Origin of the sequence: Streptomyces sp. NPDC100445 (assembly GCF_044759735.1) — a bacterium.
Classification (GTDB): Bacteria; Actinomycetota; Actinomycetes; order Streptomycetales; family Streptomycetaceae; genus Streptomyces.
This window is the reverse complement of sequence record NZ_JBIVZV010000002.1, coordinates 1-57,671: the sequence shown is the minus strand read 5'-3', so window position 1 is coordinate 57,671 and position 57,671 is coordinate 1. Positions and strand designations below refer to the sequence as shown.

The window sequence follows — 57,671 nt, the reverse complement described above, 5'->3', positions numbered from 1 at the left end:
CGACACCGGCGCGCGCGAGGGTGACCGGCCCAGCAGGGCGCGAGCGCGGGCTCCGACGCCGGCGGTGGGCGCGAGCGTGAGCTCCGGTGCGGTCGACGGCGGCCGGGGCGTCGGGGGGGGGGGCGGGGGTCTCGGCGTGGTGCCCGTCCTGTCCCGGTGGGTCGGCGGCGGGCGGATTGTGTACGCCGGGGTCGGTCGGTCGGCCGGGGCGGCGTACTTCGGGGTGGGCTCGGCGGCGGCGGTACGGCGCGGGCGGGGCGGGACCGGTCGGCTCGGTGTGGTGGCCGGCCCCGCCCGGCGGTCGTTCGCGGTGGGCGGCGTCGGCCGCGTTCCGCCCGCCGGAGGCTCAGTCGGCCGGGTTGGCCGGGGAGTGTTCCGGGGCCGGCCTGGCTCGCCGCGCGCAGCTACCTGGGCCTGCTGACCCGGGCCCCGGAGCGCATCCGCGCCTGCTCCGGCACCGGCTGCGTCCTGCACTTCCTCGACACCTCGCGCAACGGCACCCGGCGCTGGTGCTCGATGGCCGCCTGCGGCAACCGGGCCAAGGCGTCCCGCCATTACGCCCGTTCGAAGGGGAACTGAGCAGAACCCGGGCGGAACAGGACGGATCACCGCGCATCCCATCGCGGGTTTTCCCCATACGTTCATATCGATTAGGTCAACGGACCCCTAAGCGGGGCCCCTTGGGTGAAGCTGAGCGCTCTCGTCCGCTCGTTCCTTTACCTGAGGGATGCCGATGACCCACACGCCCGAGCGTGATCCGATACCCGGCCCGAGACGCCTGACCCGCATGGCCATGGCCGTCGGTGTCGTGGCCGCCCTCTCCGCGGCCGGACCGGTACCGCTGGCCCTCGCCGCGGACCCCGCGCCCGCCCCGGCCACCGCCGCTTCCGGCGTCGGGTCCGCCGACGACAAGCTCGGCAAGGACGACGCCGGCCTGCTCGCCGATGCCAAGGCCGACGGCGACAAGACCGTCACGATGATGATCGCCACCTCGCCCGGGAGGACCGAGCAGGTCGCCGGGGAGCTGGACGCGGTCGAGGGCGGCCTGGTCGGCCGGACCGACGACAAGCTCGGCTACGTCCGCGCCACCGTCCCGACCGGCCGGGCGGACGCGGCCATCGCCGCCGCCGTGAAGCTGTCGTCGGTGCGCGCGATCGACCTCAAGCAGGAGATCCCGCTCGACGACCCGGCGGTCGAGGGCACCAAGTCCCCCGCGGTCAAGGCCGCCTACCCGGGCCCGGACCGCCGGACCCCGGCGGAGAACCCGTACAACCCGTCCTTCGAGACCGGTGCCGTCGACTTCGTCGCCGACCACCCGAAGGCCGACGGCCGCGGCGTCACCATCGGCATCCTCGACTCCGGCATCGACCTCGGCCACCCGGCGCTCCAGCGGACCACCACCGGCGAGCGGAAGATCGTCGACTGGGTCACCGCGACCGACCCGGTCGGCGACGGCGACGGCACCTGGCGGCGGATGACCACCGCCGTCTCCGGGCCGTCCTTCTCCGTCACCACGCCCACCCAGGGCACCGAGAAGTTCACCGCGCCCGAGGGCTCGTACAAGTTCAACTACATGTACGAGTCCGCCACCACCGGCGGCGACGAGAAGGGCGACCTGAACCGCGACGGCGACACCACCGACGCCTGGGGCGTGCTCTACGACCCGGCCACCGGCACGGTCCGCGTCGACACGAACGACAACCTGGACTTCACCGACGACACGCCGATGAAGCCGTACAAGGACGAGCACCAGGTCGGCCACTTCGGCACCGACGACCCCTCGACGGACGTCGCCGAACAGGTCCCGTTCGTGGTCGAGACCCGCAAGGACGTCGTCTACAACGCCTCCGGCGCGAAGGCCGACTACGTCAACATCGGCGTCATCGAGTCCGAGCACGGCACCCACGTCGCCGGCATCACCGCCGCGAACGGCCTGTTCGGCGGGAAGATGAACGGCGCGGCCCCCGGCGCCAAGCTGGTCTCCTCGCGGGCCTGCACCTGGACCGGCGGCTGCACCAACGTCGCCCTCACCGAGGGCATGATCGACCTGGTCACCCGGCGGGGGGTCGACATCGTCAACATGTCGATCGGCGGCCTGCCCGCGCTGAACGACGGCAACAACGCGCGGGCCGAGCTGTACACCCGGCTCATCGACACCTACGGCGTCCAGCTGGTGATCTCCGCCGGCAACTCCGGTCCCGGCGCCAACACCATCGGCGACCCCGGCCTCGCGGACAAGGTCATCTCGGTCGGCGCGGCCATCTCCAGGGCGACCTGGGCGGCGAACTACGGCTCGGCCGTGGAGACCAAGTACGCGATGATGCCCTTCTCCTCGCGCGGTCCGCGGGAGGACGGCGGCTTCGCCCCGACCCTGACCGCGCCCGGCGCCGCCATCAACACCACCCAGACCTGGCTGCCCGGCTCCCCGGTCGCCGAGGCGGGTTACACCCTGCCGGCCGGGTACTCCATGCTCCAGGGCACCTCGATGGCCTCCCCGCAGGCCACCGGCGCCTCCGCGCTGCTGCTCTCCGCCGCGAAGCAGAAGGGCATCGACCTCACGCCCGCCGGGCTGCGCACCGCGCTGACCTCGACCGCCGACCACATCAAGGGCGCGCAGGCCTACGAGGAGGGTGCGGGCCTCATCGACGTCCCCGACGCGTGGAAGTCGATCCAGCACGGCGCCTCGGCCCACGACTACACCGTCAGCGCCCCGGTGGACACCGCGCTCGACGGCGCCCTGAAGACCCCGGGCCGCGGCACCGGCCTGTACGACCGCGAGGGCGGCCTGAACGCCGGGCAGAAGAAGACGTACGACGTCACGATCACCCGCACCTCCGGCCCGGACCAGGCGGTCCGGCACGAGCTGCACTTCGAGAACGACACCGGCCGCACCTTCCGGATCGTCGGTGACGACGTGGTGCGGCTGCCGCTGAACCAGCCGGTCACCGTCCGGGTCCAGGCGGCCCCGGCGTCGGCGGGCGTCAAGAGCGCGATCCTGGAGGTCGACGACCCGCGCACCGAGGGCATCGACAAGCAGGTACTCACCACGGTCGTCGTCGCCGCCCCCGTCCACCACACCTTCTCCGCGTCGGACTCGGTGCAGCGCAACAGCACCCGGTCGTACTTCCTGACCGTGCCCGAGGGCGCGAAGTCGCTGGAGGTCGCGATCGGCGGGCTGAAGGACAAGAGCCAGACCCGGTTCGTCACCGTCCACCCGTACGGCGTCCCGTCGGACAACACCGGCACCCCGTACTGCTACAACAACTACCTGGACGGCAACGGCTGCAAGCCGGACGTGCGCGCGTACGCCGACCCGCAGCCCGGCGTCTGGGAGGTCGAGGTCGAGGCCCGGCGCACCTCGCCGCTGCTCGACAACCCCTACCGGCTGGACGTCTCCGTCCTCGGTGCCGCGTTCGACCCCGAGACCGTGACCGTCCCCGAGGCGAAGGCGGGCACACCGACCGCCGCCTCCTGGAAGGTCACCAACAGGTACGCGCCGCTGGCCGGCAAGCTGGTCGGCGGCCCCCTCGGCTCCGCCAGGACGGCCCGCCCCGCCATCAAGGAGGGCGAGACGCAGACCAGCACGGTCGACGTCCCGGCCGGCGCCACCTCGCTCGACGTCGCCATCGGCGGCGTCTCGGACGCGGCCGCCGACCTCGACCTGACGGTGTACGACTCCACCGGCAAGGAGGTCGGCAAGTCCGCCGACGGCGATTCGGAGGAGGCGGTCTCCGTGCCGTCCCCGGCCGCCGGCACCTACACCGTGCAGGTCGCGGGCTACTCCGTGCCGTCCGGTTCCACCGACTACGACTACCGGGACGTGTTCTTCTCCACCGCACTCGGCTCCGTCACGGTCGACGGCTCGGCACCGGTCGAGCTCGGCACGGGCGACTCCGCGACGGTCACCGGGCAGGTCACGGCCGCCGTCGAGGCGCCGGCCGGCCGGGAGTTCTTCGGTCGGGTGCAACTGGTGAACGCGCGCGGCACGGTCGCGGGCACCGGCAGCGTGCGGATCGGCAAGGTCACGCCGTAACGGGGTGACACGAGCGGGGGCGGGCGTCCTGGTGGGCGCCCGCCCTTACGTTTTCACCGTCCGGGCGCCCCGGCCCGGAGCCTCGCCGGCACGGGCGCCGTGACCCCCGGTCCGTGGCCGCCGGCGGTCGGCCGGGGACACCGGCGGCGCGGTGCCCGGCGACCGGTACCGGCAGTCCGGCACCCGGCCTCCGGGGACCCCGGGATCCACGTCCGCGTGCCCCGCCCGCTACAGGACCGGTTCCGCGCCGGTGGCGCCGCCCAGCAGCAGCACCGCGGCGGCGACGGCCCCGTACCGCCACCGCCTGTCCCGTCGAGGTGTCACGGCGTCCTCCTCCGGGCCGGTCGCCGGGTCAGGGGCAGGGCGTGTGCCGGGACCCGGGCAGGGCGTCGGTGATCCAGGCGCGGGCGGCGGCCACCCGGTCGTCGCCGACGGCCCACAGGCTCGCCTCGTCCCCGCCCCGGCCGACCGCCACGAGGACGTGCTGCCCGGTGCGCGGCGCCGGCCGCGTGCCGCCGTCCAGCAGGACACCGACCTCGGCCGGGCCGTGCGCGGGCTTGTACGAGCGGAGCACGCTGAGGGTGACCCGGGCGGCCGGTGAACCCGACGGCCGCCGCACCTCGGTCACGGCGCCCTCCACCACCAGCCGGGAGCAGGCCAGCTCGCGTTCGGGGTCCGCCGGACGCCCGGCGTGGCCGGCCGCCTCGCCCGCGGAGTCGGCGGCGCTCTTCGCCCCCGAGCTCGCACCGTCCTCGGACACCCCGCCGCCCCGCGCCGCCAGCCAGCCCAGACCGAGGACCAGGCAGAAGGCCCCGGCGCCGGCGAGCGAACCGAGCGCGACCCGCAGGACCCGCCGCCGTCCGGGCGGTCCGGTGCGCCCCGGGCCACGGCGAGCGGCGCGCCCTCCCACCGCTTCGGAGCGGCCCCGGACCCCGGCCCCCCGGGCCCCGTGGCCCCCGGTCGCCGCACCCCCGGCCCCCGCGTCCTCGCCCGCCCGTTCCCCCGTGAGGGTCTCGGCGAGCAGGTGGAGTCGGTCGCGCAGGAGTGCCACGTCGGCCTCGGCCGCGTGGAGACCGGCGTGGAACGCGGGGTCCCGGTGGGCCTCCTCAGGGAGGGGGTCGCCGGTGATCGCGGCCATGAGGGCGTCCATGCCGCCGTACTCCCCGGCGCCGTCCGCGTCCCGCCTGCCGTCCGTGCCCTCGTGATCGGCGGTCACGTCACACCACCTCCGTCCTCGTGCAGCCGGTCGCGCAGCGCGCGCACCGCCGTGTGCAGCCTGCTCTTGACCGTGCCCTCGGGTATGCCCAGCTCCCCGGCGATGTCCCGTACGGGCAGGTCGGCGAAGAAGCGCAGCACGACCACCTGCCGCTGGGCGGCGGGCAGTTCGTCGAGACCGCGGGCGACGACGAGGGAGAGCAGGCTGGTCTCCTCGCCGGAGGGGTGCACGGACTCGCGCAGGACGGCGAGCCGCTCCCCCAGCCGTTCCCGGCGCCGCTCGGCCCGGTGCCAGTCCATGGCCAGGTTGGAGGCGACGACCGCCGCCCAGGCCGACACGTTCCGCGGTGCCTCGCGGCCGCTCGCGGCCCGCTCCAGCAGCCGCAGCCGGACCTGCTGCACCCCGTCCGGCAGGTCCGACCGCGGCACCCCACCGAGCGCGAGCACCGCCCGCACCCGGCGTTCCTGTGCCGCGTCCAGCGGATCACCGGCGCCGCGGTCCGTACCGCCGGCGTACGCCCCCTGGTCGCGACGCGCTCTTCCGCGCAGCACACCCCACCCCCTCACGCGTCTGCCCCTACGACGCGGCGGCGGGCCGGAACGTTCGGCCGGCGCCGCGCCGCTGCGGAGGCGTACGTCACACCCTCGTATGGCCGTGGCCCCGACGGGCAGGGGCGGGACAGCACAGCTTGCGGCGCAGGCCTTCCGGAGAGGGAACATCTCCAGCTCAGCGGGGTGCCGGGCGGACGTACGGAACTGCGCGGCGGTGAATCGTGTCCCACTCCTCGGGCACGCGCGGCAAAGAACTGGACAGGTGGGCCGGGGTTCGCCGCATGATGGAAAGGCCCCGGTCGGGCACGGAACACGTAGAGGGAGTCGCTGTGAGGGTCGGAATCGTCGGAGCCACCGGTCAGGTCGGCACGGTCATGCGCGGGATCCTCACGGAGCGCGACTTCCCGGTGACGGAGCTGCGGCTGTTCGCCTCGGCCCGGTCGGCCGGCACCGTGCTGGACGGTGTGACGGTGGAGGACGCGTCGAGCGCCGACTACACCGGCCTGGACATCGTGCTGTTCTCCGCGGGTGGCACGACCTCCAAGGCACTGGCCGAGAAGGTGGCCTCCCAGGGCGCAGTCGTGATCGACAACTCCTCCGCCTGGCGCCGGGACCCCGAGGTGCCCCTGGTGGTCTCCGAGGTCAACCCGCACGCCGTCGCCGACCGCCCCAAGGGCATCATCGCCAACCCGAACTGCACCACGATGGCCGCGATGCCGGTGCTGAAGGTGCTGCACGAGGAGGCCGGCCTGGAGGCGCTCGTCGTCGCCACCTACCAGGCGGTGTCCGGCTCGGGGCTGGCGGGCGTCGCGGAGCTGCACGGCCAGGTGCAGAAGGTGGCCGCCGAGGCCGACCGGCTCACCCACGACGGCGCGGCCGTCGACTTCCCCGAACCGCGGGTCTACCAGCGCCCCATCGCCTTCAACGTGGTCCCCCTCGCGGGCAGCATCGTCGACGACGGTCTGCACGAGACCGACGAGGAGCAGAAGCTGCGCAACGAGTCCCGCAAGATCCTGGAGATCCCCGGGCTGAAGGTCTCCGGCACCTGCGTGCGCGTCCCGGTCTTCTCCGGCCACTCCCTCCAGGTCAACGCCCGTTTCGCTCGCCCGGTCAGCCCCGAGCGCGCCACCGAGCTGCTCGCGAAGGCCCCCGGTGTCGCCCTCTCCGACATCCCGACCCCGCTCCAGGCGGCCGGCCAGGACCCGTCGTACGTCGGCCGCATCCGGCGTGACGAGACGGTGGACAACGGGCTCGCCCTGTTCATCTCCAACGACAACCTGCGCAAGGGCGCCGCGCTGAACGCGGTGCAGATCGCGGAGCTGGTGGCGGCGGAGCTGTCGGCCCGGTAGTACACGTCCGCACCGCGCGGACCGCGGGGAAGGGGCGGCCGGGAACGGCCGCCCCTTCCGCGTGTTCCGGCCCCGCCCGGGTCCCGCCGCCGGGATGCCGAGTCCCCGGCGGGCGGCTAGCGTGAAGGAGAAGGGCCGCGACGGGGCCGCTCCATCCTCGGCGGCCGCCCCGTCCACCAGGGGCGGACACTGCTTCCCGTCCCCGCGGCACCACCCACTACCGCGGCGTGCGCGCATCCGCCACGGCCGCGGCGATCGCCCCCGTGCCGGCGAACCCCGCGAGGGCGTGGAAGGAAGGGAAGCCCATGAATCCACTACGCGCGAGGCGACTGTTCGCGGGATCCGCGGTCGCCGTCCTCCTGGCCGGCGGTGCCGCGATCGGCGCGGCGGGCACGGCCTCGGCGGCCACCCCCACCCACGTGCCCACCAACCGCGGCTGCTTCGACCGCGGCTACGGCTGGTACGACAACTGCGGCAACTACGGCGGTGACCGCGGCTTCTTCCCGAGTGGTGTCGTCGGCGGCGGCGGTGTCGTGGTGATCGTGCTGGGCTGAACGCGAGGACGCGAGCCGGGCGGGTCCCGTACCCGTCCGGCTCCGGCGTGCCCCGGCCGGCGGTGCGGGCGCCGGGGTGCGGGGCGGGGTCATCGCGTCGCGTGCCGGTCGCATGGAAGGATGGCGCGACCTACCCATAACGAGGAGATGACCGCGTGCCTGGCACAAACCTGACTCGCGAAGAGGCGCGGCAGCGGGCGGAGCTGCTCACCGTTGACTCGTACGAGATCGATCTCGACCTCTCCGGCGCGCAGGAGGGCGGTACCTACCGGTCCGTGACCACGGTGCGCTTCGACGTGGCCCGCGGCGGCGTCGGGTCCTTCATCGACCTGGTCGCCCCGGCCGTCCACGAGGTGGTCCTCAACGGCGACCATCTGGACCCCGCCGAGGTCTTCGCCGACTCGCGGATCACCCTGCCCGAGCTGCTGGAGGGGCGCAACGTCCTGCGGGTCGTCGCGGACTGCGCCTACACCAACACCGGTGAGGGACTGCACCGCTTCGTCGACCCCGTGGACGACCAGGCCTACCTCTACACCCAGTTCGAGGTGCCCGACGCCCGCCGGGTGTTCGCCTCGTTCGAGCAGCCGGACCTGAAGGCCACCTTCCAGTTCACCGTGAAGGCGCCCGACGGCTGGACCGTCATCTCCAACTCGCCGACGCCGGAACCGGCGGACAACGTCTGGGTCTTCGAGCCGACGCCGCGGATCTCGACGTACATCACCGCCCTGATCGTCGGCCCGTACCACTCCGTGCACAGCGTGTACGAGAAGGACGGGCGCAGCGTGCCGCTCGGCATCTACTGCCGGCCCTCGCTCGCCGAGTTCCTCGACTCGGACGCGATCTTCGAGGTCACCCGGCAGGGCTTCGACTGGTTCCAGGAGAAGTTCGACTACGCGTACCCGTTCGCCAAGTACGACCAGCTGTTCGTGCCCGAGTTCAACGCGGGCGCCATGGAGAACGCCGGCGCGGTCACCATCCGCGACCAGTACGTCTTCCGCTCCAAGGTGACCGACGCGGCCTACGAGGTGCGCGCGGAGACCATCCTGCACGAGCTGGCCCACATGTGGTTCGGCGACCTGGTCACCATGGAGTGGTGGAACGACCTGTGGCTGAACGAGTCGTTCGCCACCTACACCTCCATCGCCTGCCAGGCCGCCGCGCCCGGCTCCCGCTGGCCGCACTCGTGGACCACGTTCGCCAACTCGATGAAGACGTGGGCGTACCGGCAGGACCAGCTCCCGTCCACGCACCCGATCATGGCGGACATCCGCGACCTGGACGACGTCCTCGTCAACTTCGACGGCATCACGTACGCCAAGGGCGCGAGCGTGCTCAAGCAGCTCGTCGCGTACGTCGGTGAGGACGAGTTCTTCACGGGCGTGCAGGCCTACTTCAAGCGGCACGCCTTCGGCAACACCCGCCTGTCCGACCTGCTGGGCGCCCTGGAGGAGACCTCCGGCCGCGACCTGAGGACGTGGTCGAAGAAGTGGCTGGAGACGGCCGGCATCAACGTGCTGCGGCCGGAGATCACCACCGGCGACGACGGCTCCATCACCTCCTTCGCCGTCCGCCAGGAGGCCCCGGCGCTGCCGGCCGGCGCCCAGGGCGAGCCGACGCTGCGCCCGCACCGCATCGCGGTCGGCCTGTACGACCTCGACGGCTCCGGCAAGCTGGTGCGCACCGACCGGATCGAGCTGGACGTCGACGGTGAGCTGACCGACGTACCGCAGCTGGCCGGCCGTGCCCGTCCCGCGGTGGTCCTGCTCAACGACGACGACCTGTCCTACGCCAAGGTCCGCCTGGACGAGGAGTCGCTGCGCACGGTCACCGAGCACCTCGGCGACTTCGCGGAGTCCCTGCCGCGCGCCCTGTGCTGGGCGTCGGCCTGGGACATGACGCGGGACGCCGAACTGGCCGCCCGCGACTACCTCGCCCTCGTGCTGTCCGGCATCGGCAAGGAGTCCGACATCGGCGTGGTGCAGTCGCTGCACCGCCAGGTGAAGCTGGCCATCGACCTGTACGCGGCCCCGGCCGCCCGCGAGGCCCTGCTGACCCGTTGGACCGACGCCACGCTGGCCCACCTGCGCGCGGCCGAGCCGGGCAGCGACCACCAGCTGGCCTGGGCGCGGGCGTTCGCGGCGACCGCGCGCACCCCGGAGCAGCTTGACCTGCTGGAGGCGCTGCTGGACGGGTCGCAGACGGTGGAGGGCCTGGCCGTGGACACCGAGCTGCGCTGGGCGTTCGTGCAGCGGCTCGCGGCCGTCGGCCGGTACGACGAGGCGGAGATCGCGGCCGAGTACGAGCGGGACCGGACGGCGGCCGGTGAGCGCCACGCCGCGACCGCCCGCGCGGCCCGGCCCACCGCCGAGGCCAAGGCGGAGGCGTGGGCGTCGGTCATCGACTCCGACAAGCTGCCGAACGCCGTGCAGGAGGCCGTGATCGGCGGCTTCGTCCAGACCGACCAGCGCGAGCTGCTCGCGCCGTACGCGGACACGTACTTCGAGGTCGTCAAGGACGTCTGGGACTCGCGTTCGCACGAGATCGCCCAGCAGATCGCGATCGGCCTGTACCCGGCGGTCCAGGTCTCCGAGGAGACCCTGGCCCGCACGGACACCTGGCTGGCCGAGGCCGAGCCGAACGCGGCCCTGCGCCGCCTCGTCTCGGAGTCCCGCTCGGGCGTCGAACGCGCCCTGCGGGCCCAGGCGGCCGACGCGACGGCGGCGGAGTAACCCCCGAGGGCGCCCGTCACCACACCGGGCGCCCTCCCCCGCCACCTCCGGTCCCCCGGCCCGGGTCCCGGGCCGGGGGACCGGCTGGTCGTCGCTCAACCCCGCGGTGCCGGGGTCGGTGCGGAGGCCGGGGTGGGGTGGACGGTGGTGGGACGGTCACGGCGGGGGGCCGGGAGCTGGCCGGCCAGGGTCGCGCCGCAGGCGAGTGCCATGCCCGCGATCTGCACCGGGGTGAGGGCCTGGCCGAGGGCCGCCCAGCCGACGACCGCCGCGGTCAGCGGGGAGAGCGGGCCGAGGAATCCGGCCTGGGTGGCGGTGAGCCGGCCGATGCCGCGGAACCAGAGCCAGTAGGCGACGGCCGTGTTGGCCAGCGCGAGGTAGAGGTAGCCGCCGACGGCGGGGGCGTCCAGGGCGGGCGGGGCGCCCTCGGCCAGGAACGCGACGGGCGCGATGAGCAGGCCGCCGGCGGTGAGCTGCCAGCCGGTGAGCGCCAGCGGGCCGACGCCGTCCGGGCGGCCCCAGCGCTTGGTCAGGACCGTCCCGGCGGCCATGGAGCCCGTGGAGGCGACGGCCGCGAACACGCCGGTGAGGTCGAGCGCCCCAGCTCCCCGCAGGACCACGAGGCTGACACCGAACGCCGCCGCCAGCCCGGCGAGCAGGGTGCGCGGGGTCGGCCGCTGCCCGAGCAGCAGCGCCGAGAGCCCGACGACGAACAGGGGTCCGGTGGAGCCCACGACCGCCGCCGTCCCGCCGGGCAGCCGGTACGCGGCCACGAACAGCAGCGGGAAGAAGGCGCCGATGTTCAGCGCGCCGAGCACGGCCGCCTTGGCCCACCAGGTGCCGCGCGGCAGCACCCGGGTGACGGCGAGCAGCAGCAGTCCGGCGGGCAGGGCCCGGGCCAGCGCCGTGAACAGGGGGCGGTCCGGCGGCAGGAAGCCGGTGGTGACCGCGTAGGTCGTGCCCCAGGAGACGGGGGCGAGCGCGGTGACGGCGACGACGGCGCTGCTGCCCGGGCGGCGGATGGCCATGAGGGCCCCTTCCGGAGAGGCGGTGACGGATCCGGTCGGATCAGTGGTCATTAGCTTAGTAGTAAGCTAGTTAGTGTCAAGAGGCTTGCTCGGCGGCCAGTTTCTTGCGGGAGAGCGGACCGGCGTCGATACTTCGGCCCATGCAGCAGCAACAGCCGGTCGACCCCGTCGATGTGATCACCGAGCAGTGGGCGCGGGTACGGCCCGACCTCGACACCCGGGCGATGGAGGTGTTCGGCCGCGTCTTCCGGCTGGCCCGCGCGATGGGCGACCGCATGGAGCGGGCCTACAAGCCGTATGGCATCTCGCGCGGCGAGTTCGACGTCCTCGCCACCCTGCGCCGCTCCGGCGAGCCGTACGCCCTCTCGCCCCGCGAGCTCTCCGCCACCCTCATGCTGACCACCGGCGGGATGACCGGCCGCCTCGACAAGCTGGAGCGGGCCGGCCTGCTGCGCCGCTCCCCCGACCCGCACGACCGGCGCGGCCTCCAGGTGACCCTCACCGAGGAGGGGCTGCGGCTCATCGACGAGGCGGTCGGCGCGGGCCTGGCGGAGGAGAACGCCGCCCTGGCCGCCCTGAGCACCGAAGAGGCCGGCCACCTGGCCGGCCTGCTGCGGACCTTGCTCGACGCGACGGCCGAGTAGCCGCCGCCCGGCGTCAGCCGGTGGGCCCGAGGTGCCGGTCGAGGGCCGCCGCGGTCCGCGCCGGGGTGGCCGCGTCGGCGGCCCAGGCCACGTAGCCGTCCGGGCGCACCAGCACGGTCGTACATCGGCCGCTCGCCCAGCGCGCGACGGCCAGCCGGTCCGCGCGGCCGGGTCCCGCCTCGTACGGCTCGGGTGCGATCAGGACGAACCGGCCGCCGCGCAGCGACTCGTGGAGCCGGCCGCCGCCGGCGAGGGCGACGTCCGGGACGCGGGCCCCGGTCAGCGGGTGGGCGCCGCGCGGCGCCGGGTAGCGGTAGCCGATCCCGGTGACCTGGCCGACCAGCCTGCGCCGCACCGGGGCGGCCGCGCCGACGAACGCGGTGAGCGCCGCGCGGGCCGCCAGCGCCCAGGGGCGCCTGGCCATCGCGAGGCGCACGATCCCGCCGCTGCTGCGCAGCACCGCCCTGCCGACGGGGTGCCGCTCGGCCTGGTAGCTGTCGAGCAGCCCGGCGTCCGCGTGGCCGCCGGCGACCGCCGCCAGCTTCCAGCCGAGGTTGGCCGCGTCCTGGAGCCCGGTGTTCATGCCCTGTCCGCCGGCCGGCGTGTGCACGTGCGCGGCGTCCCCGGCGAGGAAGACCCGCCCCGCCCGGTACGCCGGCGCCTGCCGCTCGTCGCTGTGGAACCGGGACATCCAGCGGGCGTCGTGCATGCCGAAGTCCCGGCCCAGGGCGAGGCGGACGGTCTCCCTGATCTCGTCGAGGTCCAGCGGTTCGCTGTCCGGGACGTCCCGCGCGCGGTTCCAGCCGATCACCCGGTGGTAGCCGTCGCCGAAGGGCGCCAGGAAGGCGAAGGCGTCGCCCACCGCGGCGGCGGTCAGCACCGTGGGGGGCGGCTCGGCGAGCCGGACGTCCGCGAGGACGACGGAACGGATCACCGACCTGCCCGGGAAGGGCAGCCCGACCGCCTGGCGCACGGCACTGCGCATGCCGTCCGTGCCGACGACGTACGCGGCCCGGAAGGTCTCCGTGTCCCCCCGCGGCCCCCGGGCCCGCACCGTCACACCGGTCGCGTCCTGGGTGAGGCCGGTCACTTCCGTCTCGTGGCGGAAGTCGGCGCCCGCCTCGGCCGCGCGGCGCTCCAGGACCTTCTCCACCTCGTACTGCGGCAGGACGAGGAGGTGGTTGAAGCGGGAGGGCAGGCCGGTGAGGTCGATGGTGAGCCCGCCGAAGAGACCGAGCCGGTCGAGGGGCTGCCCGAGGGCCTCCAGCTCGTCGGCGAGGCCCCGGGCGTCGAGCTGTTCGAGGGTGCGGGCGTGCAGGACGAAGGCGCGGGAGAGGTTGCTGAGCCGGTGGGGGCGTTTCTCCAGGACGGTGACCGGGACGCCGGCGGTGGCCAGGTCACCGGCGAGGAGGAGCCCGGTGGGGCCGGCGCCGACGACGAGGACGCGGGGGGTGGCGGTGCCGTCGGGGGCGGCATCGTCCGGGGCTGTTCTCAACGCTGTCTCCGGGCCTGTTTCCGGGCCTGTTTCGGGGGCGGTCGGTCCGGTGGTGCCGGTCATCATGGCCTCCTTGGAGGTGCCCACACACGTTGGTCAACGCTTGTTGGCAAGCGTAGGGCGGGCGAAGAGACGGGTCAACACTTGTTGGCCCACAGGTGTTGACCTACGCTCGTCCCCATGACGGCCAGCACCCAGCCGGACCGGTCGGCGCCCCGGCCCCGCCGCTCCGACGCCACCCGTACCGCCATCCTCGCCGCCGCCCGCGAGCGCTTCGCGGCCGACGGCTACGAGCGGGCCACCATCCGGGCCGTCGCCGCCGACGCGCGGATCGATCCGTCCATGGTGATGCGCTACTTCGGCAGCAAGGAGGGCCTGTTCGCCGCGGCCGTCACCCTGGACCTGCGCCTGCCCGACCTGACCCGGGTGCCGCGCGAGGGGGTGGGCCGCGCGCTGGTGGGCCACTTCCTCGGCCTGTGGGAGGGGAACGAGGAGTTGCGGGCCGTCCTGCGCGTCGGTGTCACCAACGAGGCCGGGGCCGAGCGGATGCAGGGCATCTTCCGGGAGCAGCTGCTGCCCGTCGCCCGGCAGGTGTGTCCCGACCCCGAGCAGGCACCGGCGCGGGCCGCGCTGTGCGCCGCGCAGCTGCTGGGGCTGGCCCTGACCCGCTATGTGCTGCGGCTGCCGCCGGCCCGGACGCTCACCCGCGAGGAGCTGGTGGCGTGGCTGGGCCCGACGGTGCAGCGGTACCTGACCGCGCCGCACCCGTGACCGCGCCGTAGTCGTGCCCGGCCGGGGCGGGGGAAACACCGGGGGCGCCGGCCCTCCCCGGGTACGGCGTGCGCGCGTACCGGCGGGGAGGGCGGGCGCCCCCGGGGAAGAACCGTGGACCCGGCCGGGCTTCGGCCGGGACCGGGGCTCAGGCCTTGACCTGGGCCTGGGCGTCGGGCTTGATGTCGATGTTGGACGAGGTGGTGTCCTTCCTGGCCCGCGACTTGTCCAGCAGCATCACCAGACCGGCGATCACCGCGAACAGCACCAGCGGGGCGAAGACGTACAGGCCCAGCGTCTCGATGACGCTCAGGCCCGGGCCGGGGTCGTCACCGTCGTCGCGGGTCAGCGCGAGCGCGGGGGACGACATGAGCAGCATCATCAGCGTCGTACCGGCGGCCAGGGCGCCGGCGCGCAGGGCGTTGTTCTTGTCCACGGTGCCAAGTTAGCGAACGGCCGCGCAGTGTGCGCGCCCGGGGTGCCGGTAGCGGCCCGGCGACGGGCCCGGGCGGGACCCGGGGACCGGTCCGGGCGGGGTCCGGGGACCGGTCCGGGCGGGGTCCGGGAACGGGCCCGGCGGGACCCGGGAACGGGCCCGGCGGGACCCGGGAACGGGCCCGGCGGGACCCGGGAACGGGCCCGGCGGGGTCCGGGTGTCCGCGTGGCGGGGTCCGGGTGTCCGCGTGGCGGATTCCCGGGGGCGGATGTCCCCGGGGCTTCCGCCACGCGGTCCGGGTGGGCGGCCGCGCCCTCAGCGCTCGGACGGGCCGGGCGGGCGCAGTACGTCGAGCAGCGCGCGCAGCCGCGGGGAGGCCACCAGTTCCTCCAGCGGCACCGGACGGCCCTCGGCGTCCGCGATCGGCAGGCGCCAGTTCGGATACTCGTCCCAGGTGCCGGGCAGGTTCTGCGGGCGGCGGTCCCCGGTGCCGTCCGGGAGCCAGACGCCGATCAGCCGGGCGGGGGTGCGCAGCAGGAAGCGGTGGACGGCGCGGATCTCCTCCTCCTCGTCGGAGCCGGGTGGTCCGGCCGCCGGGCTGTCCAGCAGCCCCAGGCTGCCGAGCAGGGCGAGCCACTCGGCGGTGTCGGCGGTGACCTCCGCGCGTTCCTCGGCCGCCGAACGGGTCAGCAGGCCGAGCCGGTCGCGCAGCTCGACGTGGTCGCCGGTGAGCCGGGCGGCGGTGGGCGGCAGGTCGTGGGTGGTGGCGGTGGCCAGGCAGTCGGCGCGCCAGCGTTCGGGGGGCAGGGGGTGGCCGTCGCCCTCCCAGTCCCGTTCGAACCACAGCACGGAGGTGCCGAGGACGCCGCGCCGCTCCAGCGTCTCGCGCACGCCGGGCTCCACCGTGCCCAGGTCCTCGCCGATGACGACCGCCCCGGCACGGGTGGCCTCCAGGGCCAGGATCGCGAGCATGGCGTCGGAGTCGTAGTGGATGTAGGTGCCGTCGGTGGGCGGGCTGCCCTGGGGGATCCACCACAGCCGGAACAGGCCCATGACGTGGTCGATGCGCAGGGCGCCGGCGTAGCGGAAGAGGGCGCGCAGCAGGTCCCGGTAGGGGGCGTGGCCGCAGGCGGCGAGGCGGTCGGGACGCCATGGCGGCAGGCCCCAGTCCTGGCCGCGGGCGTTGAAGGCGTCCGGGGGCGCGCCCACGGACATGCCGGCGGCGAAGACGTCCTGCTGGGCCCAGGCGTCGGCGCCGGAGGGGTGCACGCCGACGGCGAGGTCGTGGACGATCCCGACGGGCATGCCGGCCTCGCGGGCGGCGCGCTGGGCGGCGCGCAGCTGACCGTCGGTGAGCCAGGCGAGGCGGGTGTGGAACTCGACGCGGTCGGCGAGGGCGGCGCGGGCACGGGCGGTAGCGGGCGAGCGGGGGTCGTCCAGTCCGTCCGGCCAGTGGTGCCAGTCGGGGCCGTGGACCTCGGTGAGGGCGTACCAGGTGGCGTGGTCGTCCAGGGCCCGGCCGTGGGCGGCGCGGAAGGCGTCGTAGGCGGCCTGCCGCCCGGGGGCGAGGGGGACTTGGAGGACGAGTTCCAGTGCCTCCCGCTTCAGCTCCCACACGGCGTCCCGGTCGATGAGGGCGCCCTTGTCGAGGACGTCGGCGCGCAGCCGGTCGGCCCGCCCCAGCAGGGTGGTCAGACGGTCCCGGTCCGGTACGTAGGCGAACTCGGGCACGTCCTCGACGCGCAGGTGGACGGGGTCGGGGAAGCGCCGGGACGACGGCCGGTACGGGGAGGGGTCGGTGGGGGCGCCGGGCACGGCCGCGTGCAGCGGGTTGACCTGGACGAAACCGGCGCCGGCGGTGCGTCCGGCCCAGCCGGCCAGCTCGGCGAGGTCGGTGAGGTCGCCCATGCCCCAGGAACGGCGCGAGAGCAGCGAGTACAGCTGGACCAGGAGGCCGTGGGAGCGGCCGGGCGGGGCGGGCAACCGGTCGGGGGCGGTGACCAGGTGGGCCGTCGCCGTCCGCCCGTCAGGTGCGGTGGCGGTGAGCCGGTGCACGCCGAGCGGCAGGTCCGCGATGCCCTCGCGGTCCTCCCCGTCCTCCGTCCGCACGCTCAGCCGGGTGCCGGCGGGCAGGGCGGTGAGGGCGGCGGGCGGTTCGGCGCCCGCCCACTGGACGACGGTCGGTGGCAGCAGGCGTTCGCGCAGTTCGTGTTCGCGCGCGGCGAGGGCGGCGCGGACGGCGTCCGGGCCGCTCGCGTCGACACCGAGGGCGGCCAGCGCGGCCGTCACGGCGGAGGCGGGGACCTGGACGGTGCGGTCGGGGGCGGGGCGGTAGGAGGTGGCGACCCCGTGCAGCTCGGCGAGCCGGGCGAGGTCGGGCGCGGGGTGCTCGTCGGGCGCCGCGGCCATCTACTGTCCCGGGGCGAAGGAGTCCGGGACCGGTTCCGACTCGCTGGTCAGCGTGGCGGTCTCGGCGAGCGGGGGTTCGCTGGTCAGGGGTTCGGCGTCGGGCAGCGGCGGCTCGCTGGTCAGCGGCGTCTGCGCGGACGCGGTCTCGGAGCTGGCGGCGGACAGCCATGCCGCCTCGGACCCGGGGGCTGGCTCCGCCACGGGTTTGTACGGGGCCGGGATCGTGAGAACCGGTGCGGCCACGGGGATCTCCTTGTCGGTGTGCCGGATTCCACGGCTTCGGACGGGTTACGGCAGGCCTACCCCGTGACGCCGCCGCCACGCGCGGCAGGAACGCCGCCGGGCGTGATCCGGCACCGGCCGGACGAGCGATAGAGGGGGTGTGAGACTGTTCCGCCCCGTGGGGGGCCAGCGCGAGGACGACGACGCGAGCGGCGGGGACGCGGCCCTGCTGCGGGCGGTCGCGCGGGGAGACGCGGCGGCGATGGGCGCCCTGTACGACCGGCACGCCGGGTGGCTGCACGCGCGGCTGACCCGGCGGTGCGCCGATCCCGAGATGGTGCGGGAGGTGCTCCAGGACACCTTCGTCACGGTGTGGCGGTCGGCGGCCGGGCACCGCGGGCAGGAGGCCGGCGGCTTCGCCCGGGTCGGGGAGCTGCCGGTGTGGTGGCAGCCGTGGGCGACGGCGGTGTGGACGGGCGGCCTGGCCTCGGCCGCCGTGCTGGGGTACGCGGCCCGGCGCCGGGTGACGGCCCTGCTGCCGCTGGCCGCCGCGCTGGCCGCCGGCACGCTGCTCGCACAGGCCGGGGACGGTCTGTGACATCCCGATCCGCTGACCCGGCGCCAGGTGTGCGACACCTCCCGCGCTCCGGCGGTGTGCGTGAACGCCCGGTACGCCGGGATGCTCCCGCAGATCGGTGACGCGCTGTCGGGGGTCCGGGCCAAGCTGGCGGGCGTGCGGAACCTGCCGGTGCGCTGGGCGGACCACGGGGACGCCCCGCGCGCCGGTGAGGCGGCGCTGCCGGCCGTCACACCGCTCGGCTGGGCGATGGTCCGGGGGCGGCTGACCGATCCGGAGCGGTACGCGTGGGAGGCGGTCGGCGCGCTCGCGCTGCGCGGCGACTGTCCGCAGGACCGGCTGTCCCACCGGCTGTCCGACCGGCTGCTGACGGCGGACGACGCGGTGGCGCACTACCTGGCGCCGGACCCGGTACGGGACCGCCTCGACGGGGCCGCCGCCGGGCCGCGCCGAGCCCGGGCCGAACTGGCCGCGATGGACGGCGGCGAGCGCCGAGCGTGGCTGTCGGCGTACTTCGCGGCCCGCGCGGCCTGCCGTCCGCAGGAGGTGCCCGCACTGTGACGACGCTCCACGGCCCCCTGCTGTACGTCCGCTCCCGGGCGCTGCCCCTGACGCTGGCCGCGCTCACCGCGACGGCCGCGTTCGCGGTGTGGGCGGCCACCCGGCTGGACGCCTACGTCGACCCCGACCGGCGGGTGCCGGTCGTCGCGCTGGCGCCGCTGCTGGCGTCGGCGGTGATCGGGACGAGCCTGTACAGCGCCTCGGACGAACTGGACCGCACCGCCGTACGGCCGTGGTGGCCGCGCCGGCTGACGCAGCTGGCGGTCCTGACCGCGCTGGCCGCGCTGCTGGTGACTCCGGCCGTGCTCGGCCGCGCGGAGGTCTTCGGGCCGCCGGCGGTGCTGCGCAACACGCTGGGCTGCACGGGGGTGACCGCGGCGGCGGCCGTTGTGCTGGGCGCCCGTGCGAGTTGGCTGCCCGCGTTCGGCTACGTGACCGCGGTGTACCTGGGCTTCCACGGCGCGCACGGCCGCGCGGCCACGGTGTGGGCGTGGCCGGTGCAGCCGGGCTCGCAGCCGGGGGCGTGGGCGGCGGCGCTGACGGCGTTCGCGCTGGGCGCGGCCGGGTACGCCGTGCGGGGCGCCCGCCCCGAGGGGCCCCGCGGCTGATCCCGCGGCCGGCGGCGGACCGCTGCCGGCCTCCGCGAAGACGCCGCCGATCCGGCTACGCGGAGATGCCGTCGATCCGGGCCAGCGCGTCGTCCGCGCCGTACGGCCGCAGGTAGGGGAGCCAGCGCGGGTCGCGGTGCCCGGTGCCGATGATGCGCCAGGCCAGGCCCGAGGGCGGGGCGGGCTTGTGGCGCAGCCGCCACCCCAGCTCGACCAGGTGGCGGTCGGCCTTGACGTGGTTGCAGCGGCGGCAGGAGGCCACCACGTTGTCCCAGACGTGCTTGCCCCCGCGGCTGCGCGGGATGACGTGGTCGACGCTGGTCGCGATGCCACCGCAGTACATGCACCGGCCCCCGTCGCGGGCGAAGAGCGCCCGCCGGGTCAGGGGGACGGGGCCCCGGTAGGGGACCCGGACGAAACGCTTGAGCCGGACCACGCTGGGAGCGGGGAGGGTGACGGTCGCGCTGTGCAGATAGGCGCCGGATTCCTCGAGGGAGACGGCCTTGTTCTCCAGGACGAGGACGAGCGCGCGGCGGAGCGGTACGACGCCGAGCGGCTCGTACGACGCGTTGAGGACCAGGACATGCGGCACGGGTGCCTCCTTGGGCGTCGGCGGCGCGTGGCTCGCGCCGGGACGATCTGAGGTCAGTCTCCCTTGAGGCCTGGTGGAAGCGCCACCATGTGCCGGTAACGGGCCGGGAGTGTTTTCGACCACACGTGACGCGCCCTCCGCACCGCCGCCCGAGTGGGCCCGCGTGAGCCGTGTCTCTCCTGCGGGCGTCCCGCGCGGAACGGCCGGAGGCACACACGATGCCCCGTTAGTGTGGTGGTCCCGTCCGTCCGGTGACCTTTTCGTGACCTTGACCGCCCGCCGGTGCGGACCGCGCAGCACCTTGGAGGTACCTGCCGTGTCGTCCCTGCCCATCGCCCTGATGGCCGCCGGCGCGTCCCCGTCACCGTCCCCGGCCCCCTCGCAGTCGACGGCGCCGGCCGTGCCGTCCCTCCAGGACGCCCAGGAGAGCGCGACGAACGCGGCGAGCTGGGTGGAGCAGAACTGGTCGACGTGGCTCGCGATGGGTCTCCAGATCCTGCTGATCGTGGTCGTGGCGGTCTCGCTCAGAGCGGTGGTGCGGCGGTCGATCACCAAGCTGATCGACCGGATGAACCGCACCGTGCAGGCCGTGGACGGCAGCGCGCTGGGCGGCCTGCTGGTCAACGCCGAACGGCGGCGGCAGCGGGCGGCGGCGATCGGCTCGGTGCTGCGGTCGGTGGCCAGTTTCCTGATCCTCGGCACGGCCGCGCTGATGGTGCTGGGCACCTTCAAGATCAACCTGGCGCCGCTGCTGGCGTCCGCCGGTGTCGCGGGTGTGGCGATCGGTTTCGGCGCCCGGAACCTGGTCACGGACTTCCTGTCCGGCGTGTTCATGATCCTGGAGGACCAGTACGGCGTCGGTGACGTGATCGACGCGGGCGTGGCCACCGGCGAGGTGATCGAGGTCGGGCTGCGGGTGACCAAGCTGCGCGGCGACGGCGGCGAGATCTGGTACGTCCGCAACGGCGAGGTCAAGCGGATCGGCAACCTCTCCCAGGGCTGGGCGACGGCCGGCGTGGACGTCACCGTGCGGGCCGGCGAGGAACTGGACCGGGTCCGGGCCACGCTGGACGAGGTCGCCGAGAAGATGAGCAAGGAAGAGCCCTGGAACGAGCTGCTGTGGGGCCCGATCGAGGTGCTCGGCCTGGAGTCGGTGCTGATCGACTCCATGGTGGTACGCGTCTCGGCGAAGACGATGCCGGGCAAGTCGGTGACGGTGGAACGCGAACTGCGCTGGCGCATCAAGCGGGCGTTCGACGCGGCGAGCATCCGCATCGTGGGCGGTGCGACGGCCCTGGAGGACGCGGAGAACACCCCCGACCCCACAGCGGCGGTCGCGGCCCCGTCGGCGTACGCCAGCACGGACTCCCCGCAGGTGGCGGCGGCGGCGCCGATCGCCTCGCAGCGTCCGGCACCGTCGCCGAAGCCGGAAAGCGGTTCAGCACGCTCGTTCGAGTGAGCGGATGGGGCATTCCGGTGCGATGAGCACCGCGAACGCCCCATCGTGCTGCCGGGGCCCCAGCGCGGGCTCGGCCTGGCACCAGGGCGACGAGGAGAACCAGCGATGACGAAGGCCGGCCTCGGCGCCCCCCTCCCGCTCCCGGCGCCGTACCCGATCCTGGACACCGCCCCCTTCGTCACCGGCTGAGCGGACCGCGGGCCGGCCGGACGCCGGTGAGCCGAGCGGTGACCCCAGCCCGCCCCACCAGCAGCGCGGCCGACGCCCTGTGCCGCACCTTCACTCGGCCGCCGCCGGCCTCGTCACCTGACACAGCGCCACGAACGCACCCCCGTTCCGCTGTCCCGGAATGCCGCGCGGCGCCCCGTCCACCCGGAGCCGGAGCAGAACCCCGCCCGACGCTGCGGAACCGGTGATGGTGTGCCGGCCGCGGAACGGCCGCCACCGGAACTCCAGCACCTCCCCGTCCACCACGTCGTACGCCCGCCCGGACCCGGCGAGTCCCGCCCGCAGGCGCTCGGCCGCCCCGGCGGGGAGGAGGCGCTCCCGGGTGTCCGCGAGGGCGTCCGGGGTGACCGCGACACCGGTGCCGCGGGCCTGGCGGAACCGGGCGCCGTGGACGCAGCCGGCGAGCAACAGGCCGAGCAGGGCCCAGACGGCCGGGGCGAGGACGAGGTCCCCCACGGACTGCCGGGACAGCCCGTCGTCCACCACGGTGACCAGCCACATCACCACGCGCAGGGGCAGGGAGGCCGACATGGCGGCCATCCACAGCCTCCGCAGCAGTCTTCCGTCGGGCATCTCCCACCATCCGCTCGTCACCGGCCGGTCCGCGCGCGCCAGTGCGTCACCGGGCGGCGGGCGGCGTATGCGGGCACGGCGACCGGCGGGCCCCATGCCGATGACGCCCTCATGACGAGATCCCCCACCGGCCGCGCGCGGCCGGGCGGGGGCCGTGCCGGGGCCCGTGCCGCGCCGCCTCCGAGGTAACGACTGCGTTGCCTCGGGGACGTTGTCTATTGACGCCCCCTTCGTCCTGGGCTTACGTTCCTCCCACCCGAATAGGAAACTTTCCTAACAGTGGTCTCCCGGCGACCGGTGATCAAGACTGGACGCCGTCCCCGAGTCACTGAAAAGCTGGGCGGCTGGAAAGGCAGGTGTCGACCCCCATGGCAGGAACCGCCGGTACGCCGGGCACCCCGCGCGTCCTGCGCGCCATGAACGACCGCGCCGCCCTGGACCTGCTGCTGGAGCACGGGCCGCTGTCGCGCACCCGGATCGGCAAGCTCACCGGCCTGTCCAAGCCCACCGCCTCCCAGCTGCTGGCCCGCCTGGAGGCCGCCGGCCTGGTCCGCCTCACCGGCACCAGCGAGGGCCGGCCGGGCCCCAACGCCCAGCTCTACGCGATCGACCCGACCGCCGCACACGCCGCCGGACTCGACGTCACCCCGCGGCGCATCCGGGCCGCCGTCGCCGACATCACCGGCCGCACGGTCGGCGAGTACCGGCTGCCGACCCCCGGCCGGCGGCCCGCCCGGCCCGTCGTCCAGCAGGTCACCGACGCGCTCGACGGTGCCGTCAAGGCCGCCGGACTCGCCCGGTCCGACGTGCACCGGCTGGTCATCGGCACCCCCGGCGCCTTCGACCCGGGCACCGGCCGCCTGCGCTACGCCTCCCACCTGCCCGGCTGGCACTCCCCCACCCTCCTCGACGAACTCGCGGCGGCACTGCCGATGCCGGTCGAGTACGAGAACGACGTCAACCTCGCCGCCGTGGCCGAACAACGCCTCGGCGCGGCACGCGGCCACGAGGACTTCGTGCTGCTGTGGAACCAGGAGGGCCTCGGCGCCGCCCTGGTCCTCGGCGGCCGGCTGCACCGCGGCTGGACCGGCGGCGCCGGCGAGGTCGGCTTCCTGCCGGTGCCGGGCACGCCCCTGGTGCGGCAGGTCACCAAGGCCAACAGCGGCGGCTACCAGGAGCTGGCCGGTTCCCAGGCGGTACCGGCGCTGGCCCGCGAACTCGGCATCGAGGGCGTGCCGCCGGGGCCGTACGCCGAGGCCGCCGCCACGCTCCTGGCCCGCGCCGCCGACCACGCCGGCGGCCCGCACCGGGAACTGCTGCGGACCTACGCGACCCGGCTGGCCACCGGTCTCGCCTCGCTCGTCTCCGTCCTCGACCCCGAACTCGTCGTCCTCAGCGGCTCCGCCCTGACGGCCGGCGGCGAGGTGCTGCGCGCCCTCGTCCAGGCCGAACTGGAGGAGCTGGCCGCGGCCCGGCCCCGGCTGGTCGTCGGCGACGTCCGCGACCGTCCCGTCCTGCGCGGCGCGCTGGAGTCAGCGCTCGCCGCCACCCGCGACGAGGTCTTCGACACCTCGCGCTGAGCACCACCGCACCCCGGTAGCACTCCCCTTCCGCCCAAGCCACCCGCCCCTGGGAGACCTCGCCATGCCCGACGTCATACCCCCGGCTGTCCGAAAGACGGCTTTCGCCCTGACCGCGTCGCTGGCTCTGCTCACCACCGCCTGTACCGGACAGTCCGGCACGGGCGCCACGGACGACGCCTCGAAGAACACGACGATCACCTTCTGGCACGCCTGGAGCGCGCCGAACGAGGTCCGGGCCGTCCGGTCGCTGGTCGCCGGCTTCGAGAAGGCGCACCCCAACATCCACGTGAACGTCGTCGGCAACATGACCGATGACAAGATCAACCAGGCGCTGCGCTCCGGCGGCGACCGGGCGCCGGACGTCATCTCCTCGTTCACCACCAACAACGTGGGCAAGTTCTGCTCCTCCCACGCTCTGGTGAACCTGAACCCCTTCTTCGAGAAGTCCGGGATCGACCCGGCCACGACGTTCCCGAAGCCGATGAACGAGTACACCCGGTTCGAGGGCAACCGCTGCACGGTCCCGCTGCTCGGCGACGCGTACGGGCTCTACTACAACAAGACGGCCTTCCGGAAGGCCGGCATCAAGACGCCGCCCCGCACCTGGTCGCAGTTCACGGCCGACGCGAAGAAACTGACCGTCCGGGAGGGTGACGGCTACCGGCAGCTCGGGTTCATGCCCGACTACCACGGCTGGGAGTCCACCACCGAGCACTACATCGCCCAGTTCTCCCCGACGTACTTCGACCGGGACGGCAAGTCGAACGTCGCCCGCGACCCCGCCTTCCAGCAGGGGTTCACGCTCCAGAAGAAGCTCGTCGACGAACTCGGCGGATTCCGCAGGCTGGAGCGGTTCCGGTCCACCCTCGGCGACGAGTGGGGCGCCCGGCACCCCTTCCACACCGGTCAGGTCGCCATGCAGCTCGACGGCGAGTGGCGGCTCGGCATGGCGGAGGAGGCCAAGCCGGACTTCGAGATCGGCGTGGCCCCGCTGCCCGTGCCGGACGATCGGGCCGACGAGTACGGCAAGGGCTACATCACCGGCACCATCGCGGGCATCGCCGCCACCAGCCACAAGCAGAACGCGGCCTGGGAACTGGTGAAGTACATGACCACGGACACGGACGCGGTGGTCGGCTTCGCCAACGCCATCCACAACGTGCCCTCCACACTGGCCGCGCTGAAGTCCCCGAAGCTGAAGTACGACCCGCGCTTCAAGACGTTCCTGGACATCGCCGCGAACCCGCACTCCACCACCACGCCCGCCTCCCTCAACGGCGGGGTGTACCTGGTGACGATCCAGCAGTTCGGCTACGACTACGAGAGCGGCAAGGCCACCGATCTGAAGGCCGGGCTGCGGAAGACGGCCGCGCAGATCGACACGGACATCGCGCAGGCCCGGTGATGAGCACCGTCACCCTCGCGGCCCGGCGCCGGCGCTCGGCCCTGCGCACGCTCGCCTTCATGTCACCGTGGCTCATCGGCTTCGCCGTCTTCTTCGCCTACCCGCTGCTCTCCACGGTCTACTTCTCCTTCATGCACTACGACGGCTTCCAGCCGCCGCGGTGGACCGGCGGGAAGAACTGGACGTACGTCTTCGCGCACTACCCGCTGTTCTGGCCCGCCCTGCGCAACACGTTGTGGCTGGTCGTGATCATGGTGACCCTCCGGGTGGTCTTCGGCCTCGGCGTCGGCCTGCTCATCACGAAGATCAAGACGGGCACGGGCGTCTTCCGCACCCTGTTCTACCTGCCCTACCTGGCCCCGCCGGTCGCGGCGACCATGGCCTTCGCCTTCCTCCTCAATCCCGGCACCGGACCCGTCAACTCCCTCCTGGAGAAGGCCGGTGTCCCGGCCCCGGGCTGGTTCGGCGACCCCGCCTGGTCCAAGCCGGCGCTGACCTTGCTGGCCCTGTGGGGCATCGGCGACCTGATGGTCATCTTCATGGCCGCACTGCTGGACGTGCCGGCCGAGCAGTACGAGGCGGCGCAACTGGACGGCGCCTCGGCGTGGCAGCGGTTCCGGTACGTGACCCTGCCGAACATCTCGCCGATCGTGATGTTCGCCGTCGTCACCGGCGTGATCCAGGCGATGCAGTACTACACGCAACCGCTGGTCGCCGGGAAGGTCGCCTCCGGTGTCATCCAGGGCGCGGGCACCCAGTTCGAGCCCGGCTACCCCGACAAGTCCACCCTCACCCTTCCCCAGCTCGTCTACAACCTCGGCTTCCAGCGCTTCGACTACGGCTCGGCCTGCGCGGTGGCGCTGGTGCTGTTCGCCCTGTCGATGGCGTTCACCGCGCTGCTGATGCGGCGCCGGGGCGGCCTGATCCAGGCAGGTGACTGACCATGACCCACATACTGGACCGGCCGGCGCGGCCGGCGCCGTCCGTCTCGGCGGCCGGGCGCGCCGCCCGTCGCAGGGCGCTGCTGGAGTGGCTCGCGGTCCACTCCCTCGGCGTCGCCGTCGCGCTGTTCTTCACCCTGCCGTTCGTGTTCGTGGTGCTGACCTCGTTGATGAGCGACAGCCAGGCACTGAGCCGGGACCTGGTCCCGCACACCTGGGAATGGGGCAACTACCGGAAGGTGTTCGACACCCCGGGCTTCCTCACCTGGTGGCGCAACACGCTGGTGTACGCCGGCCTCGGCACCGTCCTGACCGTGGTGTCCTCGGTGCCGGTGGCGTACGCGCTCGCCAAGTTCCGCTTCCGGGGCCGCAACCTGTCACTCATGCTGGTGATCTCGACGATGATGCTGCCCCCGCAGGTGGTCGTCATCCCGATGTACCTGTTCTGGGCGAAGCAGCTGGACCTGTCCGGCACCCTGTGGCCGCTGATCGTGCCGATGGCGTTCGGGGACGCGTTCTCCGTCTTCCTGCTGCGCCAGTTCCTGATGACCATCCCGAACGAGTACCTGGACGCGGCGAAGGTCGACGGCTGCGGCGACCTGCGCACCCTCGTCCGGGTGGTGCTGCCGATGGCCCGGCCGGGCATCGCCGCCGTCGCCCTGTTCCAGTTCTTCTACGCCTGGAACGACTACTTCGGCCCGCAGATCTACGCGTCGGAGAACCCCGGCGCCTGGACCCTGTCGTACGGCCTGGAGTCCTTCAAGGGCGCCCACCACACCGACTGGAACCTCACCATGGCGGCGACCGTGCTGGTCATGGCCCCCGTGATCCTCGTGTTCTTCTTCGCCCAGAAGGCGTTCGTCGAGGGCGTCACCCTCACCGGAGTAAAGGGTTGATCTGGCTGTGAAACTCACCGTGGTCGGCGGCGGCTCGACCTACACCCCCGAACTCGTCGACGGCTTCGCCCGCCTGCGCGACACCCTGCCACTGGAGGAACTCGTCCTCGTGGACCCGGCGGCGGACCGGCTCGACCTGGTCGGCGGCCTGGCCCGGCGCATCTTCGCCAAGCAGGGCCACCCCGGCCGCGTCGTGACGACGTCCGACCTGGACGCGGGCATCGACGGCGCCGACGCGGTACTGCTCCAGCTCCGCGTCGGCGGCCAGGCGGCCCGGCAGCAGGACGAGACCTGGCCGCTGGAGTGCGGCTGCGTCGGCCAGGAGACGACCGGCGCCGGCGGCCTGGCCAAGGCCCTGCGCACCGTCCCCGTCGTCCTCGACATCGCCGACCGGGTCCGCCGCGCCAACCCGCGCGCCTGGATCATCGACTTCACCAACCCGGTCGGCATCGTCACCCGCGCCCTGCTCCGCGAGGGCCACCGGGCGGTCGGCCTGTGCAACGTGGCGATCGGCTTCCAGCGCAGGTTCGCCGGACTGCTGGGCCTGGCCCCGGCCGACGTCCACCTCGGCCACGTCGGCCTCAACCACCTCACCTGGGAGACCGCCGTACGGCTCGGCGGCCCCGAGGGCGACGACGTGCTGCCCGGGCTCCTGGCCGAGCACGGCGAGGCCATCGCCGCCGACCTCCGCCTGGACCGTGCCCTCCTGGACCGCCTCGGCGTCGTCCCCTCGTACTACCTGCGCTACTACTACGCGCACGACGAGGTCGTCCGGGAACTGGCCACCAAGCCGTCCCGGGCCGCCGAGGTGGCGGCCATGGAGGCCGAACTGCTGCGGATGTACGGCGACCCGGCCCTGGACGAGAAGCCGGCCCTGCTGGCGAAACGCGGTGGCGCCTACTACTCGGAGGCCGCCGTCGACCTGACCGCGGCCCTGCTGGGCGGTGGCGGCAGCCCCTACCAGGTGGTGAACACCCTCAACCGGGGGACGCTGCCCTTCCTCCCCGACGACGCGGTGATCGAGGTGCAGGCGGCGGTCGGCGCGGCGGGCCCGGTCCCGCTCCCGGTCCCCGCCCTGGACCCCCTGTTCGCGGGGCTGGTCGCGGGCGTGACGACGTACGAGGAGCTGGCCCTGGACGCGGCGGTGCGGGGCGGCCGGGAGCGTGTCTTCCGCGCGCTGCTGGCGCATCCCCTGATCGGCCAGTACGCGTATGCCGAGACCCTCACCGACCGTCTCGTCGCACACAACCGGGAGCACCTGGCGTGGGCCTGACCGCATCCGAGCCGCCGACGGTCCTCGCCGTCGACGCGGGCAACAGCAAGACCGACGTGGCTGTGGTCACCGCCGCCGGCGAGGTCCTGGCCACGGCGCGCGGCGGCGGCTTCCGCCCGCCCGTGGTGGGGGTGGACGCGGCGCTGGACGCGCTGGCCGAGCCGGTGACCCGGGCGTTCGCGGACGCGGGGGTGACCTCCGTGACGCACGTCTCGGCCTGCCTGGCCAACGCCGACCTGCCGGTGGAGGAGGAACGGCTGGCGGCCGCGCTGCACGCGCGCGCCTGGGGCACGTCGGTGGAGGTCCGCAACGACACCTTCGCGGTGCTGCGCGCGGGCGTCGCCGAACCCCGTGGCGTGGCCGTCGTCTGCGGCGCGGGCATCAACTGCGTGGGCATGCGCCCCGACGGCCGCACCGCCCGCTTCCCGGCCATCGGCCGCATCTCCGGCGACTGGGGCGGCGGCTGGGGGCTGGCCGAGGAGGCGCTGTGGCACGCGGCCCGGGCGGAGGACGGCCGGGGCGAACCGACCGCCCTGTCCCGCGCGCTGCCCGCGCACTTCGGCCTGCCGACCATGTACGCCCTCATCGAGGCCCTGCACCTGGGGAACGTCGCGCACGACCGGCGCCACGAGCTGACCCCGGTCCTGTTCGCCACGGCCGCCGCCGGCGACCCGGTGGCCGGGGCGCTGGTCACCCGGCTCGCCGAGGAGGTCACGGTGATGGCCACGGTCGCCCTGACCCGGCTCGGGCTGCTGGCCGAGGAGACCCCGGTCGTGCTCGGCGGCAGCGTCCTCACCGCCGGCCACGCCCTGCTGGACGACACGATCCGCGCGCTGCTGGCCGCCCGGGCCCCCCGGGCCGCCGTCCGCGTCGTCACCGCCGGGCCGGTGCTGGGCGCGGCCCTGCTGGGCCTGGACCGGCTCGGGGCCGGTGCGGAGGCCGGGTTCCGGGCGCGCGGGCACTGGGAGGGCGCCACGCGGTGACCGCCGCCCCGGAGCGCCGTCCGGCGCTCCGGGGGAACCGATCCCCCGTCACCAGCGTGTTCCTTACCGGGGGTGGTGCGCCCGGCGGCGCACGCCCCGGGCACACTGCGATCCGATCAAGATGCCGCGAAGGCCGGTGCGGACGCCGGTGGCCACGGTGATACTGGGCGGCGAACGGATGACCACGGGGGAGGTCGAGTGACACAACCGCCGAAGAGCAGCGCGGTGCCACCGCCGGCCCGGCCCGCCGCGCCCGCGGGCGTCCCCGGCCTTCCCGGCGCGTCCGGCCTCATGGGCACTCCCGGTGCGACCGGCTTCGCCGGTGCCCCGGGCGCGTCCGGTGCCCCCGGCTTCCCCTCACAGGCCGTCGCCCGGGCCGTCGCCCGGCCCGGGGGGCCCGTGGCCGCCGTGCCGCCGGCGCCCACGCGGCGGACCGCGTTCGCCGAGGCCGCCGAGCGGCTGCGGGCCGCCGCGACGACCGAACCGGGACGGCTGCGGCTCATCGGCGCCGTACTGGCGGTGCTGGTCCTCGCGTTCGGGGCGGTCACCGCGTGGCAGACCAGCGCCCGGTCCGCCGCCGCCGACGACGTACTGCACCGCAGCCAGCCGCTGAGCGCCGGCGCGGCCGGGATCTACCGCTCCCTCGCCGACGCCAACACGGCCGCCTCCAGCGGGTACCTGGCGGGCGGGCAGGAGACCCCGGAGTCCAGGGACCGCTACGAGGCGGACATCCGCGGCGCCGCCACCGGACTCGTCAACGCCGCCGCCAACGCCGAACCCGGCTCCGCCTCCGAGGCGACCGTCGCCCGGCTGAACCGGCTGCTGCCGGAGTACAAGGGCCTGGTCGAGCGGGCCCGGACCTACAACCGGCAGGGCTACCCGGTGGGCGGCGCCTACCTGCGCTACGCCAACGAGAAGATGCAGCGGCAGATGCTCCCGGCGGCGGAGGACCTGTACTCCACCGAGAACCGGCGGCTCACCGGCGACTACGACGACGCGACACCGTACCCGTGGGCGGCGATCGCGCTCGGCGTGCTCGCCCTCGCCGCGCTCGGCCTGGCCCAGCACCGCACGTACCGGCGCACCAACCGCGTCCTCAACCACGGCCTGGTCGCCGCGACCGCCGCGACCACCGTCGCCCTGCTCTGGCTGGTCGTCGGGCACACCGTGGCCCGGTCGGAGCTGGACGGCTCCTACCGGCACGGCATCCGCTCGCTCAACGCGCTGCACGACGCCCGGATCGCGTCGCTCAAAGCGCGCGGCAACGAGAACCTGAGCCTGGTCTCGCGCGGCGCCGAGACCGTCACCGTCGGCGGCACCTCCTACGACGCCTACTACCACGACTTCGACAAGGACATGGCCGTGCTCGGCAAGGGACTGACCGAGGCCGCGCGGCTCGCCGACGACCGGGCGGGCAGCGCCCCGGTGGAGGCGGCCCGGAGCGACATGGCGGTGTGGAAGCGGCGCCACGCCGCGGCCCGGGCCGAGGACGAGAACGGCAACTACCAGCAGGCGCTGGACAAGGTGATCGGCGCGAAGGACTCGACCGGCGAGTGCTTCGACGGCGTGGACCGCAGCCTGGTCCGCGCCATCGGCCACGAGCAGGCCCGGTTCCGGCAGGCCGCCGGCGCCGGCCGGGACGCCCTGACCGGGCTGCCGGCCGGCGCGGGCGTCCTCGCGGTGCTGGGCGCGGCGGCCGCCCTCGCCGGTGTCGGACGCCGGCTCTCGGAGTACCGGTGACGGGGGGCGGGGCGATGGACGCGAGCCGGGCACGGGCCACCCTGCGGGGCTGGGGCGGGGTCGCCGCGATGGCGGTGCTGTGCGCGATGGCGCTGGCGTTCGCCCTGCTGCTGCCCTGCACCACCCGGACGCCGGTGCCGCAGCGGGCCGGCGAGCGGGCCGTGACGGCCACCCAGGCCCGCGCCGACGACTGCCGGGACACGGACGCCCACCGGCGCACCCTCGCCCCGTCCGGCGCCGACGGGCCCGTGATCGATGCCATCAAGGCCCGTACCGGCGATCGGCGCAAGCTGATCGTCGGCGTCGACCAGAACAGCTACCGCTGGGGTTACCGCAACCCCAACACCGAGGGCGCGGAGCTGGAGGGCTTCGACATCGACCTGGTCCACCGGATCGCCCAGGACATCCTCGGTGACCCGGACGCGGTGCAGTTCAAGGCCATCCCGACCAGCCAGCGCATCCCCGCCATCGAGGACGGACGGGTGGACATGGTCGTACGGACCATGACGATCACCTGTGACCGGCTCGACCACGTCGCCTTCTCCGCGCCCTACTTCAAGACCGGCCAGCAGGTCCTCGCCCCCAAGTCGTCGCCGGTCACCGGGTACGACGACTCGTTGGCGCACAAGAAGGTCTGCACGTCCGCCGGTTCGATCGCACACACCAGGCTGGCAGCCGACCGGAAGGCCGGCCGGCTGCCCGCCTCCGCCGACATCTCCACCACCGTCCCCAGCCAGCTCGACTGCCTGGTCCGGCTCCAGCTCGGCGAGGTGGACGCGGTGGTGACCGACGCCGCGCTCGCCGCGAGCCAGGCGGCCCAGGACCCGACCGTCGCCCTGAAGGGCAAGGCGTTCACCGAGGAGTACTACGGCGTGGCCATGCGCAAGGACGCCACCGACCTGGTGCGCCGCGTCAACCGCGTCCTGGTGGACTACCGCGCGGACGGCTGGCAGGCGTCGTACGACAAATGGCTGTCCGCGACACTGGGTAGGGATCCGGCCGCGTCGAGACCGCCCGTGCCGCAGTACCTGCACGGCGGTTGAGCCGCACCCGACCGCAACACACAGCGACGAGAGGTGATCGATGGGCGTCACGGACCCCGCCGGGCCGGTGATGGACCGGGACGAGGTGGACCGTGCGCTGGCGCGGCTCGGCCAGGAGCACGAGGCGATCGAGACCTCGCTGCTGGCCCTCCAGGACCACGCGGGCCGCAGGCTCCTCGAAGGGGCCGCCCTGACCGGCGTCACCGCGGAGCGCTGGCAGGCCGCCGAGGCCCGGATCACCTCGCTGTGGGCATGCTTCGACGCGTACACGGCCGCGCTGCGCGGTGCCCGGCAGATCCGCGCCCGGCGGCGCTGGTCCAGCCGGGAGGATTTGGTGCAGCTGACCGGGCTGCTGCGCGGCGAGTCCGTGACCGTCCCCGACAGCGGCACCGGCCGGCTCAGCGAGACGTTCACGCTGCCGGCGCTGGTGGACCGGATGAACGAGCTGTACGCGACCAGCCTGGACGTGATCGTCGCCGCCGACGCGGTCTGGTCGGCGCTGCCCGCGCGGATCGACCTGCTCGCCGAGGAGCTCCAGCGCACCCGACGGCTCGCGCACTCCGTGGGCGTGCGCCCCGGCGAGCACCCGGCCGGCGACGACCTGGAGCGGATCACGCGCACGCTGACCCGGCTGCGCGAGGACGTCGTCTCGGACCCGCTCGCCTTCTGGGTGCCGGCCGCGGGCAGCTCCGCGCCCGGCGGCGGCCGTCCGGACACGACGGTGTACGACCGCGAGGCGCGCGCCCTGGAGGACGTACGCCGGGAGATCGACGCCGTGCTGACGGTGCGTCAGGACGCGGAGGCGCGGCTGATCCGACTGCGGGACGTCCTCTCGCGCGCGGACCGCACCCTCGCCGAGGCCCGGGCCGCGCGCGGCGAGGTGCTGGCGAAGATCGCCGCGACCGAGGTGCCGGTGGTCGGCGGTCCGCCGACCGCGCTCCACGAACAGCTGTCCACCGCGGCCGAGTACCGCCGGCAGGCCCGCTGGCACCGGCTCTCCCCGCTGCTGGAGGACCTGGAGCGCAAGGCCGAGGACGAACTGCTGCGCGCCCGCGAGTCGCTGACCGCGGTCACCGCGCCGCTCGCGGTCCGCGCCGAGCTGCGCGGCCGGCTCGACGCCTACCGGGCCAAGGTCGCCCGGCACGGACTCGCGGAGGACCCGCTGCTCGTCGAACGGTACGACGCGGCCCGGCGCATGCTGTGGAGCGCGCCCTGCGACCTGCGCGTGGCGGAACAGGCCGTCCTGCGCTACCAGCGGGCGGCGGCCGAGACGCTGGGCGGCGCGAGCGCGCCGCAGGACCGCGGAGGGGACACGTCATGAGCCAGCCGGGGCAGACCTGCCAGCGGCCGGACTGCGGGGGAGCGTACGAGGACGTCGGCGGCGGCGAACTGTACTGCGACACCTGCGGTCTCGCGCCCGTCGTCTCCGCGACCGGATCGGTCGGCTCGCCGCCCACCGGGGTCACCCGGGGCTCCGCGCAGAGCGCCGGGTCCGGCAGCGCGCGGACGTCCTCCCAGTCGTCGAGGTCCCGGCGCTCGGTGTCCGGGCGGCTCTCCCGGTCCCTGTCGGGCGCGTCCTCCGGCCGTTCGGTGTCGGTGCGCAGCTCCGGCGCGTCGTCCGGCCCGTCCACCCGCGGGCGCCTCGGCGCCGGACTGGTCGCCGTGCCGCAGGTGCCGCGGCCGGACCCGCGCGCGATGGTGCTGGACAACCCGGAGGTGCCGGAGCGCAAGCGGTTCTGCTCCCGCTCCGACTGCGGGGCGCCGGTGGGCCGGTCCCGGGGCGAGCGGCCGGGCCGCACGGAGGGCTTCTGCACCAAGTGCGGGCACCCGTACTCCTTCGTGCCCAAGCTGCGGGCCGGGGACATCGTGCACGGCCAGTACGAGGTCGCCGGCTGCCTCGCGCACGGCGGGCTCGGCTGGGTCTACCTCGCCGTGGACCGGGCCGTCTCCGACCGCTGGGTGGTGCTCAAGGGCCTGCTGGACACCGGGGACCAGGACGCGATGGCGGCGGCCATCTCCGAACGGCGCTTCCTCGCGGAGATCGAGCACGCCAACATCGTGCGGATCTACAACTTCGTGGAGCACCTGGACCAGCGCACCGGCTCCCTCGACGGCTACATCGTCATGGAGTACGTCGGCGGCAAGTCCCTGAAGGAGATCGCCAACGCCCGCCGCTCCCCCGACGGCCGGCGCGACCCGCTGCCGGTGGAGCAGGCGTGCGCGTACGGCATCGAGGCGCTGGAGGCGCTCGGCCACCTGCACAGCCGCAACCTGCTGTACTGCGACTTCAAGGTCGACAACGCCATCCAGACCGAGGACCAGCTCAAGCTGATCGACATGGGCGCGGTGCGCAGGATGGACGACGACGAGTCGGCCATCTACGGCACGGTCGGCTACCAGGCGCCCGAGGTCGCGGAGACCGGCCCGTCGGTGGCCAGCGACCTGTACACGGTGGGCCGCACGCTGGCCGTGCTGACCTTCGACTTCCAGGGCTACACCAACGTCTACGCGGACCGGCTGCCCGACCCGGACGACATCGAGGTCTTCCACCGGTACGAGTCGTTCTACCGGCTCCTGGTCCGCGCCACCGACCCCGACCCGGCCCGCCGGTTCGCCTCCGCGCAGGAGATGGCCGAGCAGCTGACGGGCGTGCTGCGGGAGGTCGTGGCGCTCCAGAGCGGACAGGCCCGGCCCGCGCTGTCGACGCTCTTCGGCCCCGAGGTGAAGGTCACCGACACCGAGCTGTTCCCGCGGCTGCGCGGGGAGGTGTCCCGGCTGGGGGCCCGCCCGGTGCACGGCCGCAGGCGGAGGACCGCCCGCGGGACACCGCCGGCGGCGGCGGGTCCGGCGGCGGTCCCCGCGCCGGGCCCCGCCGGGACGGCCATCGCGGCACCGGGCCCCGCCGGACCGGCCATCGCGGCACCGGGCCCCGCCGGGACGGTCACCGTGGCAGGGGTGCCCGGCACGCCGGTCGTTCCGGCGTCGGCTGCCGCCGGGCCGGCTCCGGGCGGGACGGCCCCCGTGGCGCCGGCCCTGGTCGGCGCCGTGGACGCCCGCGCCGCCGCCCTGGCCCTGCCGGTCCCGCTGGTCGACCCCGGCGACCCCGACGCCGGCTTCCTCGCCGGCCTGATGGCCTCCGCGCCGGCCGAGCTGATCGCCGCCCTGGACGCCGCCCCCGCCCGGTCGGTGGAGACCCGGCTGCGGCGCATCCGCGCCCTGCTGGAGAGTGGAGACGACCGGGCCGCCCTCGCGGGCCTGGCCGAGCTGGACGAGGAACGGCCCGACGACTGGCGGGTGGTGTGGCACCGGGGCGTCGCCGCCCTGGCCACCGGCGATCTCCCGGACGCCGCCCCCGCCTTCGACGCGGTCTACGACGCCTTTCCCGGCGAGGCCGCGCCCAAGCTGGCGCTCGGCCTGTGCGCCGAGGTGCTGGGCCAGCTGGACAACGCGGCCGAGTACTACCGCCTGGTGTGGACGACCGACCCGAGCTACGTGAGCGCCGCGTTCGGCCTGGCCCGGGTGCGGCTCGCGGCCGGTGACCGGCGCGGTGCCGTGACCACCCTGGAATCGGTCCCGGAGTCGTCCATCCACTACACGGCCGCCCGGGCCGCCGCCGTCCGGGCACGCCTGAGACAGCGCACCGCGGGTACCGGTGACGTACCGTTCCTGGATGACCTGACGGCCGCCGCCGGGCAGGTCGAGGCGCTCCAGGTGTACGGTCTGGACCCGGCCAGGCGCGAGCAGTTGGCGGCCGAGGTACTCGGCTGCGCCCTGGACTGGATACTCTCCGGGGGCCAGGACCCCGGCCCCGCCGCCGGCGGCCGGGTGCTGCTGGGCAGCGGTCTGGACGAGCGGGGCCTGCGCTTCGGCCTGGAGCGCGCCCACCGCACGCTGGCCCGGCTGGCGCCCAGTGGCGAGGAAAGGATCGAGCTGGTGGAACGGGCCAACCGTTACCGCCCCCGGACGTGGGTGTAGTCGATGTCGCAGATGCCCCAGCAGGCCGCACTGCCGAAGTGCCCGAGCTGCGCGGAGCCCGTCGAACCGGGTGACCGGTACTGCGGGGCGTGCGGGTACGACCTCTCGGTGGTGCCCGCTCCCCCGCGGGACCAGCCGACCCTCACCATGACCGGTACCGGCGCGCCCGGTGACGGCGTGGACTGGCCGGCCCCCGAACCGCCGGACTCCGCCGGCACCCCGCCCGGCACGCACCTGCCGGCCGACCTGCCCGGCACCGACTCCGGCGGCACCCCGCTGTCCGGGCACGGCTCCGGCGCCGGGCCGGCCGGTGACGCCGAGCGCTCCCCGGGCCCCGGGGTGCGCCTCGACCGGCCCGCGGAGCCCGACGAGTACCCGCTCCAGGCGCCGGACCCGCGGCTGCCGGCCGGCCCCGGCACCCCGGGGGCGGTGTGCGTGGCCTGCCGGACGGGCCGGGTGGACGGCGACGGCTACTGCGAGAACTGCGGTCACGCCCAGCCCCGCGAACGCGACCACGTGGAACGGGAGTCCGGGCCGGTCGCCGCCGTCAGCGACCGCGGGCTGCGCCACCACCGCAACGAGGACGCCTTCGCCGTCGGCCACACCACGCTGCCGGACGGCACCCCGGCCGCGCTGGCGGTCGTCTGCGACGGCGTGTCGTCCGCGACCCGCCCCGACGACGCGTCCCTGGCCGCCTCTCGGGCCGCCGGTGACCTGCTGCTCACCGCGCTGGAGCGCGGCACCCACCCGCAGCAGGCGATGCACGACGCGATCGTCGCCGCCGCGCAGGCGGTCGACGCGCTCGCCGAGGAGCCCGCCACGGCCCGCGAGCAGGCCCCGCACCAGAACGCGCCGGCCTGCACGATCGTCGGCGCGGTGGTCACCTCCGGGCTGCTGGTCGTCGGCTGGATCGGCGACAGCCGCGCCTACTGGGTGCCCTCCGACCGCGCCGCGCCGCCGGCCCGGCTGACCGAGGACGACTCCTGGGCCGCGCAGATGGTCGCGGCCGGCCTGATGAGCGAGGCCGAGGCCTACGCCGACCAGCGGGCCCACGCCATCACCGGCTGGCTCGGCGCGGACGCCTACGAACTCGACCCGCACACCGCGTCGTTCAAACCGGACCGGCCCGGCACCGTGGTGGTGTGCACCGACGGACTGTGGAACTACGCCGAGTCCGCGGAGGAGTTGTCCGAGGTCGTCCCGGCGGACGCGGCACTGCGTCCGCTGCACAGCGCCCAGGTGCTGGTCGGTCACGCCCTGGACGGCGGGGGCCACGACAACGTAACAGTGGCCGTGCTGCCGTTCCCGGCGCCGCGTCAGGGGGCAGGATCGGCCTGAGGCCGGAACGGGGAGGTCTCGGCGGACCGGAGGGGACCGGTCCGCCCAGGTGTGCCGCCTCGCGTCCGCGAGGTGTCCGAGGGGGATGTGAACCAGCATGGCCAGTTTCGCGAAACCGCACGCGCCGCGGTTCTCGGTGGACGTCTACCAGAACGAGTACCTGCACGAGGGCGGCAGCGAGGTCAACGCCGTCGTCACGGTGACGGCGACCGGCGGGGGCACCGCCGGCACCGCACCCGGCGCCGCACTCGGCGCCGCGCCGGGCCGGGGCCCGTCCGCAGCGGTGGCCGTCATGGTCGACTGCTCGGGCTCCATGGACCACCCGCCGGCCAAGATGCGCAACGCGCAGGACGCCACAGCCGCCGCGATCGACACCCTGCGCGACGGCACGCACTTCGCGGTGATCGGCGGCACCCACGTCGCCGAGGAGGTCTATCCGGGCGGCGGACGCCTCGCCGTCGCCGACGCCGTCACCCGCGACCAGGCCAAGCAGGCACTGCGCCGGCTGATCGCGGGCGGCGGTACGGCCATCGGCACCTGGCTGCGGCTCGCCGACCGGCTGCTGTCCTCGGCGGACGTCACCATCCGGCACGGCATCCTGCTCACCGACGGCCGCAACGAGCACGAGACCCCGGACGCCCTGCGCGCCACGCTGGAGGCGTGCGCCGGACGGTTCACCTGCGACGCCCGGGGCGTGGGCACCGACTGGGAAGTGAAAGAGGTCACAGGGATCGCCTCCGCGCTGCTCGGCACCGCCGACATCGTCGCCGACCCGGCCGGCCTCGCCGCCGACTTCACGCGGATGATGGAGACGGTGATGGGCAAGGAGGTCGCCGACGTCGCCCTGCGGGTGTGGACACCGGTCGGCACGACCATCCGGTTCGTCAAGCAAGTCGCCCCCGCCGTGGAGGACTTGACCGGACGCCGCACCGAGGCCGGGCCGCGCGCCGGGGACTACCCCACCGGGTCCTGGGGCGACGAGTCCCGCGACTACCACGTGTGCGTGACGGTCCCGCCGGCCGGGATCGGGCAGGAGATGCTCGCCGCACGGGTCTCCCTGGTCGTCCCACAACCGGACGGAACGGTACAGAACCTCGGCGCGCAAGGGCTCGTACGGGCCGTGTGGACCACCGACACGGCGGCCTCCACCTCGATGAACCCCCAAGTCGCCCACTACACCGGGCAGGCCGAACTGGCCCAGGTCATCCAGAAGGGCCTCGACCTTCGCAAAGCGGGCGATTTCGACGGAGCAACGGCCAAACTGGGGCGCGCGGTTCAGCTCGCGAGTGCCTCGGGGAACGCGGATACTGCGAAACTGCTTGCGAAGGTGGTGGACGTGGTCGATGCCGCGACGGGTACTGTGCGGTTGAAGACGAGGGTCGCGGAGGCGGACGAGATGACTCTGGAGACCCGGTCCACGAAGACTGTCCGTGTGAAGAAGTAGCTCCTGGAAGCGACTGCCAGCGATCCAGACGGACCCTCAGGAGAAGGGGAAGCACCGACATGCCGACCTGCCCGAACGGACACCAGTCGGGTTCCGACGACTGGTGCGAGGTCTGCGGTCACCGCATGGCCGGTGCCGTACCCCCGCCCCCGCCGCCCGCCGGCGGCTACGGCTTCCCGCCGCCCGCCGGCCCGGCCGGTCCCGGCGGCCGCACCGGCGCCGGACGCCCGCACGCCGGGCCCGCCGCCGAGCCGGAGCTGTGCCCGCAGTGCCGCACGCCCCGTGAGGGCGGCGCGCCGTTCTGCGAGGAGTGCCGCTGGAACTTCCTGACCAACACGGCCACCTCGTACACCCCGGCCGCCCCGCGCTCGCCCTCGCCGCAGCCCCGGTTCCAGCCGCCGAGCCCGACGTACGGCGGCGACGACGGGTTCGACTACCAGGGCTCCCGGCCCTCGCAGATCAACCGGCCCGCCGAACCGATCCCGTCCTTCACCAGCGAGCCGTCGGGTCCCACGCCGTTCGCCGGCGAGCGGCGCCCCGCCGGTCCGCCGACCGGCCCCGGCCCCGCCGGCGCGCCCCCCTTCGCCCCCGGCGGCCAGCGCCGGCCCGGCTCCCCGCCGCCCTTCCCGGGCACCCCGGACCAGTCCGGCCGATCCCCCTTCCCGAGCACGCCGGACCAGTCCGGCCGACCTCCGTTCAGCGGTTCCCCGGACCAGTCCGGCCGACCTCCCTTCGGCGGCCCCCGGGGCCAGGGGCCCCAGGGCCAGGGTCAGGGTCAGGGGCCCGGCGGAGGACCGTCCGGGTTCGGTGGCGGTCAGGATCGGGGTCAGGGTCCCGGTGGCGGGCCGTCCGGGTTCGGCGGCGGTCAGCACCACGGTCACGGCCAAGGACAGGGCCAGGGACAGGGGCCCGGTGGCCCCTCAGGGTTCGGCGGTGGTCAGGGTCAGGGGCAGGGTCCCCAGGGCCCCGGCCCCGGTGCCGCCCCGCAGGCGTACCAGCAGGCCGGCGCCCCCGCGCCGCCCGCCTTCCCGCGCGAGGGCGGCCGGACCCGGACCGGTGACGACGACTGGACGTTGCCCCCGCCGTCGACCCCCGGACCGTCCGGCCCCGGCCAGGGCCCCGGCGGCTACGGCTACCCGCAGCCCGGCGCCACCCAGGCCCCGTCCGGCCCCGGCGGCTTCCCGCAGGCACCCCAGGCACCGCACCAGCCGCAGCAGCAGCACCAGCCGGCCACCTGGACGGCGACCATAGGCCCGGACCGCGAGTACTTCATGGCGATGATGCAGCGCTCCGGTCCCGAGGCCGCGGGCCTGAACCTGCCCGCGTACTCGCCGGAGCAGCGCCGCACGCTCACCGGCAACCAGGTCACCATCGGTCGCCGTCGGCACTCCACCGGCGACACCCCCGACATCGACCTGTCGGTGCCGCCGGAGGACCCGGGCGTCTCCCACCAGCACGCCATGCTGGTGCAGCAGCCGGACGGCAGCTGGGCGGTCGTCGACCAGAACTCGACGAACGGCACCACGGTCAACATGTCGGAGGAGCCGATCCAGCCGTTCGTGCCGGTGCCGCTCCAGGACGGCGACCGGGTGCACGTGGGCGCCTGGACGTCGATCACAGTCCACCGCGGCTGAGGACGGTCACGGCAGGGGCCACAGGTACGGCCCCTCCGGTTCGTCCAGCCACGCCCAGGCACGCCCGTCGGCGACCGTGACGCCGTACCGTCCGCGCTCGGGCCGGCCCTCGCGCTCCCACAGCGCGTAGGCCTCGCGCGGGTCGAGGCTGTTCCGGGTCAGCCCGAGCAGGAAGCGGAACAGGTCCTCCGTACGGGCCCGGCCCGGCAGCCCCGCCAGGGACACCCCATCCGGGTCCGCCCGCCCCTCGCCGCGCAGCGGTACGAAGTACGCGGCCGTGGACAGGAAGCGGCCCTCGGCGTGGCCCGGGTCGCGCACCGTGAGGGCCAGCAGTCCGGTGGCCAGCGGGGTGAGGACGCGGGCGCCGGGACGGCACTGGGCGAGCCAGGGGCGCGGGACGGTCGGCAGCTCGCAGGTGGCGATGATCCGGTCGAAGGGGGCGCGTTCGGGCACCCCGCGCGCGCCGTCGCCGGTCACCACCGACGGGTGGAAGCCCGCCGCCGCGAGGTGCTGCCGGGCCGACTCGGTGATCTCCGGCTCCAGGTCGACGGTGGTGAGCAGGGCGTCGTCGCCGAGCCGATAGGCGAGCAGGGCCGCGTTGTAGCCGGTGCCGGCGCCCACCTCCAGCACCCGGTCGCCGTCCTCGACGCGCAGCGCGACCAGCATCTGCGCCATGAGCGAGGGCTGGCTGCTGGAGGAGAGCAGCTCGCCGTCGCGCAGCCGGGTGACGAGCGGGGCGTCCGCGTAGGCGCCGCGCACCCAGCGCCGCCTGGCCTGCCGGTCGCCGCCCTCGCCCCAGCGGCGCTCGTAACCACCGGGCCCGGCGACGTAGTAGTACGGCACGAAGAGGTGCCGCGGCACCCGCGCGAACGCCTCCCGCCACACCGGGTCCCCGGCCCAGGCCCCGTCCGCGTCGATCTCCCGCACCAGCGCGGCCCGCGCCTCGGCGGCGAGGCTCTCGGTCTCCGTGTCGTAGGCGCCCATGTCTCCACAGTAGGGGCGCGGAGGGCGGGGCCGGTCCTGGTCTTGGCCGGCGGGTCACCGGGTCTGAGACGATGGACGGGTACGGCAATCCCGGGGGCGGTCCCCGGACCGCCCCGGCCGAACGGGCGCAGGGGCGGACCGGCACACAGATGTGAGGCAATCGAACGTGACCGAGATTCGGCACGGCTCGCTCCAGGAGCAGACCTTCTACGAGCAGGTCGGCGGCGAGGACACCTTCCGCCGGCTCGTCCACCGGTTCTACGAGGGAGTCGCCGGGGACCCGGTCCTGCGGCCGATGTACCCGGAGGAGGACCTCGGGCCGGCCGAGGAGCGGCTGGTCCTGTTCTTGATGCAGTACTGGGGCGGCCCCACGACGTACAGCGCGAACCGCGGCCACCCCCGGCTGCGGATGCGGCACGCCCCGTTCACCGTGGACCGGGCCGCGCACGACGCCTGGCTGCGGCACATGCGGACGGCCGTCGACGAGCTGGGCCTGTCCGAGGAGCACGAGCGGACGCTGTGGAACTACCTGACGTACGCCGCCGCGTCGATGGTGAATACCCCCGACTGATCCCTGCCCACCGGTGTGACCCGGGTGACGGGGACCCGCGCGGCTCAGCTGACGCTGAGCCCGAAGGTCTCCCGCCCGGTCCGCCGGACGGCGACGGACCCGTACGGGGTGCGCAGCCGCAGCCACGTCCCCGACGAGAGCAGCCCGATCTCCCCGGGCCCGGTCCCCGGCCGCAGGAAGCCCAGGGACTGGGCCGCGTGCACGGCCCGCACCGGCAGCCGGGTGCCGTCGATCAACCGGGACCAGATGTCCCGCCCGATCCGGTCCAGCTCCGCGCGGGTACGCCCCTGCGGCCCCAGCTCCTCCGTACGCGACCGGAACTCGGCCACCGCGGCGGCGACCGCGGCGCGCAGCGCGTCCGGTGCGGGCAGTCCCGGCTCGGGACGCCAGCCGGCCCGCGGCGGCAGCACACCCGCCCACGGCGGTCCCGTGACGGCGCCCGGGACGGTGGCGGTGGCCGCCCGCTCGTCCACGGACTCCAGGAACTCACCGGCGGACACGGTCACGTCGAGGGCGACGTCGAGCCCGTGCTCGTACGGCTTGGCCAGCCGCACCGCGCGGACCGCCAGCACCTCGAAGGACGGCGGCCGGCCGAAGACGGCGAGCGCCGTGCCGGCCGCTTGGAGACGCACCGCCGCCCCACGGTCGTAGTGGAGCAGCCGGGAGAGGAAGGCCGCGAGGTCCGCGGCCTCCGTCTCGTCGGCCAGGTGCAGCACCGTCATGCGGCGACGGCCTCCCCCTCGGCCTTGGCGCCCTCGGGCGCGTCCATGTACTCCCGGAGGAACTCACGCTCCTCCGCGGTGATCCGCCGCGGACGCTGGCCCTCGAAGTCGAACGGCACGATGACCGTCGAGGCCCGCACGTACACCAGGTCCCCGTCCTTCACCTCGTAGGCGAGGGTGAAGGACGCGGCCCTGATCTCCGTGATCCACAGCTCGATGACGACCGGCTCGTGCCGGTGGACGAGCTGCCGTTTGTAGTCGATCTCGTGGCGCGCCACCACGGACCCCTGCTTGAAGTCCTTGTCCGGGCGGAACAGGAAGTCGATGCGCGCCTCCTCCAGGTAGCGGAGGAAGACCACGTTGTTGACGTGGCCATACGCGTCCATGTCCGCCCAGCGCAGCGGGCAGCGGTAGATGTGGCGCAAGACCGATCAGCCCCGGGTCAGCTTCTTGTAGGTGGCACGGTGCGGACGGGCGGCGTCGGCGCCGAGCCGCTCGACCTTGTTCTTCTCGTACGACTCGAAGTTGCCCTCGAACCAGAACCACTTGGACTCGCCCTCGTAGGCGAGGATGTGCGTGGCGACCCGGTCCAGGAACCACCGGTCGTGGGAGACGACCACGGCGCAGCCGGGGAACTCCAGCAGCGCGTTCTCCAGACTGGAGAGCGTCTCGACGTCCAGGTCGTTGGTCGGCTCGTCGAGGAGCAGCAGGTTGCCGCCCTGCTTGAGGGTGAGCGCGAGGTTCAGCCGGTTGCGTTCACCGCCGGAGAGCACCCCGGCCGGCTTCTGCTGGTCCGGCCCCTTGAACCCGAAGGCGGAGACGTACGCGCGCGACGGCATCTCGACCTGGCCGACGTTGATGTAGTCCAGCTCGTCGGAGACGACGGCCCACAGCGTCTTCTTGGGGTCGATGTTGGCGCGGCTCTGGTCGACGTAGGAGATCTTGACGGTGTCGCCGACCTTGATGGAGCCGGAGTCCGGCTCCTCGAAGCCCTGGATCATCTTGAACAGGGTCGTCTTGCCGGCGCCGTTCGGTCCGATGACCCCGACGATGCCGTTGCGCGGCAGCGTGAAGGAGAGGTCGTCGATGAGGACCTTGTCACCGAAGGCCTTGCTGAGGTTGTTCACCTCGACGACGACGTTGCCCAGGCGGGGACCCGGCGGGATCTGGATCTCCTCGAAGTCCAGCTTCCGCATCTTGTCGGCCTCGGCGGCCATCTCCTCGTACCGGGCCAGACGCGCCTTGGACTTGGCCTGCCGTCCCTTGGCGTTGGAGCGGACCCACTCCAGCTCGTCCTTGAGGCGCTTCTGCCGCTTGGCGTCCTTCTGCCCCTCGACCTTCAGACGGGTGGCCTTGGTCTCCAGGTACTTGGAGTAGTTGCCCTCGTAACCGTGCAGGCGACCGCGGTCCACCTCGCAGATCCACCCGGCGACGTTGTCCAGGAAGTACCGGTCGTGGGTCACGGCGACCACGGTGCCCGGGTACTTGGCCAGGTGCTGCTCCAGCCAGTTCACCGACTCGGCGTCGAGGTGGTTGGTGGGCTCGTCGAGGAGCAGCAGGTCGGGCGCCTCCAGCAGCAGCTTGCAGAGCGCGACGCGGCGCTTCTCACCACCGGAGAGGTTCTCCACCTGCCAGTCGCCGGGCGGGCAGCCCAGCGCGTCCATGGCCTGCTCGAGCTGGGCGTCGAGGTCCCAGGCGTTGGCGTGGTCCAGCTCCTCCTGGAGCTTGCCCATCTCGTCGAGCAGCGCGTCCGAGTAGTCGGTCGCCATCAGCTCGGCGATCTCGTTGAACCGGTCCAGCTTGCCCTTGACCTCGGCGACACCCTCCTGGACGTTCTCCAGAACGGTCTTCTCCTCGTTCAGCGGAGGCTCCTGGAGCAGGATGCCCACGGTGTAGCCGGGCGACAGGAACGCGTCACCGTTCGACGGCTGCTCGAGGCCCGCCATGATCTTCAGCACGGTCGACTTGCCGGCGCCGTTCGGACCGACGACGCCGATCTTCGCCCCCGGCAGGAAGCTCAGGGTGACGTCGTCGAGGATCACCTTGTCGCCGTGCGCTTTGCGCGCCTTGCGCATGGTGTAAATGAACTCAGCCAAGAGAAACCGTCCGGCAGCTTGAAACTGGCAGTGGGCAGATACACCCCATCTTGCCTGACCGCCAGCCTTGGGTGGTAACCCGTCGGCTCCGGGGGCTCTGACCTGGGGTCCCGGTGGGGCTGGCTATAGCTCGTCTGTCACTGTCGGGTCGCTGTTGAGTGGCCTCGGGCACCCTCGCACGTCCCAGGGGCGGCCCAGAAGCAGAGTCCGCGCCGCCATCGCGCCGGGCTATCGTGCCGCTGTGTCCAGCGCAGCGGAGCGCCCCATCCTCTTCCTAGACGTCGACGGCCCACTCATCCCGTTCGGGGCGTCGTACGGCTCCTCGATGTCTGTCGAGCAGGGGAACCCGCTGCTTGATCGGCTTGATCCCGGAGTCGGATCGCGCCTCCTGACCCTGGGCTGCCATATCGTGTGGGCCACGACGTGGATGGAGGATGCGAACGAGGCCGTCGCTCCACGCCTGGGACTGCCGAAGCTGCCCGTGGTGGAGTGGCCGGACGCCAGCGCCGATGACGGACCTCGCGGCCTGCACTGGAAGACTCGCCCCTTGGTCGAGTGGGCCGACGGTCGACCGTTCATCTGGGTCGACGACGAAATCAGCGCCATGGACCGCTCGTGGGTCGATGCCCAACATCCTGGGCCGTCCCTGCTTCATCGCGTCGACCCGGCTCAAGGACTCACAGACGCCGACTTCTCGGCGCTCGGCGATTGGCTGACACGCCTGTGACACGAACCTCAGCCGCCCCCAGCGCCCTCAGCCACGCTGCTCGACGACGTCCGTCAGAGCAGCCGCGCGGCGGCTGAAGCGTGGCAGTGTGGCATTCGGCGATGACCTCTTCGTCCCCGAAGCAACTTGGGCGGGGGTGCCGCCTTGGACTACTGCGCGTCTCAGCTGCGTTGATGGTCCACAGAGATTCGCGCTCGTCCGCCGGTGTGCGTCGGCGTTGTCACGCAGTTAGACACTCACCCCCGCGGCTCCGGCTCACTTCTTGCGGCGCTTGCTCGCCCTCTTCTTCAGCTCGGCTTGGCCGCGCTTCGTCCAGTCACCTTGGTGAAGGCGGCAGCGCGATGTGCCCTTCACTGTCTTGTTCTGACAGCGGCCGCCGGCCGCCGTTGGCCAACCGCACTTCCCTTGCTTCCACTCCCTCACCGTCCACCCCCGGTAGCCGAGCTCACCTGTTGTCGGCAACCAGCGTGCGTGACCGTGCAGACGTAGGGGAGGGCGCATGGTAGGCGGCACGGTGGGGCCCCACGCGCACGCGGTCAGTACACCCAGCGCATCTCCTCGATGTGCACGCTTTCCAAGTCTGTCGGTGGGGCCGTGAGCGTCGTACGAGGCCGTTCACCTGGGTCCATACGCGGTCGGCCGTCTAAGCGGCTGCCGCCTCCGGTCTCGTGACCGGCCGCGAACGGCACCGAATGAGCCGGAAACTGAGACGGACGGTGGAGCCGGGCTCGCTAGCATCATTGCTGTCGGAGGAGGTGTCATGGCGCTGGCCCGCAAAGGGTCACGACGGATCGTTGTCGACGGTACGGCTTACCGCTGGCGGCTGCGAGGCAGGCCGACGTACTCCCGGGCACTGGCTTGGTCGCCCTGCACGTTCGCGGTCGAGCATGCGGAGAACCCGGGCAGGACGCTCGTAGTCACTACCGACCAGCCGCATCCGAGCAACTGGGTTGGCCGTGAGGCTGAGCCTGTACTGCCGTCCGGTGTCGCTGCGGCTGTTCGGCTTGCCCTGCGCAAGGGGTGGACTCCCACGGCTCCGGGCTCTGTGTTCTACCTCGACCAGTCCACCGGCTTCTCATCATCGCCCTGAACGGTGCCCGGAAAAACGCGGGGCCTGTACCTCAGCCGACGACAGTTCACCACGATGGCGGGTCCACCGACCGATCAGGCGCGCGTGTGCCTCGCTGCACCCCCACCGGCCTCAGCCACGCAGCGATTGCCAATCAGAGAAGCCGCGGCGGCCGGCCCGTAATCACACGACCTGAGCCATCAGCTTGGGAAGCTTGAGTCTTTTCCGGGTGGCTGCTGGGCTGACCTGCGGTGGAGCGACTACGGGGCCTGACTGACCGACCGACCTGGTCCCCACCGTTCCCCGCGGTTCCCCGCACGATCTGGCACGGGCGCCTACGCGTCACCACACCGTGGCCCGGCGCTTAGAAGATGCGGGCACGCCCCAGAGGCGTGGCCCAGCACATCCGTGCCACTTCCGCGACAAGCTGCCGGGTGCTGGCGTCGTCCGCGCTCGTTGCCGTCAGCGTTGCCGTCATCGCCGTCGGCGTTCCTGGTGTTTCTGGTGATCTTGCTTGAGTCAGGCCCGTTGCTCAGGAAGACCAACCACGGCAACACCCAGCACCGCACCGGCGAAGTCCAACCCGGCACCCACCCGACGAGACAGCGGACTCTCCGCGTGCTTTGGCACAGAAAAAGCCGCACCACAAAGATGAAGAGTCCCGCCGACGAGGACTTATGAACGATCGAGGTTACTGCAACTATACCGGGCATTCTACAGAAGATGGATAACTGAGCGTATCGATTCCACTCCGGACCGTGAGCATAATCACGCAGAAATTCCTTGCCACTACAACTCTCAGAAGGAGAGCATAAATAAGCTCACAGAAGTCATACAGAAGCATCCGGCACCGAAAAGGGGAAACGTGCGCGCTACGCATTTCCGAAAGTCCACCGCGACGTTCATCGCGGCAGCAGGAGCCGCTATCCTGCTCACCGCACCTACGCCCGCGAACGCATCCGCCAAGATGCCCTCAGCATCCACAGCGAGCGCGTCAGACCCCTGCAAGTCGCAGCACTACTCAAAGGTCGCCTACACCTTCTGGATCGGCCCAGGAAAGATGCCCTTACGCTGCGGAACGAAAACTTGGGGCTACAAGCACATAGTTGAGCGCGGACGCTGAGCACCAGCTTCAAGAACAAGATCAGCGACACACTCTTCAACGGCTACGAGAGGACACCAGGGGTGTACTACCGGTACAAGGTGGGCACCGGCTGCTCCCCGAAGCCGCCGAGGAAAAACTTCAAAGTGGTCGTCAACAAGGGCTCCCTTGGAGGGATGCCGGGCGGCCTGACACCTCAGGGAATCATTACGGCCACGGTAGAGTACACAACCCCGGCCGTAGCTGCAGCTTCAGCGAGCGCAGAGGCGAAGTGCTGAGAGGATCTATATGGCCACCCCAGACCAAGTAAGGGAAGCACTCACTCAAAAGCTTTCAGGACTGCAGAGCGAGGGAGGCGGAACCTCTCTTGAAGTCCTTGAAGTGAAGGTGTCATCCGTCTTCCCTGAATTGCTTCTCAAAATCCAGGTCAGCGTCTCAGGTCAGCTCTGGGAAGTCTCACTTGACTACCAAGGCCATGAAGCAAGTCTGGTGAGCGGAGACCTCTCCGAAGAGTCCCTGGATTACCTCGGGTTCCTTGTGCGCACTCACCTGTTCGAGTGGTGGCACACGAAGGACACAGAGAGGTTTTCAGCGCGCATGGGGAAGAGACTGAACTGAGACGCCATTCCGCTTTCCGAATGTAATCGTTTGGTTCGATTTGGGTGGGCATGAACTCCGACTGGCGGCAGGAGAGATGGGCGTGGTTCGTCCGCTCGTGTCGCTCGTGGAGGTTGCTGGTGCCGTCGGTGCTCGGTCTGCTGGAAGCCCCGAGAAATAGGTCCGGCAAGAGATTCGCGGCTTCGGGAGGAGCCGAGCGGGTGCAGGCCGCGCTCGGCGACCACGCGTGTAGCACGGCGTCTGAAGCGCCGAAGGGCCCGCCTAGGAGGAAACCTCTCCTGAGCTGGCCCTTCTCGCTGTGCCGCCGGCAGGATTCGAACTGCGACATCCGCTCCAGGAGAGCGGTGCGGTGATCTAGGTGTATTGACCCGCAGGGTTGTTGACGCGGGTGATGGGTGGCTGGCCGCCGAGTGCGGTGTGGCAGCGGTGGTGGTTGTAGGTGTGCAGGAAGTCTGCCAGGGCTGCGGTGCGTTCGGTGTTGCTGGTGTAGGGCCGCAGATAGGCCCATTCGTCGAGCAGGGTGCGGTTGAAGCGTTCGACCTTGCCGTTGGTCTGCGGCCGGTAGGCGCGGTTCCTCGCTCGGCCAAGCCGCCGTCAACCTCGCGGTCGACCACGGCGCGACCGTGCTCGCCACGACTCGGGATCCGCGGCGAGCGCCACTGCTGAAGGAGCTCGGGGCCGCCGACGTGCTCATCGACGACGGCGCGCTCGCCGACCAGGTCTCGGAACGGGGGATCAGCGTCGACGCGGTGTTCGACGTCGTCGGCAACAGCACCCTGCGTGACTCGCTGGCCCTGGTCCGGCCACGCGGCCAGGTCTGCCAGCTCGGCTTCCTGGGCGGATTCGAGCCTGTGCGGGACTTCGACCCGATCGCCGATCTCCCCAGTGGAGTCCGACTCAGCTTCTTCGGCAGCGCCTTCGTCCTGGGCACCCCCGCGTTCCCGCTCACCGACGTACCGTTGAACGAGATCTACGCCAAGGTCGACCTCGGTGTCCTCCGGGGCCGTCCCACCCGGGTCTTCCGGTTCGACGAGATCGTGGAAGCCCACCGGGCCATGGAGGCCGGAGAAGCCCTCGGCAAGATGGTCGTCACCCTGGGCTGACCCCCAGCCCCTCCGTCAGACGAGGGACCTGCGGCCGCGCGCTCCGGGTCGGCGGCCGGAACGGGGCCGTGCGGCGGAACCGGGAGAGCGACTGCGCCACGCTGCCCGTGCGGAGCCCGGCCGGGGTCGCGCTGAGCAGGCCGCCGCCCACGGGGAACCCGCAGTGCCTGCGGTGCGCGGTCGAGAACCCAGTGCCCGCCTCGACACCCGGCTCGGTGACGAACAGATCCCCGATCCGTGCGGCGCCGTCACGCGTCGGGGGACGTCTCCTTCCGGCGCAGCACCACCAGCACGGCGCCGCCTATCACCACGAAGCCGATGGCCACGCCCGCGATCAGCGGGGTGATCGCCGAGCCGCCCGTCGCGGCCAGGTCGGTGGTGTCCGCGGTGACGGCGCCCACCGTGGCGGGGCTGGGCTCGCTGCGCAGCTGGGTCGTCTCCGTGGTGACCGCCCCCTGGGTGCGGCAGTCCAGGACCCCGGTGAAGCGGTGGCTGAAGCCATGGGGGCCGGTGACCGTGAAGTCATAGGCCTGGTCCTCCTGGAGCGGGACGGTCACGGTGCGGGAGGAGCCCGCCGGGATGGTGTGCTCGGCGCCCATCAGCTCGAAGGTGAACGGCTGGTCGCCCTTGTCGGCGACGCTGATGTCCAGGCCGCGCCCGGCGCAGTTCTTGTGGGCGGAGATCGCCGGTATGGCGCCCTCGGCGGCCCAGGTGGCGGTCACGGCCGCCGCCACCGTGGACTCGCTGGAGCCCGCCAGGATCTGGGTCTGGCTGCGGCTCTCGGAGGCGAAGGCGCGGCCCACCGGCACAGTGGTCGACGCCAGCACGGTCAGCTCGGCCGTGCCGTCCGCCGCGTCCTCGGGCACGTCGAAGTAGAGCCGGCTGCCGTCCTTCGCGGAGGTGACCACCTTGCCGGTCTTGTCGGTGATCCTCACCCCGTCGGCGGCGGCGGTCGCCGGCGGGCTCACCGTGACGGCGCCCGCGTTCGTGTGCACGGTCACCGGTCCGAGCAGGCCGCCGGGCCTGCCGGAGACCGCGGGCGGGTCCACGGTCAGCGACGCCTGCGGTTCGGCGCTGTCGCGGGCGCTCCTCTCCAGGTAGTCGGCGAGCTTCTCGGCCCGCGGGTCGACGGCGTCGACCTTGGCGCCGTCCGAGTAGCGCCAGATGGCCACCTGGGTGCCGGCTGCCGCGTCCTGCTCGGTCAGTCCTCTCGTGCCGGCCCGCCGGGCGAGCGCGGCGAGGTCGTTGACCTGGGGGTAGGAGTGCTGGAGTATCCAACGGATTCGGCCGGCGCCCCTGTTGGTGCCCAGCGACGTACCGCTCCAGGACGTCTCCTGGTAAGGGGCGTCACGCTGGGTCGGGTTGTGGAGGTCGACGCAGTACGTCTGCAAGGTGCCGCCGCCGTCCACGGACATCTCGAACAGGCCCGCCGACACCCGCTGGTCACCGCCCGTCCCGTGGATCACGGCCTCGCCGTACGTCTTGAGGCCGTTGATCGTCGCGGTGGCGCCGCCCTGTCTCTGCGGGGTCCCCTCGGCCATGGCCGTACCGGCGCCGGACAGCACGCCGGCTGCCGCGAGACCGGACACCGTGGTGGCGGCGGCCAGGCGGGCCGCCCCGGTGGACCGGCAGAACCCAGAGAGCGCAGCAAGCACAGAATTCCCCTTCGAGCAGGACCCGTTGGACGTGGGGGACGGTCCCACCAGCAGAATCGGCAGCCCCTAGGGGCACGCCCGGCATCCTATGGATCAGGCGGAGCCCGGCCCGCCGGTCGGATCATCCGAAGGCCGATCCGATCTGGAATCGTTATCGCCAGGACCGTTGATGAGCTGGCCATATCGATAAATCAACCGGTTCGTACGGGGAGTCGGGGCAGCGTCCACCGTGCGCGTCGCCTGAGTCGGCGCTCCACGGAACGGCGCGCCCGGCCGGGTCGCCGCCGCCCTCCCGGCGCCCCCGGTCGACACCGCCCCGACGCCCGGTCGGGCCGTCCGCGCGTGACCTGTCCTCATGTCACCGTCGCGACCGCCTCCTTCGGTCGTCGTGCGCTCTCGTCCTCCTGGGCGACGGCGGGCCGGGGTGTCTCCCAATCGGGTTCCGGCCGGTTCGCCGTCGGAGGCGCCTCCGGTTTGGCCGCGCGGTGGAAGAGCGCCGTACCGCGGGACAGGTCGTGGCCGATCGCCACCGCGTCGATGTCGGCCGACGTCCACTGCTGCTGTCCTTCGCGCTGCTCCGTGCGCACCTTCAACCGGCCCTGCACGACGACGGGCTGGCCCACCTCCACGCACGCGGCCACGTTGACCGCCAGCTGCCGATTGGCCCACACGGTGAAGAAGTTGGTGTGGCCGTCCGCCCACGCGTTCTTCTCCCGGTCCCAGTAGCGCGCGGTCACCGCCAGCCGGAACCGCGCCGACGGCCCCGCCGCCAGTTCGCGGTACGCCGGCTGGGTCGCCACGTTGCCCACCACGCACACGATGGTCTCGTTCATTTCCTCGTTCCCCTCCCTCGCCCGTCCCCTTCCGGCCGGGCGGGCACGCGTACGGGCCCGTCCCGTACGGCTGCGTCTGCCGTGCCGGCGCGTACGACTGCCGTACGCGCCCGCACCTCCCGCCGACCGCCCGTACGTCCCGCGTGTCTTCGCCGGACCCGCCGTGCGATCGCCGTGACCTCAGACTGCCTCCGCCGGGCCGGGCCCGCCGAGCGCTGTGGACGACCATCCACCTGTGGAGAACCGCGCCACCCACACGGGTGGCCATCCCCTTGTTCCGTGCTTCCCCCCTGCCCCGCTCACCCCACCGCGGCGCCACTCCGCGCGACCCTGCCGTACTGCTCACGCACCTCCCGGTACCGCAGCAGCTCCGACGCCAGCGGGTCCAGCACCCGGGCCCGGCCGCAGCTCGCCGCCGCTTCCCGCAGCCGGCGTTCCGCTTCCTGGCCGTAGCGTCGCGCGGGGCCGCGGGCCGCCATCCGGCACGCCCACTCCACCAGCGGCCCGCCGACGATCCCGCACACCATCAACAGCACCGGCACACCGAGGTTCGGCGCCATCACGCCCGCGATCTGACCCACCAGCCACAGGCCTCCCACCACCTGGAGCAAGGTCATCGACGCCTGGACCAGCACGGCCATCGGCCACCAACCCGGCCGCGGCGGCCGGCCCGGCGGGAGCCCGGCCCGCGCCGCCAGCTCGTCCAGCGCCTCGGACAGTCCCTGGGAACCACGCACGGCCGCCTCGCGCACCGCCTGCGCCCACGGCGTGGGCAACCCGGCAGAGGCGCGCTCGGAGACCGTACGGACCGCCTGTTCCACCCGCTGGCGGGCCGTGGCCTCCTCGTCCGCCTGGGAGCGCACCGTGATGCGGCCCGTCGTGGATTCGCCGCGACCGTGGTACCAGCGCCACAGCCGCAGCCACGGCGTGCCGCACGCACGGTTGGCGTTGCGCAGCCAGGCGCGTTCGGCGGCCTCGCCCGCCGCCGTGGCGCCCACCGCGTCCGCGAGCCGCGCGGCGAACTCCTCGCGTGCCTCCTCGGTCAGGCCGACCCGCCGTCCGGTGGCGTAGACGGGCCGCAGTTCGGCCGCGGCGGCGTCCAGGTCGGCCGCCACCCGGCGGGCCGCCGCCCCGCGCTCGGCCACGAACTCGCCGAGCGACTCGCGCAGATCACCGACGCCCTCACCGGTGAGAGCGGACAGTGCGAGGACCGTGGCGCCCGGTTCGCCGTACTCGCCGAGCGCGATGCCGTCCTCGTCCAGCAGGCGCCGCAGGTCGTCCAAGACCTGGTCGGCGGCGTCCCCGGGCAGCCGGTCGACCTGGTTGAGGACGATGAACATGACCTCCGCGTGGCCCGCCATGGGCCGCAGGTAGCGTTCGTGGAGGATGGCGTCGGCGTACTTCTCGGGATCGACGACCCAGATCACCGCGTCCACCAGCCGCAGGATCCTGTCCACCTGTTCCCGGTGCTGTACGGCCGCGGAGTCGTGGTCGGGGAGGTCGATCAGGACCAGGCCGCGCAGCTGCGCCTCGCTGTCCTGGCTGTGCAGCGGCCTGCGGCGCAGCCGGCCGGGGATGCCGAGCCGGTCGATGAGTCCTGCCGCGCCGTCGCTCCAGCTGCACGCGATGGGCGCGGCGGTGGTGGGGCGCCGTACGCCGGTCTCCGAGATCGGCACCCCCGCGAGGGCGTTGAACAGCTGGGACTTGCCGCTGCCGGTGGCCCCGGCGAGGGCGACGACGGTGTGCCGACCGGACAGCTTGCGGCGGGCCGCGGCCTCGTCCAGGACCCGCCCCGCCTCGGCGAGGGTGTGGCTGTCCAGACGGGTACGGGACAGCCCGACGAGCTCGCGCAGGGCGTCCAGCCGGGAGCGCAGCGGGCCGTCGTAGGCCAGCGGGGCCGGGATGTGGGCGGCCGGCGCGCGGTGCACGGGCTCGATCGCGCAGGCGCGCTCAGCGGCGAGGGCGGCTGCGTTGGCCTCGGTGACGCGCCGGGCGATGAGCCCGTCGTCCCATGCCTCCTGGGATTCCGCATCGGCTGCGGTGGCCGCTCCGGCGCCGGTGCCGGTTTTCGCTTTGGCCTTCGTGTCCGCGTTCGCCTTCGGCTCCGCCGTGATCCTCGGCTCCGGCTCCGGCTTCGGTTCCGCTTTCGTCTCGGGCTTCGTCTCCGGCCTGCTCCTGGTGTGCGCGCCGGGGTCGCGGTCCGTGCCGCGGGGGTCGTTGCCGGTGCCGGTGCCGGTGCCGGTGGCCGGCTTGGCCTCCGCCGTGGGGCGGGACTTCGACGGGTGGAGGTGCGGACGGGGAACGGCGGCGATCTCGGCGGCCCGGGTTTCGCGCACGGGCCGCTCACGGTCGGGGGTCTCGCGATCCGGGGTCTCGCGGTCGGGGGTCTCGCGGTCGGCGTCGTCGCCCGTCACACGCGCGTGCGGCTCACGGAGGGTCTCCTTGCCCGTGTCCTTGCCCTTGCCGTCGTCCTCCGCGTCACTGTGGCCGTGCCCCTGGCTGTCATCGGGACCGTGACCGTGATCGTGGGTGTCACCGTGGGCGTGACCGTGGCTGTGACCCTGGCCCTCGTCGTCACCGTCATGGTCCGCGGTCTCCCCCGTCCCGTCGGTGTCCTGGCTCGCGGCGTCCCTGAGGGCGCTCACGACGGCGGGCCGGGGACCGGGTCCGACGGGGCGCTGGTCACCGCCGGGGCCGTCGTCGCCACGGCTCCCCTCCGCACGGCTCGCCTGTCCCCTCACGGTGCTCATCTGGGCGTGTCCCTTCGCGGGGCCGTCGGCGCGCGCGGTGGTCGTGGCGTTCTCCGTGGGGGCCGTACCGGCCCGACCGCTGCGCTCCGGGGACCGGGTTCCGCCACCGTCGCTGCCGTGATCGGGGCGGCTCATGCGGTCGGTGTGTTCGGTGTGGTCCTGGTCAGTGACGGCGGTCACCGGTCACCTCTCCTTCTGAAGTAGCGACAGCGCGGCGATGAGGTCGGCCTGGTGCTCGGGGTGGACGTCCAGGGCGTCGAGCGGGGCGAGGCGCCGCTCCCGTTCCGCGTGCACGACCCGGTCGACGTGCTCGACGAGCAGCCGGCCGGCGCGGTCCCGCAGCCGCAGCGCGCCATGGGCGCCGAGCCGTTCGGCGAGTCCCTCTCCCGCGGTGCGCGCCCGGCGCCCGCCCAGCACCGCGGTGGCGACCAGGGCGGCGACGCCCTCCGAGTCCGGCACGCCGGTGCGGTCCAGGTCCCGTACCTCGTCCTCGGCGTACTCCTCCAACTCGCGCCGCCAGCGCCGTACCGCCAGGCCGATACGGTGCTCGGCGCTCTCCAGGGACACGTCGCGGCCGGTGAGGCCGGGGGCGGCCGCGGCCGGTTCGCGCCGCCAGGCGTCGTCGACGCGTTCGTCCGCGGCGGTGACGGCGCAGAGCAGCAGGGCCGCGAGGCTCTCCACGAGGGCGTCGAGGAGTTCCCCGGCGGTGCAGTCCAGCGGGTAGGCGCGCCAGCGTTTGAGAGCGTCTCCGGCGAGTACGGCACCGGTCTGGAGGCGGCCGCGTACCCGGTCGTGCTCGCGGTCGTACGCGGTCTCCACGGCGGAGGTGAGCCGGAGGGCCGCGGCGTACTGGGCGGCGGCGGCACTGGCCAGTTCGGGCATGCGGGCTTTGAGCGAGTCGAGGACGCCGTAGGCGGTACGGGCCATGACGTGCTGCCGGGCGGTGGCGTCCTGCGCGTGCTGGGTGAGCCAGCTCTTCAGGGGCGCGACGGCGGTGGCGGGCAACAGGCCGGCGCCCCAGGCCGACTCGGGCAGCTCCGGCACGGTGAAGCGGGGTACGTGACCGAGGCCGGCCTTGGTGAGCAGGGCGCCGTACTGCCGGGACACCTCGGAGACGACCTGGTGGGGCACCCGGTCCAGGACGGTGACGAGCGCGGCGTCGTACTCCTTGGCGGTGCGCAGCAGGTGCCAGGGGACGGCGTCGGCGTAGCGGGCGGCCGTCGTGACCATGATCCAGATGTCGGCCGCGCAGATCAGTTCGGCGGCGAGGACCCGGTGGTCGGCGAGCAGGGAGTCGATGTCGGGGGCGTCGAGGAGGGCGAGCCCGCGGGGCAGCGAGTCGGCGGACTCCACGCGCAGTACGCGTCCGGGATCCTCACCGGGTGGCATGAATTCGTCGCCGGGGTCCTGGTGGGGCACCCACACGCGCGTCAGGTCGGGGAGCACGCGCATGCCGCTGAACCAGTGATGGTCCTCAGGATGGCAGACCAGCACCGGCGTCCGGGTGGTCGGCCGCAGCACGCCGGCCTCGCTCACCCGCCGCCCGACGAGTGAGTTGACGAGCGTCGACTTCCCCGCGCCCGTGGAGCCGCCGACGACGGCGAGCAGCGGCGCCTCGGGCTCCCGGAGCCGGGGTACGAGGTAGTCGTCGAGCTGCGCGAGGAGTTCGTCGCGGTTGGCACGCGCGCGTGGGGCCCCGGCCAGGGGCAGCGGAAAGCGTGCGGCGGCGACACGGTCGCGCAGAGCGGAGAGTGTGTCGAGCAGCTGAGGCCGTACGTCCAAGGTCACCACATGTGAAGAATGCCCAATTTTGAGGGAATTCTGAAGCATATAGACATGTCTGCGTGCCGACGGGACAGATCGGACGGAGGGGACGACTGGGACACAGGCACAGCCGAGGCATAACGAGTACACAACACCCGGTGGCGCGGAGTGCCAAAAACGGTGCACGATTCGTACCTGCCTGCGATTATCAGGACCGCTTCACCGAACCTCCACATCGAGCCACGGAGGGGAAGCGACAGGGTCGAGGAACCGGGAGCCCTATCCTTGACCCCGGCACCGTCACGGAACCGCCCCCACCAGGGCACCGGTCACGGGGCCACCCCACCCGGCCCCCGTAGCTCAGTGGATAGAGCAGGCGCCTTCTAAGCGCTTGGCCGCAGGTTCGAGTCCTGCCGGGGGCGCACACACCCTCTCCCTGCGGAAACGCGTGAGGGGTTCTTTGATGTCCGGATGTACATCGCCGTGAGACCAAGCGCCTCGACTGTCCACGATCGTGAATACATACCCCGACATCGGGGTTGCAGTTCGCGCCGACGGACGCCTGGCTACCGGTCCTCGTCCGGTACCTGGGCAGCTGCACGTGGGTCCATGAGGTTGGACCACGCCTGTTCGGCCGGGAGCAGGTCCCGCTCAGGCAGGGCGTACTCCGGATACCAACCCTCAGCCTCGCAGCCGGGGACATTGCGCAGGATCAGCACGGTCAGGTTCGGCGGAATGGAGCCGGTGATCCGGACGGCGAGGTAGGTCTCCTGGCCGTCGTCCGCCCGCACCTGGAGGCCAAGGGTGAAGGTGTCGAACTCGCGTGTGTGCTCACGGCCGTCGCGCAGCGTGGCGTGCGCCAGGTACCGCAGAGTCGCCCGCAGGCGGCGCACGAAGCGGACACCGGCCTCGGCGCGGTACCGGACGTGGTCCTCGCGCGCGGGCAGGAGGTGAGCGGTGTGTGTCGCGGTCTTCAGGCCGTCGGAATATTCCGCGTTGTAGCGAGCCCGGGCGGCGCGGCCGTCGGCCTCAAGAGCTGCACAGAAGTCATCGCCCGAGCCGTCCTCGCGCCGACCCGCTGCGACCAGCCACGACAGATCGGCGTCCAGCTCAGGAGCGTCACGGACGCCGGCGAGTCCAGCGGCACAGTGCCCGTCGGTCGCCGGCGACCGCGGTCGCCCGACCGTGAGGCGGCGAAGTGACGAGCATGGGCCACCTCTTCCGAGAGGCCGGGAAAGACACGGCTCCACTGGGCAGGCATGGGCGGACTCCCCAGGTCGCGCCTTCTCCACTGAGCTTCTTCAGCGTTGCCGCTCTAGGGTGAGGACGGCTTTGGCGATTGACGTCATGCGGTTGGGGCTGCATCGGGATCTGCGGAAGATCTGCC

The 57,671-nt window shown here is 73.3% G+C and carries 44 protein-coding genes, 1 tRNA gene and 5 pseudogenes; 30 read left to right on the top strand and 20 right to left on the bottom strand.

What is annotated here, in order from left to right:
* Positions 1-375 precede the first annotated feature (375 nt).
* Positions 376-579: pseudogene (locus ACIQVT_RS05650) on the top strand (CGNR zinc finger domain-containing protein); the annotation flags it as partial.
* Between the two features lie 154 nt (positions 580-733).
* Positions 734-4,033, top strand: coding sequence for a S8 family serine peptidase (locus tag ACIQVT_RS05645; RefSeq protein WP_403748093.1), 3,300 nt, complete (start codon positions 734-736; stop codon positions 4,031-4,033).
* A gap of 352 nt (positions 4,034-4,385) precedes the next feature.
* Here ACIQVT_RS05645 and ACIQVT_RS05640 read toward each other — a convergent pair whose 3' ends face one another.
* A complete protein-coding gene (locus ACIQVT_RS05640) occupies positions 4,386-5,249 on the bottom strand; it encodes a hypothetical protein (RefSeq protein WP_403748090.1) in 864 nt (287 codons plus the stop codon).
* The gene (locus tag ACIQVT_RS05635) at positions 5,246-5,800 is read right to left on the bottom strand and encodes an RNA polymerase sigma factor (protein ID WP_403748084.1); all 555 of its coding nucleotides are present in this window, start codon (positions 5,798-5,800) and stop codon (positions 5,246-5,248) included. Before ACIQVT_RS05635 ends, ACIQVT_RS05640 begins: the two co-directional genes overlap by 4 nt.
* 329 nt (positions 5,801-6,129) lie before the next feature.
* On the opposite strand from ACIQVT_RS05635, the gene ACIQVT_RS05630 reads away from it, so the two are divergent.
* The 3 genes from ACIQVT_RS05630 (at position 6,130) to pepN (ending at position 10,432) form a co-directional block, all read left to right on the top strand.
* Entirely contained in the window at positions 6,130-7,149 is a 1,020-nt protein-coding gene (locus ACIQVT_RS05630; protein WP_403748082.1) for an aspartate-semialdehyde dehydrogenase, read from the top strand.
* Between the two features lie 305 nt (positions 7,150-7,454).
* A complete protein-coding gene (locus tag ACIQVT_RS05625; RefSeq protein WP_403748078.1) occupies positions 7,455-7,703 on the top strand; it encodes a hypothetical protein in 249 nt (82 codons plus the stop codon).
* A gap of 155 nt (positions 7,704-7,858) precedes the next feature.
* On the top strand, positions 7,859-10,432 hold the full coding sequence (gene pepN, locus ACIQVT_RS05620) for an aminopeptidase N (protein WP_403748076.1): 2,574 nt from the start codon (positions 7,859-7,861) through the stop codon (positions 10,430-10,432).
* Positions 10,433-10,527: 95 nt separating this feature from the next.
* Here the strand turns inward: pepN and ACIQVT_RS05615 are convergent, their stop codons facing one another.
* Complete coding sequence (locus ACIQVT_RS05615; protein WP_403748074.1) at positions 10,528-11,460, bottom strand: EamA family transporter; 933 nt, start codon at positions 11,458-11,460, stop codon at positions 10,528-10,530.
* 140 nt (positions 11,461-11,600) lie between these two features.
* Between ACIQVT_RS05615 and ACIQVT_RS05610 the strand changes: the two genes are divergently transcribed.
* Positions 11,601-12,104 carry a MarR family winged helix-turn-helix transcriptional regulator gene (locus ACIQVT_RS05610; RefSeq protein ID WP_403748072.1) on the top strand — a complete coding sequence of 168 codons (504 nt, stop codon included), beginning with the start codon at positions 11,601-11,603 and terminating at the stop codon, positions 12,102-12,104.
* A gap of 13 nt (positions 12,105-12,117) precedes the next feature.
* Here the strand turns inward: ACIQVT_RS05610 and ACIQVT_RS05605 are convergent, their stop codons facing one another.
* The gene (locus ACIQVT_RS05605; RefSeq protein ID WP_403749674.1) at positions 12,118-13,662 is read right to left on the bottom strand and encodes an FAD-dependent monooxygenase; all 1,545 of its coding nucleotides are present in this window, start codon (positions 13,660-13,662) and stop codon (positions 12,118-12,120) included.
* A 117-nt stretch (positions 13,663-13,779) separates the two neighbouring features.
* Between ACIQVT_RS05605 and ACIQVT_RS05600 the strand changes: the two genes are divergently transcribed.
* Positions 13,780-14,370, top strand: a complete 591-nt coding sequence (locus ACIQVT_RS05600; protein WP_403748069.1) for a TetR family transcriptional regulator — start codon at positions 13,780-13,782, stop codon at positions 14,368-14,370.
* Between the two features lie 148 nt (positions 14,371-14,518).
* Here ACIQVT_RS05600 and ACIQVT_RS05595 read toward each other — a convergent pair whose 3' ends face one another.
* The 3 genes from ACIQVT_RS05595 to ACIQVT_RS05585 form a co-directional block, all read right to left on the bottom strand.
* Positions 14,519-14,806: a hypothetical protein gene (locus ACIQVT_RS05595; RefSeq protein WP_403748067.1), complete on the bottom strand. Its 288-nt coding sequence runs from the start codon at positions 14,804-14,806 to the stop codon at positions 14,519-14,521.
* A 315-nt stretch (positions 14,807-15,121) separates the two neighbouring features.
* On the bottom strand, positions 15,122-17,215 hold the full coding sequence (gene malQ / locus ACIQVT_RS05590) for a 4-alpha-glucanotransferase (protein WP_403748065.1): 2,094 nt from the start codon (positions 17,213-17,215) through the stop codon (positions 15,122-15,124).
* Positions 17,216-17,458, bottom strand: coding sequence for a hypothetical protein (locus ACIQVT_RS05585; RefSeq protein WP_403748062.1), 243 nt, complete (start codon positions 17,456-17,458; stop codon positions 17,216-17,218). It abuts the gene before it with no gap.
* Positions 17,459-17,597: 139 nt separating this feature from the next.
* Between ACIQVT_RS05585 and ACIQVT_RS05580 the strand changes: the two are divergent.
* The 3 genes and pseudogenes from ACIQVT_RS05580 to ACIQVT_RS05570 form a co-directional block, all read left to right on the top strand.
* Positions 17,598-17,855 (top strand): annotated as a pseudogene (locus ACIQVT_RS05580) (RNA polymerase sigma factor); the annotation flags it as partial.
* Positions 17,856-18,062: 207 nt separating this feature from the next.
* Positions 18,063-18,575 (top strand): hypothetical protein, encoded by a 513-nt coding sequence (locus ACIQVT_RS05575; protein ID WP_403748059.1) that lies wholly within the window; start codon positions 18,063-18,065, stop codon positions 18,573-18,575.
* Positions 18,572-19,183, top strand: coding sequence for a hypothetical protein (locus ACIQVT_RS05570; RefSeq protein ID WP_403748056.1), 612 nt, complete (start codon positions 18,572-18,574; stop codon positions 19,181-19,183). The genes ACIQVT_RS05575 and ACIQVT_RS05570 overlap by 4 nt, the downstream gene beginning before the upstream one ends.
* Positions 19,184-19,238: 55 nt before the next feature.
* Here the strand turns inward: ACIQVT_RS05570 and ACIQVT_RS05565 are convergent, their stop codons facing one another.
* Positions 19,239-19,775: an HNH endonuclease gene (locus ACIQVT_RS05565; protein ID WP_403748053.1), complete on the bottom strand. Its 537-nt coding sequence runs from the start codon at positions 19,773-19,775 to the stop codon at positions 19,239-19,241.
* Between the two features lie 340 nt (positions 19,776-20,115).
* Between ACIQVT_RS05565 and ACIQVT_RS05560 the strand changes: the two genes are divergently transcribed.
* A complete protein-coding gene (locus tag ACIQVT_RS05560) occupies positions 20,116-21,234 on the top strand; it encodes a mechanosensitive ion channel family protein (protein ID WP_403749671.1) in 1,119 nt (372 codons plus the stop codon).
* Between the two features lie 279 nt (positions 21,235-21,513).
* Here the strand turns inward: ACIQVT_RS05560 and ACIQVT_RS05555 are convergent, their stop codons facing one another.
* Positions 21,514-22,035: a hypothetical protein gene (locus ACIQVT_RS05555; protein ID WP_403748050.1), complete on the bottom strand. Its 522-nt coding sequence runs from the start codon at positions 22,033-22,035 to the stop codon at positions 21,514-21,516.
* Between the two features lie 368 nt (positions 22,036-22,403).
* On the opposite strand from ACIQVT_RS05555, the gene ACIQVT_RS05550 reads away from it, so the two are divergent.
* The 13 genes from ACIQVT_RS05550 to ACIQVT_RS05490 all read left to right on the top strand — a co-directional run bounded on the left by ACIQVT_RS05550 (position 22,404) and on the right by ACIQVT_RS05490 (position 40,290).
* Complete coding sequence (locus tag ACIQVT_RS05550; RefSeq protein WP_403748047.1) at positions 22,404-23,615, top strand: ROK family protein; 1,212 nt, start codon at positions 22,404-22,406, stop codon at positions 23,613-23,615.
* A 64-nt stretch (positions 23,616-23,679) separates the two neighbouring features.
* On the top strand, positions 23,680-25,023 hold the full coding sequence (locus ACIQVT_RS05545) for an ABC transporter substrate-binding protein (RefSeq protein ID WP_403748045.1): 1,344 nt from the start codon (positions 23,680-23,682) through the stop codon (positions 25,021-25,023).
* On the top strand, positions 25,023-25,964 hold the full coding sequence (locus ACIQVT_RS05540) for a carbohydrate ABC transporter permease (protein WP_403748043.1): 942 nt from the start codon (positions 25,023-25,025) through the stop codon (positions 25,962-25,964). Before ACIQVT_RS05545 ends, ACIQVT_RS05540 begins: the two co-directional genes overlap by 1 nt.
* A 2-nt stretch (positions 25,965-25,966) precedes the next feature.
* Entirely contained in the window at positions 25,967-26,860 is an 894-nt protein-coding gene (locus tag ACIQVT_RS05535) for a carbohydrate ABC transporter permease (protein ID WP_403748041.1), read from the top strand.
* Positions 26,861-26,867: 7 nt separating this feature from the next.
* Positions 26,868-28,133: a 6-phospho-beta-glucosidase gene (locus tag ACIQVT_RS05530; RefSeq protein ID WP_403748039.1), complete on the top strand. Its 1,266-nt coding sequence runs from the start codon at positions 26,868-26,870 to the stop codon at positions 28,131-28,133.
* Positions 28,124-29,116 carry an N-acetylglucosamine kinase gene (locus ACIQVT_RS05525; RefSeq protein ID WP_403748036.1) on the top strand — a complete coding sequence of 331 codons (993 nt, stop codon included), beginning with the start codon at positions 28,124-28,126 and terminating at the stop codon, positions 29,114-29,116. Before ACIQVT_RS05530 ends, ACIQVT_RS05525 begins: the two co-directional genes overlap by 10 nt.
* A gap of 198 nt (positions 29,117-29,314) precedes the next feature.
* The gene (locus ACIQVT_RS05520) at positions 29,315-30,856 is read left to right on the top strand and encodes a collagen-like protein (protein WP_403748031.1); all 1,542 of its coding nucleotides are present in this window, start codon (positions 29,315-29,317) and stop codon (positions 30,854-30,856) included.
* Positions 30,857-30,870: 14 nt separating this feature from the next.
* A complete protein-coding gene (locus ACIQVT_RS05515) occupies positions 30,871-31,899 on the top strand; it encodes a glutamate ABC transporter substrate-binding protein (protein WP_403748029.1) in 1,029 nt (342 codons plus the stop codon).
* A 40-nt stretch (positions 31,900-31,939) separates the two neighbouring features.
* Entirely contained in the window at positions 31,940-33,220 is a 1,281-nt protein-coding gene (locus ACIQVT_RS05510) for a hypothetical protein (RefSeq protein ID WP_403748027.1), read from the top strand.
* A complete protein-coding gene (locus ACIQVT_RS05505; RefSeq protein ID WP_403748024.1) occupies positions 33,217-35,874 on the top strand; it encodes a tetratricopeptide repeat protein in 2,658 nt (885 codons plus the stop codon). The genes ACIQVT_RS05510 and ACIQVT_RS05505 overlap by 4 nt, the downstream gene beginning before the upstream one ends.
* A 3-nt stretch (positions 35,875-35,877) precedes the next feature.
* Positions 35,878-37,212 (top strand): protein phosphatase 2C domain-containing protein, encoded by a 1,335-nt coding sequence (locus ACIQVT_RS05500; protein ID WP_403748022.1) that lies wholly within the window; start codon positions 35,878-35,880, stop codon positions 37,210-37,212.
* Positions 37,213-37,309: 97 nt separating this feature from the next.
* Positions 37,310-38,656: a VWA domain-containing protein gene (locus ACIQVT_RS05495; RefSeq protein ID WP_403748020.1), complete on the top strand. Its 1,347-nt coding sequence runs from the start codon at positions 37,310-37,312 to the stop codon at positions 38,654-38,656.
* A gap of 59 nt (positions 38,657-38,715) precedes the next feature.
* A complete protein-coding gene (locus ACIQVT_RS05490) occupies positions 38,716-40,290 on the top strand; it encodes an FHA domain-containing protein (protein ID WP_403748017.1) in 1,575 nt (524 codons plus the stop codon).
* A 6-nt stretch (positions 40,291-40,296) separates the two neighbouring features.
* Here ACIQVT_RS05490 and ACIQVT_RS05485 read toward each other — a convergent pair whose 3' ends face one another.
* The gene (locus ACIQVT_RS05485; RefSeq protein ID WP_403748015.1) at positions 40,297-41,274 is read right to left on the bottom strand and encodes a methyltransferase domain-containing protein; all 978 of its coding nucleotides are present in this window, start codon (positions 41,272-41,274) and stop codon (positions 40,297-40,299) included.
* Between the two features lie 166 nt (positions 41,275-41,440).
* Between ACIQVT_RS05485 and ACIQVT_RS05480 the strand changes: the two genes are divergently transcribed.
* Positions 41,441-41,845, top strand: a complete 405-nt coding sequence (locus tag ACIQVT_RS05480) for a globin (RefSeq protein WP_403748012.1) — start codon at positions 41,441-41,443, stop codon at positions 41,843-41,845.
* Between the two features lie 44 nt (positions 41,846-41,889).
* On the opposite strand, the gene ACIQVT_RS05475 is transcribed toward ACIQVT_RS05480, so the two are convergent.
* Genes ACIQVT_RS05475 through ettA form a run of 3 tightly spaced genes read right to left on the bottom strand, consistent with a single transcriptional unit; the run spans position 41,890 to position 44,663 of the window.
* Complete coding sequence (locus ACIQVT_RS05475; RefSeq protein WP_403748009.1) at positions 41,890-42,567, bottom strand: hypothetical protein; 678 nt, start codon at positions 42,565-42,567, stop codon at positions 41,890-41,892.
* A complete protein-coding gene (locus ACIQVT_RS05470) occupies positions 42,564-42,992 on the bottom strand; it encodes an acyl-CoA thioesterase (protein WP_403748006.1) in 429 nt (142 codons plus the stop codon). The genes ACIQVT_RS05475 and ACIQVT_RS05470 overlap by 4 nt, the downstream gene beginning before the upstream one ends.
* A 6-nt stretch (positions 42,993-42,998) precedes the next feature.
* A complete protein-coding gene (gene ettA, locus ACIQVT_RS05465; protein WP_403748003.1) occupies positions 42,999-44,663 on the bottom strand; it encodes an energy-dependent translational throttle protein EttA in 1,665 nt (554 codons plus the stop codon).
* Between the two features lie 241 nt (positions 44,664-44,904).
* Here ettA and ACIQVT_RS05460 point away from each other — a divergent pair, with 241 nt between their 5' ends.
* Together ACIQVT_RS05460 and ACIQVT_RS05455 are read left to right on the top strand one after the other, a co-directional pair.
* Complete coding sequence (locus ACIQVT_RS05460; RefSeq protein ID WP_403748001.1) at positions 44,905-45,390, top strand: HAD domain-containing protein; 486 nt, start codon at positions 44,905-44,907, stop codon at positions 45,388-45,390.
* Positions 45,391-47,849: 2,459 nt separating this feature from the next.
* Positions 47,850-48,179 carry a hypothetical protein gene (locus ACIQVT_RS05455; protein ID WP_403747998.1) on the top strand — a complete coding sequence of 110 codons (330 nt, stop codon included), beginning with the start codon at positions 47,850-47,852 and terminating at the stop codon, positions 48,177-48,179.
* Between the two features lie 354 nt (positions 48,180-48,533).
* Here ACIQVT_RS05455 and ACIQVT_RS05450 read toward each other — a convergent pair.
* Positions 48,534-48,755: pseudogene (locus ACIQVT_RS05450) on the bottom strand (integrase core domain-containing protein); the annotation flags it as partial.
* Positions 48,756-48,802: 47 nt separating this feature from the next.
* Here ACIQVT_RS05450 and ACIQVT_RS05445 point away from each other — a divergent pair.
* Both ACIQVT_RS05445 and ACIQVT_RS05440 read left to right on the top strand, forming a co-directional pair.
* A complete protein-coding gene (locus ACIQVT_RS05445; protein ID WP_403747996.1) occupies positions 48,803-49,282 on the top strand; it encodes a zinc-binding dehydrogenase in 480 nt (159 codons plus the stop codon).
* A 32-nt stretch (positions 49,283-49,314) separates the two neighbouring features.
* Positions 49,315-49,514, top strand: a pseudogene (locus tag ACIQVT_RS05440) (cellulose-binding protein); the annotation flags it as partial.
* Between the two features lie 16 nt (positions 49,515-49,530).
* Here the strand turns inward: ACIQVT_RS05440 and ACIQVT_RS05435 are convergent.
* The 4 genes from ACIQVT_RS05435 to ACIQVT_RS05420 all read right to left on the bottom strand — a co-directional run bounded on the left by ACIQVT_RS05435 (position 49,531) and on the right by ACIQVT_RS05420 (position 56,311).
* Positions 49,531-50,889 carry a TQXA domain-containing protein gene (locus tag ACIQVT_RS05435; RefSeq protein WP_403749668.1) on the bottom strand — a complete coding sequence of 453 codons (1,359 nt, stop codon included), beginning with the start codon at positions 50,887-50,889 and terminating at the stop codon, positions 49,531-49,533.
* 401 nt (positions 50,890-51,290) lie between these two features.
* The gene (locus ACIQVT_RS05430) at positions 51,291-51,770 is read right to left on the bottom strand and encodes a single-stranded DNA-binding protein (protein WP_403747993.1); all 480 of its coding nucleotides are present in this window, start codon (positions 51,768-51,770) and stop codon (positions 51,291-51,293) included.
* A gap of 299 nt (positions 51,771-52,069) precedes the next feature.
* Positions 52,070-54,700 carry a GTPase gene (locus tag ACIQVT_RS05425; protein ID WP_403747991.1) on the bottom strand — a complete coding sequence of 877 codons (2,631 nt, stop codon included), beginning with the start codon at positions 54,698-54,700 and terminating at the stop codon, positions 52,070-52,072.
* 3 nt (positions 54,701-54,703) lie between these two features.
* Positions 54,704-56,311, bottom strand: coding sequence for a dynamin family protein (locus tag ACIQVT_RS05420; RefSeq protein WP_403747989.1), 1,608 nt, complete (start codon positions 56,309-56,311; stop codon positions 54,704-54,706).
* A 322-nt stretch (positions 56,312-56,633) separates the two neighbouring features.
* Here ACIQVT_RS05420 and ACIQVT_RS05415 point away from each other — a divergent pair.
* Positions 56,634-56,706 (top strand) — tRNA-Arg (locus ACIQVT_RS05415).
* A gap of 144 nt (positions 56,707-56,850) precedes the next feature.
* Here ACIQVT_RS05415 and ACIQVT_RS05410 read toward each other — a convergent pair.
* Both ACIQVT_RS05410 and ACIQVT_RS05405 read right to left on the bottom strand, forming a co-directional pair.
* A complete protein-coding gene (locus ACIQVT_RS05410) occupies positions 56,851-57,177 on the bottom strand; it encodes a hypothetical protein (protein WP_403747987.1) in 327 nt (108 codons plus the stop codon).
* A 408-nt stretch (positions 57,178-57,585) separates the two neighbouring features.
* Positions 57,586-57,671: pseudogene (locus tag ACIQVT_RS05405) on the bottom strand (IS5/IS1182 family transposase); the annotation flags it as partial.

What these genes read in the sequence shown, in the direction of transcription:
- ACIQVT_RS05645 (WP_403748093.1), top strand. Translation starts at nt 734, where the DNA reads ATGACCCACACGCCCGAGCGTGATCCGATACCCGGCCCGAGACGCCTG.
- ACIQVT_RS05625 (WP_403748078.1), top strand. Translation starts at nt 7,455, where the DNA reads ATGAATCCACTACGCGCGAGGCGACTGTTCGCGGGATCCGCGGTCGCC.
- ACIQVT_RS05615 (WP_403748074.1), bottom strand. Translation starts at nt 11,460, where the DNA reads ATGGCCATCCGCCGCCCGGGCAGCAGCGCCGTCGTCGCCGTCACCGCG.
- ACIQVT_RS05610 (WP_403748072.1), top strand. Translation starts at nt 11,601, where the DNA reads ATGCAGCAGCAACAGCCGGTCGACCCCGTCGATGTGATCACCGAGCAG.
- ACIQVT_RS05605 (WP_403749674.1), bottom strand. Translation starts at nt 13,662, where the DNA reads ATGACCGGCACCACCGGACCGACCGCCCCCGAAACAGGCCCGGAAACA.
- ACIQVT_RS05600 (WP_403748069.1), top strand. Translation starts at nt 13,780, where the DNA reads ATGACGGCCAGCACCCAGCCGGACCGGTCGGCGCCCCGGCCCCGCCGC.
- malQ (WP_403748065.1), bottom strand. Translation starts at nt 17,215, where the DNA reads ATGGCCGCGGCGCCCGACGAGCACCCCGCGCCCGACCTCGCCCGGCTC.
- ACIQVT_RS05560 (WP_403749671.1), top strand. Translation starts at nt 20,116, where the DNA reads ATGGCCGCCGGCGCGTCCCCGTCACCGTCCCCGGCCCCCTCGCAGTCG.
- ACIQVT_RS05555 (WP_403748050.1), bottom strand. Translation starts at nt 22,035, where the DNA reads ATGCCCGACGGAAGACTGCTGCGGAGGCTGTGGATGGCCGCCATGTCG.
- ACIQVT_RS05550 (WP_403748047.1), top strand. Translation starts at nt 22,404, where the DNA reads ATGGCAGGAACCGCCGGTACGCCGGGCACCCCGCGCGTCCTGCGCGCC.
- ACIQVT_RS05545 (WP_403748045.1), top strand. Translation starts at nt 23,680, where the DNA reads ATGCCCGACGTCATACCCCCGGCTGTCCGAAAGACGGCTTTCGCCCTG.
- ACIQVT_RS05540 (WP_403748043.1), top strand. Translation starts at nt 25,023, where the DNA reads ATGAGCACCGTCACCCTCGCGGCCCGGCGCCGGCGCTCGGCCCTGCGC.
- ACIQVT_RS05535 (WP_403748041.1), top strand. Translation starts at nt 25,967, where the DNA reads ATGACCCACATACTGGACCGGCCGGCGCGGCCGGCGCCGTCCGTCTCG.
- ACIQVT_RS05515 (WP_403748029.1), top strand. Translation starts at nt 30,871, where the DNA reads ATGGACGCGAGCCGGGCACGGGCCACCCTGCGGGGCTGGGGCGGGGTC.
- ACIQVT_RS05510 (WP_403748027.1), top strand. Translation starts at nt 31,940, where the DNA reads ATGGGCGTCACGGACCCCGCCGGGCCGGTGATGGACCGGGACGAGGTG.
- ACIQVT_RS05505 (WP_403748024.1), top strand. Translation starts at nt 33,217, where the DNA reads ATGAGCCAGCCGGGGCAGACCTGCCAGCGGCCGGACTGCGGGGGAGCG.
- ACIQVT_RS05500 (WP_403748022.1), top strand. Translation starts at nt 35,878, where the DNA reads ATGTCGCAGATGCCCCAGCAGGCCGCACTGCCGAAGTGCCCGAGCTGC.
- ACIQVT_RS05495 (WP_403748020.1), top strand. Translation starts at nt 37,310, where the DNA reads ATGGCCAGTTTCGCGAAACCGCACGCGCCGCGGTTCTCGGTGGACGTC.
- ACIQVT_RS05490 (WP_403748017.1), top strand. Translation starts at nt 38,716, where the DNA reads ATGCCGACCTGCCCGAACGGACACCAGTCGGGTTCCGACGACTGGTGC.
- ACIQVT_RS05485 (WP_403748015.1), bottom strand. Translation starts at nt 41,274, where the DNA reads ATGGGCGCCTACGACACGGAGACCGAGAGCCTCGCCGCCGAGGCGCGG.
- ACIQVT_RS05475 (WP_403748009.1), bottom strand. Translation starts at nt 42,567, where the DNA reads ATGACGGTGCTGCACCTGGCCGACGAGACGGAGGCCGCGGACCTCGCG.
- ACIQVT_RS05455 (WP_403747998.1), top strand. Translation starts at nt 47,850, where the DNA reads ATGGCCACCCCAGACCAAGTAAGGGAAGCACTCACTCAAAAGCTTTCA.
- ACIQVT_RS05430 (WP_403747993.1), bottom strand. Translation starts at nt 51,770, where the DNA reads ATGAACGAGACCATCGTGTGCGTGGTGGGCAACGTGGCGACCCAGCCG.